The organism is Streptomyces sp. VRA16 Mangrove soil (assembly GCF_017377775.1).
Lineage (GTDB): Bacteria > Actinomycetota > Actinomycetes > Streptomycetales > Streptomycetaceae > Streptomyces.
On sequence record NZ_JAFVLN010000009.1, the window covers coordinates 56678 to 114348 of the forward strand.

A 57671-nucleotide genomic window follows, 5' to 3' on the forward strand; every position below is an offset into this window, starting at 1 on the left:
GAGGTGGTTGAAGGAGGCCACCGGTGACGTCTCGGACAGACCGTAGCCTTCTGCCACCGGACAGCCGAAGCGCTCCTCGAAGCCGTACAGCACCTCGGTCGGCAAGGGGGAGCCACCCGAGACGCACACGCGCAGTGCGCTCGCCTCGGATCCGTCGGTGACCGGCGGATGATGCAGTAGCGCGTTGTACATGGTCGGCACCGCGATGAATATGGTGACCCCCAACTCGGCGAACATGGCCAGCACCCGGGCCGGGTCGAAGCGAGGTACGAGCACCAGGCAGGCGCCCCGGCGGATCGAGGCGTTCATGCTGCCCGTCTGACCGAAAGCGTGGAAAAGCGGCAGACAGGCCATCATCACGTCGTCGAGGGTGACGTCCACGACGCGCTCGGCCAGAACCCTGGCGTTGCTGCCGAGGTTGCCGTGAGTCAGGGCTGCCCCCTTGGGCAGCCCTGTCGTCCCCGAGGTGTAGAGGAGCGCGGCGAGGTCGCCGTCGTTCCGCGCGGACGGTTCTGCCATCGGCGCCCATTCGTCGGCCGGCGTCAGATCCGCACCGACGGCGCTGAGCGGGATGCCCGTCTCAGCGATGCCCGCCGCCGCCTGTTGGGCGACGTCCTCGTGTGCGAACAGGCGGACGGCACCCGAGTCGGCCAGGCAATGCCTGATCTCCCCCTCCTTGAGGAGCGGGTTCATGGGGACGACGACTCCGCCGGCGCGCAGCACGCCGTAGTAGAGGGCGACGAACGCCGGGACATTCGGCAGCATCAGGGCCACCCGGTCGCCGGGCACCAGCCCGTCCGCCCGGAGCGCCCCCGCGACGCGGGAGACGGCCTCGTCCAGCTCCGCGTATGTCGTCACGGCGTCACCGAACCGTAGGGCGGGGTGATCGGGGTGAAGCCGCGCTGTAGCCGACAGGTTCTCCGCGATGTTCGGCATGTGTCCTCCTGCTTGACGGCCCGGCAACGGTTCCCGTGCCCGGTGCGGACCCCCGCCCCGGCCCCACGAGCCGGCGGCCTCTGATCGACGAACGTGACTCGCCAGCCTCGGCACCCGCCGTACAGCTGACACACGTGTTTGCTCAGTGCAACGTAGCAGCCCTCCCTCGGCGGGTGGGACCGCCATCGAGAGTAACCGGCCCCGCACCTCCGGCAGTTGCGGTCTCTCCGGGGGCCAAACTCTCGACGGGTGAGAACCCAGCTCACAGGAGGGCACCCACACGCCCACCGCCCCTAACATGTGTGAGCCTCAAATGGCTCCGTTCCGTGCGTTCGCGTCCCGAAAGGGATGACCTATTTCCTCTCTGATCGCGCACGGCCGCAAGCGCCCCACCGGAGTCCTACGCTGACGTGGCCGCGTCCGTCGGCTTCGACGAGCACTCGGGCGGCCTTCCCCCCTCAGCAGAAGAGTTGATCAGTGTGGCTGCAATCGGTGACCGCGTCCATGCGCGCCCGAACAAGGTGCTGGCGGCATACCGCCATTGCGAGGAAGTGACACGCGCAGAGGCAAAGAACTTCAGTTACGGTCTCCGCCTCCTCCCCGGCTCCAAACGGCAGGCGATGTCCGCGATCTACGCATTGGCGCGCCGGGTGGATGACATAGGCGACGGCAACTTGGAACCTGTGCGCAAGACAGAGCTGCTCGCTCAGGTCGGCTCGATGGTCGATGCACTGGCGGCGGGCCGGATGGAAGACGACGAGACGGATCCAGTGTGGATCGCCCTCGCGGACGCGGCTCAACGTTTTCCGATCCCGTTGGAGGTGTTTCAGGAACTGATCACGGGCGTCACGATGGACGTCGAGCAGGCGGAGTACAAGAGCTTCGAGGACCTGCTCGTCTACTGTCGGTGCGTGGCGGGCTCCATAGGACGACTGTCGCTAGGGGTCTTTGGTTGCACGGACGCCGAGCGGGGACGGGAGTACGCCGACACGCTGGGGCTCGCCCTGCAGATCACCAACATCCTCCGGGACGTCCGCGAGGACGCCACGATGGGCAGGCGCTATCTTCCCGCCGAGGACGTCGCACGTTTCGACTGCGACGAAGCGTGGTTCGCCACCGGCCTGGTCCCCTCCGATGCGGATTTCGACGCTCTCGTCCGACACGAGGCGAGCAGAGCCCGGACATTGTTCGACGAGGGTTTGCGCCTGCTTCCACTGCTCGACCGTCGAAGCCGGGCCTGTGTCGGTGCGATGGCCGGCATCTACCGCAACCTGCTCGACACCCTTGACGGCGAGCCGGCTGCGGTGTTGGCCGGCCGGGTCTCCCTCACTGCGGGAGTCAAGACCCGCGTGGCGCTCGCGGCCCTCCTGGGACGCGTGCGTTGAAGGCGCCATGGGGAGACCGGTTCGGGTAGCACGGGGTTGAGCACTGACGCCGATGCACGTACCGCGTACACGACTGTCCCGGCGCACCGAAGCCTCGGTGTGGGCCGGGCCCCGCGGGCGAGCGGCTCCCCCGGGGCCGTCGCACATCTGCTTACCTTCACCTCTCCCAGAAAGGCGGCCGTGGATTGAAGACGGAGCCGATCCACCTCGCTGCGCAGCTCGCCGTGAACGTGCGGGACGCTCGGTCCCTGCTGGTCACATTCGGCGTGCTGGGTGTCGGGCTGGTGATGTTCGCCGAGACAGGACTGCTGCTCGGCTTCTTCCTGCCCGGCGACTCTTTGTTGTTCACAGCCGGCCTGCTGTGCACCGACGGATCCGAACGGAGCGTGCACCTCGAGCTGGGACCGCTGCTGCTCGCGGCTGCCGTGGGCGCGCTGGCCGGCGCACAGTGCGGCTACGCGATCGGCCGGAAGGGCGGACGGGCGCTGCTGGCCCGCAGCCGCTCGAAGAGACTGCACGAAGGAGCGCAAAGAGCCGAAGAGTTGCTGAAGCGGTACGGCTACGCCAAGGCCATCGTGCTGGCCCGCTTCATACCGGTGGTACGACCGTGATCAATCCCCTGGCAGGAGTTGTGGCCGTGCCGGCGCGGACGTTCGCCGTCTGGCAGGTCACCGGAGGGGTGCTCTGGAGCGCCGGCCTGACTTTGGCGGGATACGCCATGGGGACCTCGATCCCCGACGTCGACCGTTACCTGCTTCCGCTCGTCGCGCTGACCGTGATCGTGTGGCAGGGGATCGGACGATCGACACCGTTGGCTCGAACCTATTTACCGCCAGAAATCCAGAAGAGGAAAATACGTATGAGGACCACTGTGCCGACCGGTCTGAGTGAGCGAGTCGAGATCGAGGCCTACGCGGACTTCGCAGCCGGGGCGCCGCTGTCCGTCAGGCAGGCGCTGGGGGCTCGCCACCAACGGTTCGACTCAGCGCTTGCGGTGGCGGTCCGTGAAGACCCCAGCCATTTCTTCGACCGGGTCGGCGGGTTCGGCGAGGAGCCGGTCACGGCCGACCTCATCGCGCGAATTTGCGACTTCTACCGTGAACAGGGCGCATCCAGCGCCTCGTTCATGCTCGCCCCGGCATCCCTGCCGCAGGACTGGGCCGCAATCGCCGCCGAACTGGGCCTCACCGAGGGGCCGCACTTCGACAAGCTGGGGTGCGCCACCGACACCGCGCTCGCCACGGCCGACGGCGTCGCCGCACTCGAACCGGATCTGCGCGTCGGACCGATCGCACCCGACGAGGCGCGCGAGTGGGCCACAGTCATGATGACCACCTTCGGATTCAACAAGCCCACGGGAATGATAGACATGGCGGCGTCCTGCGTCGGCAGGCCGGACTGGCGGCAGTACGCCGTCTGGGAGGGCGAGCGGATCATCGCAGTCGGCAGCCTCTACCTGCATGGTGGGTGCGCAGACATGTTCGGCGGGGCGACCCTTCCTGAGGCGCGTGGTCGCGGAGCGCAGTCGGCACTGCTCACCGCCCGTATCCGGGCGGCGCGAGACGCAGGCTGCCGCTGGCTCGTCGCCGAGACCGGCACAGAAGGCTCCGGCGAGCACAACACGTCTTTGCACAACATGCTGCGCGCCGGCTTCGAGCGGCTCTACGAGAGGGTGACCTGGGTCTGGCGCGGCTAGACAGTCCGGACCGGGTACGCCTGAGGACTGCTCCCGCCCGTCTGAGGGCATACGTTCCCGATCCTGCCGGATGTACCCGAGGCGAAACACCCCAGGGAAGCAGGTGACCTTCGCCGTCGCAGGGCGACGTGTCGGCGGACGTCGGAGAGATCTCCGCGAGCTCACCGACATGGGCATGGGCGCGGGCCTGCGCTCTCTGCGGTACTGGGCGTGGTCTCGCTGACCGGCGGCTGCGCGGGCATTGTGGCCGCGGCCCGCGAGTAGCTCATCGGGCGGTTGCGGACCGAGACGTCCGCACGCGCCGCCCCGCAGATCAACGAGGCCGTGCCGACGCCTGGCACAACGCGGCTCTGTGAGGCGCAGTGTTCGCGCTCCTCGCAGGATCGTCGGCGCCTTCGTTCTCGTACGACCCGCGTTCGGTGCTCCGCGCCAGCCGCATGCGACCTGGATCGGGCCGTTCGCCTGGGCCGACGTCTCGCTCGGGGGCATCGGCCTGCTGCCGGCCCCGTTCTCACATGCACCGGCGCTCTCCTGATAGCACTCTCAGCCCGATGCGCGCAGGCCACTCCTCGTCGGGCACCCGGCCGGACCGAGCGCGCATCGTGCAGGGCGCAGGGACCGCGATCGTGCGGTCCTGAGTCCGGCCTCACACCCCCAACGACAGGCTCTGGAAGTGACGTTCGATGCCTCTGTCCCCCGCCTCACCCGGCCCAGACGGACACCTGATCCTGATCCGGTCCGGCCGAGCCACCGTGACCCGGCCCGCAGTGACGTCGGACCTCACGGCTGTGAACGCCATGCACGGCCGGTGTTCACCGGACACGATCTACAGCCGGTACCAGACGGTCCGTTCCGCGCTGCGGGAACAGGAGTGGGCTCGGTTGACCCGCCCCGGGCACGGTGTCACCTGGGTGACTGCTCCGCTGGACGCTCCCGACACGGTCATCGCCGTCACCCATCTGCTGCGCGGTGACACCGAGCGGTGCGGCGAGCTCGCTCTGCTGGTGGAGGACGACTGGCAGGACGCGGGCCTGGGAACGGCCCTGGCGCGATGGACCCTCTCCCGAGCGGCGGACCTGGGCATGAGCACCGTCATGGTTCTCACATCCGCGTCCAACCGGCGTATGAACGCCATCTGCCGTGGCCTGGGTGCGCGAACGGCCCCTGCCGGCGGCCGGTGTGCCTCGGAGATGCGGGGTTACGACCTGGTGCTGCTCGAACTGCCCGTGCCTCAGCGGTTGAGGTCGCAGAACATGTGAGCAAGGGAGACGCCCGCCGGACCATTCCGCATATCGACCCGCTCCGGGGTGTCGCTCAGGGGGCGGCCGATGCCGACTGCGCTTCCGTACCCTTCATGTAGACGATGTCCGACTCCGTGTCCTGGTCGGGAACCGACTCCGTTCCAGGTCTTGCCGACGTGTTGACGGTCACGGCGAGGAGGGCGAGCAAGGTGATCGCTGCCGCGATGACCAGTTGAGGGTTGACGCGAATCTTTTGGAAAGTCATGCGGCCTTCTGTGCAAGGGAGTCGGACACTACGCCTTCGCCTCCTCGAATGCCCGTCGGGTTCATCGCGCACGGGAGGAGGGAGCGTGACCCCAGCATGGCCCGAAAGCCTCGTGGGTGCTTCTGTCAAACGACTACCGCAATCTGCGGCACACATGTGCTTCGGTCCTCGCCTGCAGCGTTCGCGACCCCAAGTCCCCCTGGAGCGGTGACTGGAGACAAGCGGAGCGGTCACCAGCCAGGTCATGCACGCTCATTTCCGCCGGGGCGGCGACGCCGTCGGTTCGGTGTCGGCCATGAGCCGAACCCACCATCACGCCGACGTCGCCCTGTGCCGGTCCACCACCGCAGACTCGACGCTGCGGTCACTGGGGCGGCGTTGTCCGCACCCCTTGGTCGCGCGTGAGCAGGTACTGCAAGGGGGCGTCGGCGTGCGGTCCCTCGCCGGCGATCAGCAGGCCCGCGTGCCGGCCGAGATCCTCGGCCCCGAACCAGTGGGGGCTGTCGGCGCCGATCGCCGCTCGCGGACGGGTCCGGATGGGGCCGATGACCAGCTCGTAGATTCTCGGTCCGGCTCCGTCCAGTTCAGCGGTGAGAGACCGCACCAGGGACTTCTTCGCTGCGTTGGTAGCACCGACGAGCGCGGCGAACGGATAGGGGATCTCGGCGCTGAATCCGCTGAGGTGCACCAGCGCACCCTCCTTCGAGAGCAACGGGGTCAGCGTACGCAACGCGTGGAAGTGGCTGGTCAGGTTGGCCGCGATCATGCGCTGCCACTCCTCGGACGTTGTGTCCAGGATGCTGGTGCGCTCCGGGCTCCCCCAGTCACCGATCGTGATCACGACCCCGTCGAGCGCGCCCAGAGCCGACAGCCGTTCGCGCACGCCCGCGGTGTCCGGGGATCCGACGTCCACCACCTCGGTGTCGAGTGTGCCCGGACCTGCTTCTTCGACGTACGCGGCGAGACGGGACAGCCGCTCCTCGTCACGGCCGGTGGCCACCACCCTCGCGCCCTGCAGAAGCAGGGCCCGGGTCATTCCCTCACCGATCCCGCCCGTGGCGCCCGCCACCAGTACGGTACGTCCGGACAAGCTGTGTTCATTTTCAGTATGCATGCCGCTCATGGGCGGAATATTGCGGCGGTGCCAGTACTTTCGGTGGCCGAGCAGCCAGAATCTGCCCCATCGGTCCACGGTCGTGCCCAAGAGACGCGCTTCTCGGCGTCATGCGTTCACAGGTGTTTCGTGCGCACTGGCAGGGCCATCAGTCCGCGCGATCGCATCGACGGGCGTCGGCGCAGGTCCTGCGCGGGAACGGCGAGCGAGAGGTCGGGGAAGCGGTCGAACAGGGCAGTGAGTGCGATGCCCGTCTCCATCCTCGCCAGCGGGGCACCGAGGCAGTAGTGAATGCCATGTCCCAGGGCCAAGTGCCCGGTGGCGTCCCGGGCGAGGTCCAGCCGGTCGGGCTCGGGGAAGCGACTCGGATCACGGTGCGCGGCGGCGAGCGACAGCAGGACCGTCTCACCGGCCGGTACGGTGACGCCGCTGATCACGACGTCCTCGGTGGGGAAGCGGCGGATGGCCAGCGGTACGGGACCGTCGTAACGTGCCAGCTCTTCCACTGCCCGGTCCAGCAGACCGGGATCAGCTCGCAGCTCGCCCAATTGGTCCGGGGCCGCGAGCAGGGCCGCGACCGCGTTGCCGATGAGGTGCACCGTGTTCTCGTATCCCGCGACCAGGACGAGGAAGGCCAGCGACGTCAGCTCGTCCTCGCTGAGGCGGTCCTCCTGGTCGCGCACGGCGATCAGGGCGGACAGCAGATCGTCGGCGGGGCGAGCTCGCTTGTCGGCGATCAACTGGGTGAAGAAGAGCAGCAGTTGTCTCACAGCATCCCTGGCCCGTTCCGGCCGCGCCGGATCGGGGGCCACCAAAGCGTCGGTCCAGGCACGGAAGTCGAGCCGCTGGGACGAGGGCACACCGAGAAGGTCGCAGATCACGACGATCGGCAGCGGGGCGGCGTAAGCGGAGATGAGGTCGACCTGCTCCTGCTCGGACAGGGCGTCGAGCAGATGGTCCGCGGCACGCCGAACCGGCAGCCGCAAGCGCTCGATGTGCCGGGGAGTGAAGGCCTTGGAGACCATGCGCCGGATACGTGTGTGGTCCGGCGGATCCATATTGAGGAGGTTGGCGTCCAACGCGGGCGGCAGGGCCATACCCCGGTAGCCGCCCGGGGTCGCGTTGCGTTTGTCCAACGACAGCCGAGGGTCGGTGAGGGCCTGACGGACGTCTTCGTACCGTGTGACCAACCAGGCGGGGAGGCCGTCCGTGCCAATGACCTGGTGGACCGGCCCCTCTTCGCGGAGCCTGCCGTAGACCGCGTACGGGTCCTGGAAAAGCCGGTCGGAATCAACGTCCGCAGGTGAGTGGTTAGTTGACTTGCTCATCGCATCAGCTAAGCAGATCACCGCGACGCCGCCGCCACACCCCCGGCGGTAGGTCAGTGGGGCAACAGCCTCAGCCTCTTTTCGCAGTCGGGGCAAGGAGCCGGTGAAGGCTCGTCCTCTTCTTCGGCACCATGAGTCATTTGACTGCGTAGCCGTTCGGGGCTCCCCGGGCTTGGGCGCCATCGGGGGCAGAAGTCCCGCGACCTGCGCCGCCCTCGCGATCCAGATTCGTCGGCGTAGCACATCGCCGCAGGTCACCGAATGGTGTCCGATGAAAACCCAGAGGTTCAAAAGGTAAGTCGTTAGACGGATTCACTGGTGGGTGCCGCGGGGCGATGGTGGGTCCGTCGCCCGGCAGAAAGTAGGCCGGACGACATCCGCTCGCGACGTCGGCACGGTCCGCCCCCCGAAGTCGCGGCATCCACCATCACGTCGGCGCGTCACGCCGGCACAGCATGTTTGAAGGGAAAGCCATGTCGTTCATCACGGTTGGCCAGGAAAACTCCACCACCATCGACCTGTACTACGAGGACCACGGCACCGGGAGGCCCGTCGTCCTGATCCACGGCTACCCCCTTGACGGCCGTTCCTGGGAGAAGCAGACCGCGGCCCTGCTCGCCGATGGCTACCGCGTCATCACCTACGACCGCCGCGGATTCGGCCAGTCCAGCCAGCCCACCACCGGCTACGACTACGACACCTTCGCCGCCGACCTCAACACCGTCATGGAGACGCTCGACCTGCACGGCGCGTCCCTGGTCGGATTCTCCATGGGTACCGGCGAGGTCGCCCGCTACATCTCCACGTACGGCTCCGCCCGGGTCGCCAAGGTCGCCTTCCTCGCCTCCCTGGAGCCCTTCCTCCTGAAGACGGACGAGAACCCCACCGGCGCCGAGACAGCCGACTTCTTCCAGGGCGTGTCCGACACGGCCAAGAACGACCGCTACGCCTACTTCACCTCCTTCTACAACGACTTCTACAACCTCGACGAGAACCTGGGCACCCGCATCAGCGAGGAAGCCGTGCGCAACAGCTGGAACGTCGCAGCGAGCGGTGGCGCCCACGCCGCGTGGGCGGCCCCCCTCACCTGGCCCACCGACTTCCGGGACGACATCCCGCACATCGACGTCCCGGCGCTGATCCTGCACGGTACCGCCGACAACGTCCTGCCGATCGACTCCACCGCTCGGCCTTTCCACAAGGCGCTCCCCCAGGCCGACTACGTCGAGGTCGACGGTGCCCCGCACGGCCTGCTGTGGACGCACGCCGAGGAAGTCAACTCCGCCCTCCTCTCCTTCCTGGCCAAGTAGTCACGAAGGTTCCGCGGTGGCCCGTACTCCGACTAAGCGGTGCGGGCCGCCGCGCGGCAGACAGGTAAAAACATCCGACGGACCAGGACGTGTCCGCGCACGGAGGAGCAGAACTGCATGAACGGGCCCGGAGGCGACCACAGCCACAACTGCCCTACGAATACAGGCTTCCGACCCGTTCTCCGCTTGCCGGTCCGCCTGCTGTCGGGCGCCTTCGAAAGCACCGAGACCTCTGTTCGGTTGCGGGCACGGATGAGCTACACCGTGAGCGAGCCGTTCTCGGTCGGCGTCGAAATCCGCACCGGGACCGCCGAATCACTGCGCTGGACGGTGTCCCGAGACCTGCTGGACGTCGGGACCTCGAAGCCTCAAGGGATGGGAGCCCACCGGATCTGGCCCTCCCGACGGTATTTGCTGTCCTGCCGGAGGCTGTATCTCGGTCTTGGTGGGCCGAGGACACCTTTCACTTTGGAGATGGACCACTGCCAGGTCAGAGCCTGGCTGGACGCCACCTATGAGTTGGTGCCTCGGGGGAGCGAGCCGGAATTGCTCGACTGGGAAGCGCTGGCGCGGGAACTGCTGCAGCGGCGCGACTGAGTATGAACAGCGCCTGCCGACTCTCGCCACTGTGTGCACCGCACCCGTCACACCTGTCGTGCCGACGAACACGTCACATGACAGACGTCGGCATGCGCAGACCCGTTTGGTTTGGAATTGCCTTGTTGCCCGATAACACTCCCCTCACTAGCCCGTGCGACACACCCTCGCTCGAGGCCCTTCCGACGAGGCTGAGCGCAACGGCGAGTGTCTCGCCACCGGGCGTCAGCACCCCGCAGACAACTGGACAGCACCGCCAGGAACTCGGTGATCGCACATGAGAAACAACGCCGTCGAAGCTCCCGTGCGGAGTGACGTCAGTCCCGTCAGCCGTTTCCCTTTGACCTCTGTGCGGGGCATACCGGCGATGGGGGCTCCGAGAAGGGAGCCTGATCCGGACACACTGCCGATAACGCTCGCCCTGACGGCGAGCGACACACTCACGGAGGAGGGTGCCCGAGCCTGCCTCGGCGGGTGGGCCGGCGTACACGTGGTGCCCTGGAGAGAGCGGCAAAGCGCCGACATCGTGGTGGTGCTGGACCGCACGGTGACGCTGGCGACGCTCCGTCTGGTCGAGGAGGTCGCCGGTTTCGGGCAGGGTCCGGGCGTCCCGGTGTTACTCGTCGTGGACACCATCAGCGAGCGGCACCTGATGTACGCGGTCGAACGCGGCGTGGTGGGTGTGCTGCTGCGCGGCGAGGTCGGTTACGCCGACATCGTGCGGGCCAGTCGCAAGGCGCTGTGCGGAGAGTCTCCGCTGCCGCCCACACTGGTGCGCGCACTCATCGAGCGCCTGCGCTCCCTGCCCGGGCAGCAGCCAGGCTCCGGCGACCTGTCAGCCCGGGAGTTGGAGGTACTGCGGCTGCTGGCCGAAGGGCTGAGCACAGCTGAGGTCGCGGGGCGCCTCAACTACTCGGAACGCACCATCAAAAACGTGCTGCACGACGTGATCACACGGCTGCGACTACGCAACCGGACGCACGCGGTGGCTTATGCCATCCGCAGCGGCGCTCTGTGAGGCCAGCGCCGCCCCCGAGACCGTCGTGGCAGGTCACGCCGGGTTATACGGAGCAGGTATGGCAGCTCTTCCAGTAACTCGGGGCTCAGCGGGCCATGGTTCGCGACGCCCAGCGCCGTCGGGAACGATGGCTCCGCACCAGCCCCACCCATCTCTCGTCGCCACAGGGCTCAACCTGCTCGACGAACCGGATCGGCCCGAAGAAGCGGCTCAGCTGAGCACTTGGCACCCTTTGGCGTCCGGTGCGACAAGGCCACGGAGCGGATGGTGGAGAACTCCGCGTCGCGAGTCCGCCTCGCCCGTGAAGGTACCCGTTCGTGCAAGGGGATTGTCCTTGCGTGCAGGAGTGCGTCATATAGCCACACCTGACAGGCGATTCGCGGGCCCGGCGCCGCATTCTTCAAGCATGGCAACCTCTTTCCCCGAGATCGGTGACCGTCCGGACGATCTCGCCCTCGCCGCCGAAGTGCGGCTGAACGACGGACAACTGGCCCGGGCCGCCCAGTACGCGACTTGCGAAGAGGTCCAAACGGGCGAGGTTCTCTACCGCGTCGAGGACGACTCGGTAGATCTCTTCCTGTGTGGGACAGCGACGCTGGAAGCGACCATCCCGTCGTCCGACGACGGAGACGGTCACCTGTTCATGACCCACAGCCCCGGCCAGTTCGCCGGCGAACTCAATCTGCTCACCGGGCAGCGACGCGGACTGACCGTACGGGTCGCTGCCGGCGGCACCGTTCATCGGGTGCGCCCTGAAGCCTTTCGCAGGCTCATGGCCCAGGAGACCGAGCTGTCGGACCTCATCCTGCGCGCCGTCCTCGCCAGGCGACGACTGCTGCGCCAGGCGACGGAGCAGAACTTGCGGATCGTGGGCACCGCCGGGTCGGCCGCGGGCCTGGCCATGCGCACCTTCCTGGACCGCCAGGGTGTTCCGCACCAGTGGCTCGACGGCGACTCTCCCCAGGGAGCGGAAGCGCTCCGCGGGGCCGGGCTGACCGAGGACGACCTGCCCGCCGCACTGACCTCGCACGAAGCGACTCCCCTGGTGACTCCGGGCGTTCTGAGCCAGCAGCTCAACCTGACCTACCGCCGTCCGGGACGCGGCTCGGCCGACCTCACGGTCGTGGGCGCCGGTCCGGCGGGACTGGCGGCGGCGGTGTACGGCGCGTCCGAGGGACTGGAGACGGTCCTGCTGGACGGGGTGGCCGTGGGCGGCCAAGCCGCCACGAGTGCACGTATCGAGAACTACCTCGGTTTCCCCTTCGGCCTCAGCGGGGCGGACCTGACCGCGCGTGCCGCTGTGCAGGCGCTGAAGTTCGGCGTGCACCTCGCCAGCCCGTGCGGCGTCACCGGACTCGGCACGCAGGGCGGCGACCACATCGTGACCTTGATGGACGGGACTCGCATCAGCACCCGGGCGGTGATCGTCGCCACCGGCGCGGAGTACCGGGCGCTCCCCCTCGACGGCTGGACGGAACTGACGGGATGCGGCATCTACTACGCGGCCACCGACCTGGAGACCCAGGCGGTGGCGGGACGGCCGGTCGTGGTGGTCGGCGGCGCCAACTCGGCGGGACAGGCTGCACTGCACCTGGCCCGGTACGCCTCCGAGGTCACGCTGGTGGTGCGGGGGGCCGATCTCGGCGCGCGGATGTCCGCGTACCTCGTGGAGCGCATCAAGAGCGATCCGCGGATCACCGTTCTCACCGGCACTCAGGTGACCGAACTGCACGGTCGACCTCACCTCGATGGAGTGTCTCTGGCCACCCGCGCCGAGGTCACCGAGGAACAACGCGTCGACTGCGCCGGCCTGTTCTGCTTCATCGGAGCGCGTCCGGCGACGTCCTGGCTGAGCGGGGTTCTCCTGAACTCGGCCGGGTTCGTGCCGACGGACCGCCAGTTGTCGCCGGAAGAACTCGGCCCGGCATGGAAGGAGCTGGGGCGCGAACCGCTGCCGTACGAAACGAGCGTCCCCGGCGTGTTCGCCGCCGGTGATGTGCGGCTGGACTCCATGAAGCGCGTCGCCGCCGCGGTCGGCGACGGGGCGAGCGCGGTGCGTTCGGTCCACCAGTACCTCGCCACGCTCTGAGCCTTGTGCATGGCCCAGCTGACAGATGTGTATGGGCGTTCCGGACGACAGACAGCGTCTGGTGCCCGCGATGAAATGAGCCTGAATGAGAAAGCATTTGCGTGACGAGGACATCGTCCACATCGGGGACGGCGTGTATCTGGTGTCGGGCAGCAACACCAACTGGGTGATCATCAAAGACGGCAACGACGCCACTCTGGTGGACAGCGGATACCCAGCCGACCACGACCTGCTACTGGCCTCGCTCGATGCGGTGGGGTTGAAGCCCGAAGGCGTACGCGCGCTTCTCGTGACGCACGCCCACAGCGACCACATCGGTGCCGCGGAACGCCTGCGAGCCACCTATGGCACGCCGGTCATGATGCACGAGGAGGAGGTCCCGCACGCCCGGCGGGATTACCTTCACCAGGTCTCCGCCGGTCAGGTGCTGGCACAGTCCTGGCGACCGGGGGTCCTGCCGTGGGCCGTTCACGCCATTCGGGCCGGCGGCACCGCCCACGTGCCTGTCACCGAGCCCTCACCCTTTCCCGCGCCGGGTCCGCTGGACCTGCCGGGGGCGCCGGAGCCCGTACGCACACCGGGACACACGGAAGGACATTGCGCTTACCTTCTGGCCGACACCGGAACACTGATCAGCGGTGACGCGCTGGTCACCGCGCATCCGACGTCCCGGATCGACGGCCCCCAGATCCTCCCGGCCATGTTCCACACCGACCGGTCCAGAGCGCTGCACTCCCTGGAACTCCTGGAGGCCGTTGAGGCCGACGTCATCCTGCCCGGGCACGGTCCGGCACACAGGGGCAACGTCAAGCAGGCCGCCGTACGGGCTCGCGAGCTCGCTGCGCGGGAGGGTGGGCGAGTCCGTGACCGAGCACGACTCCACCGGCATCCGGTGCGGCGTGCGCCTTGATCCGGGCCGCCGTGGACAAGCCCCGCGGTGCACACTCAGCAGATCGTGAGGAAGCCGGTTACCGTCGACGAGGATTTCCCGCGTCTGTTCTTCCCGGAGATGAAGGAGCCGTCGGCGCAAGCAAGGGGTTCCGGGACTGTCAGGAGGAACTGACACTTCCGGTTCCGGTGGTCAACGTACGCCACGTACCCCGTGTCGCAGAAGCTGTCCAATGCCAGGGTGATCCTCTACAGCGACGTCGGGCACGGCTTCCTGTTTCAATGCCCCCGGACTTCACCCATGAGGTGCACCGCGTCCTGCCCGCCTGACCGAAAGAACCGCCTGGTGGGACAACCGCTCCGCTTCGCCCGACCGTCGCGCGACACCAGGCGCTCACTTTCCGACGCTGTCGAGCGCCTCTGACCACGGACGACCCCGGCATCACGGTGGAAACCGAGCAGTTTTCCACGAGGCGGGGGCAGCGTTACCCTCACCTCATGAGGAAAGACGCGAAGGCGAGCTCCCGTGAGCGGCTGCTGGAGGCGACCGCGGAACTCACCTACCGGGAGGGCGTCAACGTCGGGGTAGAGGCGCTCTGCCAGGCTGCCGGGGTCTCCAAGCGCTCGCTGTATCAGTTCTTCGACACCAAGGACGAACTCCTGGCGGCCAGTCTGGAACGCAGGGCGTCCGCCTATGCGGCTCGCCTGCTGCCGCCGCCCGAGGCGGAGCTCTCGCCGCGTGAACGCCTCTTCTACCCGTTCACATGGCTGGAGTCCGCGGCCGCCGATCCCGAGTACCGGGGATGCCCCTACCTCTCCGTTCAGGTGGAGCTGAAAAACACCGACCATCCGGCCAGGCGTGTGGCGCACCAGGTGAAGGGCGAGCTGACGGAGTACCTGCGCGCTGCCGCCGAGGACGGCGGCGCGGTGGAGCCGGACCTCCTCGCCCGGCAGTTGATGATCATTCTCGACGGGGCGAGCGCTCGTGCCGGCGTCCAAGCCGACGACCTCTCGAGCGTGCTGCTTACTGCCGTCGTCGCCGTCGTCGATGCCGCAGGTGTGCGCTGACGCGTGCACCACGAGAAAAAAGTCCGGGGAGGCTGGCTCCCCGGACTTCTGGCCTGCCAAGGCCCGTGCTAGGCGGCGAAGACCTCTCGGAGTTTGGCCTCATCCTGCTGAGACAGGTTGCTGCGGATCAGCTCGGCCGCACCCTCGGGAAGGGCCTCGTGGACGCGGTCCACGACGGCATCGGAGGTGAGCAGGAACAGCGCCGAGGTGCCCGGCTTGACCTCGCCACGGACGCCGGCGATGAAATCATCATCAATGCCGACGTCAGCCAGCGAGCCGCCAAGAGCGCCACCGAGTGCGCCTACGGCTGCCCCGAGCAGTGGCACGAAGAAAATCAGTCCGAACAGCAGGCCCCAGAAGGCGCCGGACAGCGCTCCGGCTGCCGCGAGGTTGTTCAACTGCTTGGTTCTGGGGCGCTCGCGCCCCTCCGGCCAGGTGACGACGGCCGCGTCGTGTACCTGGAGCAGGCCCTGCTTCTGCAATGACAACAGGGTTTCTTCCACATGGTCGGCGCCGTCGGGGGTGGGGAACCTCCAGGCGGTAAGAGTGGTCACGAACGCTTCCTTTCGGCAAGGGATCACTGCGGGCAAAGGCCACGCGGGCTGCGGGGGTCGGTGAGCGCCGTACTCATGGCGCATCCGTTTGAGAAATGCATGGGCTGCACAGTCCGCCTCATCACACGTGATGCCGTGTGGCAGAAACATGTGCATCAACCAAACCGGCGGCTGATCGATCGGATACCGGCAAAGACATTCTGCCATCTCCGGTTGAAGAATGAAACCGATCGGTTTACAGTTCTTGAAACCGATCGGTTTATTCACGAGGAGGACATTATGACGTCGCTCAACGGTGCAGTGGTGCTTATCACCGGCGGCAGCCGCGGCTTGGGACACGCGCTGGTGGAGGAGTCCCTCGCACGCGGTGCAGCCAAGGTGTACGCCACGGCGCGCGACCCGCGCACGGTGACGCACCCTGACGCGGTACCGCTGGCACTCGAGGTAACCGATCCTGCCTCCGTCACCGCGGCGGCCGAACAGGCCGGAGACGTGACCGTGTTGATCAACAATGCCGGCGTCTCCATCAACGCCTCCCTCCTCAAGGCGCCGTTGGACGACGTCCGACGGGAGTTCGAAACGAACTTCTACGGCCCGCTCCAGGTGACGCGCGCCTTCTCTCCTGCCATCGAGCGCAACGGAGGCGGCCACATTCTGAACGTCCACTCCGTGCTGTCCTGGATCGGGATGGCCGGCTCATACAGCGCTTCGAAGGCCGCCCTGTGGTCGGCCACCAACTCCTTGCGACTGGAGCTGAAGCCCCGCGGCATCGATGTCACCGGACTGCATGTCGGCTATGTCGACACAGACATGACGGCAAATGTCGACGCCCCCAAGTCCACCCCGAAGGATGTCGCCGCACAGGCGCTGGACGGTGTCGAGAGCGGAGCGTACGAGGTGCTCGCCGACGAAATGTCGCGCAAGGTGAAGGCGAACCTCGCCGCAGACATCGCCACCATGTACCCCCGACTTATGGAGAAGTGACGCACATCCTCATTTGATGCAACCATAGGCATCCCACGTCGGCCCGCGCCGCTGGTCGGCGAGGGATGCCTGTCGCTGTGCAACAGCTCGTTCGGCACGTCCACATCACTGCGCTGGCGTTCAGACTGGAATGAATAGCGCTGCTAAAAATCAGCCTATGGTGCACACGTTTTCAACGTGCACAGCTCTTGCATCTTCTGCCCTTTCGGGCAATAACTCGACATGTGGAATCCAAGCCCCGCCCGATGGGTACTCGGCCGGTCATCACGCGCTGCTCACCTCATCGAATTCGCCGAGCGCGTCGCGCAGTGCGGCGCGGGAGGTGATACCGAGCTTGGGAAACACCCGGTAGAGGTGTGCGCCGGCTGTACGGGGAGAGATGTTGAGCTGCCTGCCGATCTCCTTGTTGGAAAGTCCGCTCGCCGCGAGCTCCGCGATGCGGCGTTCCTGGGCGCTGATCCTGACTCCTGCCCTGGTGTCGGGCACCCCGACACCAACGCCGGCCGCGCGCAGTTCGTCGCGGGCGCGCTGTGCCCACAGCGGAGCCTTCAACTGCTGCTCGAACAGTTCCAACGCCGCGCTCAGCTGGACACGAGCGGCCTTGTACTCCCGACGCCGCCGGAGCCACTCGCCGTACCACAGGCGGATGCGCGCGTACTCGTACTTCCAGAGCGAGGCGTCCGGGACGGCGAGGGCTGCCTCGTACAGTTCCCCTGCCCGTTCGTCGGGCGCGGTGAGCGCAACAGCCCCGGCGAGAATGATCGCGAGGTGCGGCGAGATGGTGTCGACGCGCGCCTGCCGACCCGCCTCGACATGCGCACGGGCCTCTTCGGTCCGCCCTGTCCGCATGGCGGATTCCACGAGGTCCAGGAACACCCGCGAGAAGTGGGGGTAATGCGGGGGCAGTTCTCCCGGCGGCGTCAGCGCGGAGGTCAACAGGTACGCCTCTTCGAAGTCGCCCCGTCCGACGGCGGCTCGCGCCCAGGTCTCGTTCGGGGTCGTCATCAGCAGCTGCATACGTCGCGGTTGGGCCCACGCGACGATCGTGTCGCAGTGCTTGCGCAGGGCTTCTTCGTCCCCGCGGCCGGATGCGACCATGGCCAGACCGTACGTGAAGATGATGTGGACCAGGTTGTAGTCGTGTTCGGTGGCATCCGCGATACCTTGCGATGCGATCGCCTCGATCTTGTCCCATTCGCCCCGCATGAAGGCCTCGTGCGCCCGGGCCACCACGCCGAAACGCAGGCTGTCGTACGCGCTGTGCCCCACCGCGTCTCGCCAGACGCCGTCGTAATAGGTGAAGCAGTCCAGGTACATCGCCGTGTAGATGAGCCAGTTCATCCGCCACAAGGGTGTGTCGGGCGACAGGGTGGCTGTTGCGCGGTCCAGTCGCTCCCGCACGTCATGCGCGGTCCGCGCTGGATCGGCGACGCTGTCAAAACACATGCGCGCGAGCTCGGAGACCCGGTCCAGCTCGTTGTACACGGCCGTCCAGAGTTCTGGACGGCCGCCCCACACCGCTGTGTTGAGAAGTACGTAGAAGGCGTCGTCAAAGGCGTCCACGTCTTTCGGCTCGGTGCTCGGGGGCGCGGCCGCCATCGCCTGAGGAAGGATGCGGTACACCGCATCGATGTCTCCCTCCCGGTGGAACTGCACGTAGGCGGCGGCCGCCGCGCCTCGCAGCGTCTCCGTGGTCTGGGCGCTGGCCAGTTCGTGGGCTGTGTCCAGCAGGCCGGCGACGCCGGCGGCGAACGCGGCTTCGTCGAGGCGGCGGGTGCGTTCCGCGGGATCCTGGCTCAGGTCGGCCGCGCGACGGTACGCCGTGGCAGCCTCCGCGGCGCCACCACGGGCCATGGCATGCTCTGCGGCACGGGTGAGTTCGATGGCGACCCCTTCGTCGGGGGCGCTCGCGGCATGGGCGAGATGCCAGGCCCGCCGCTCCGGCTCCCCTCTCAGAATCTCTGCGAGCGCACCATGCGCCGCCTGACGTCGTCCGCCCGGGGACATGTGGACGACGCAGGACCTGACCAGAGGGTGCCGGAAGGTGATCTGCTCGCCCAGATGATCGACGCGGACCAGCCCCATGCGCTCGGTCGTCTCCAGCTGCCCTTCGTTCCACCCCTCCCCCGCTGCGGTCTGAGCAGCACGGATGTCTGCCAGGTTGCCAGGGCGCTCGCCGTCGAGCGCCGCCATCAACAGGGTGAAGCGCGTCGCGGAGTCGAGTTGCCGAATGCGTTCGGCGAACACGCCCTCGAGGCGGCTGCCGAGGGGCAGCGTCGCGGGGAGTTCCTCGGCGCCGGCCCGCTGCGCATCGGTGAGCTGGCCCGGCAACTCGACCAGAGCGAGCGGGTTCCCTTCCGACTCGTGCAACAGCCGCCGCCGCGTCGGCTCGGCCAGTCCCGGGTGGCTGCTGTCCAGCAGCTGCAGGGCATCGGGGGCCGCCAGCGGTCCGATGTGCAAGACGGGAAGCCCCGTCGGGTCCATAAATCCGTGCCCCCCACCTCGGGAGGCCATGACGAAGGCTGCCCGGCAGGTGCTGAGCCTGCGGGTGACAAAGGTCAGCACCTCGGCGCTGGAACGATCGATCCAGTGCACATCGTCCACCACCACGCACAGAGGCTGCCGCCTGGCTGCGGCCTGGAGCAGGGCCAGGGCCGCAGCCGAGATGGCGAAGCGGCTGGGTGTCGAACCGTCACGGATGGAGAGGACCTGTTCCAGCACACCGCTCTGGAAGGCCGGCAGTTCCGCCAAGTGATCGAAGAGTGGGTAGAGAAGCTGGTGCAGTGCGGAGAACGCAAGTTCCTGTTCACTCTCGACACCGACAACCTGCAGCACACGCAGGCCGTCCGCGCGGGCGTGGTGGGCCATGGCCTCCAGCAGCGCGGTCTTCCCCACGCCGGGGTCGCCCAACAGCAATAGCGCTGTTCCCGCGTTCTTCGCCTCGGCCAACAGCACGTCGAGTGCCTGAAGCTCAGATGTACGGCCCACCAACGACAACGTTCCTCCCCGGTCCCCAAGGGCAATTGCCCCTGCCAGTACCCAAATGGTGCGTGGGCGGAGCGGGTCGGTACATCCGTCAGTTGACTGGCGTAGAACGATTCTGTGAGTTTTCGGACAAAAAGGCCAGCGCCTCCCGAGCGAACGCCTCGTAGTGCTGGAACATGAAGCCGTGACCCGAATCGGGATAGGTGCGCACCTTCACATCGGGCAGCAGGCTCGCCAACAAGTACGACGCGCTGGGCGGGGTGACCAGGTCTTGATCCCCGAGGGCCACGAGCGTCGGCTGCTTGATCGCTCTGAGCCTGTTCAGTGCCTCGTGGTCGGGGGTGCCCCATTCGACCATTGCCTCGTACTGCGCTTCCCTGGCCTCTCGGCTGGCCGGCAGGTCCCGGTCGTGCTCGCGTTCGATGTACCGGCCCAGGAACTCCAGCCCGCTGCGCTGACTTGACTCCGTGTGGTTGAAGAAGGTGTAGAGGTAGTCCTCGAGCCTGGGATCGTCAGCCTCGGATCGGGCGAGGATGTTGTCCGACCAGCCGTGGATACCGGGCCCCCCACGCGGGGCGGTGGCGGCAAGGATCATACGGCGCACTGCTGCGGGACGGCGGAGTGCCAGCTCCTGGGCGGTGTAGCCGCCCATCGAGAAGCCCAGTACATCCACCTCGCGCACACCGACGGCCGCCATGAACGCAAGGGCGTCGACGGCTGTGTCCCTGATGGTCCGCGGCGTGGTTCCTGAACTGAGACCAACACCGGCATGGTCGAAAGCGATGACATCGCGTTCGGTCGCCAGCGCGTTGATCAGCGCCGGATCCCAACTGTCGAGCGTGCCGCGAAGATGCGACAGCAGGAGCAACGGTGGCTCCGAGCCGGAAGTACCGCAACGACGGTAGGCGTACCTGAGACCGCTGGCGGTGTAGGCGGTCTGGTTCGGTGCGTCGACGTACATCTCATTCCTTCAGTGGGGGGCGTGCTCCCCACTGAGCAGGAGCACGTTACGTCAACGAGTCTGTCGACACCGCCTGGCCCAGCCATCGGGCATTTGACCATAGGTTTCATTCCGTCCGGTCACGTATACGCAGCGTAAGAACTCCCAGTGCCACAACTGTGCCCGGACCTGCACCGAAGCCCGAAAGCCTCACTGGCGAGCGTTTCACTGACGACGACGGCCGATCAGAGTCAGGTGGAGTGACCCCCGCAGCGGGCTTGCTCCGCATAGCCAGATGCACCGGATACACGACCTTCGTCGCTTCCGACGCGTGACGATTCGCTCGGCGACAAGCCCTTCCAAGGTGCTGCGCACGACCTGCGCAATCGGCGTCTGACCGGGATATCTGTTCACCATTAGGGTCCAGGGTTCCTCGGCCAGGCATCCGTCCTCTCTCGACGGGCGTCTCTTTGGTTGCTCCCGTCACGGGAGGTTTGCGAGGCGCCGAAGGCTCGCGATGCCCGAACACGCATCTGGCCCTGCACCCCGAACCCCCATTTGCTGAAAGTTCGTTGCACTGTGTTCATACGGGTGGGAGCAGACTCTCGGTCAAGGCGTCCCAGTCCAGGTACGTTCCTTCGGAGCCGGAAGGAACCATGGCGTAAGTGTCCTCCAGCCACCGGCGCACAACCGTCAGGTCGGCCACGAACGTGGCACTTCCCTCTGGCACCTCGAGTCTCAGATACAACAAAGACCTGCCGTGCGGCCCTCGTGTGGGCCACACTTTGAAGTCGCCCTCTCCATTGGGACGCTCGACGCCGGCGTACAGCAGATCCCGACCGACCACCCAGGTGACGCCCCTGTCCGCGGTCACCATGAGCCTGATGCAAACGGCGAACGGATCGTCCGCGCTGTAGGTGAACTTGCAGTCGATGCTACCCATTTCCGGGGGAGCCGACAGGAAGTGGAGCTTGGTGAGGAGCTCGATGTGGCGCCCGTGCTCTGTCATCTGGTCAACATCCTTGCTGTCGAGTGGCGGGCTGCGCAGCACACCGAACCCCTGTGTTCCGCGGCCCTGAGTCTTGTCGGTGAACCATTCCGGTGGTTGGTGTCCCCGCCCAGCGCGCCTTGGCCCGTGGGGACAGCCACGTCCGGGTGGCCCTTCCGCCCCTGGAGGCCGGTTCCACCGCCGGAAATGCCACGAGGGCATGGGACGACCGTGCGCCGTCGAACGTGTTCATCGGCAACCTCCGTAACGTGCTTGGGGCTTCAACCCTGGCGAACGCAGGCGCACTGGTTATTGGTCGTCTGACTGTCGCTTTGTTCACAGGAGGGACGGCGCACACCCGCCGCTACGTGTCAACGCACTGACGCCGGCGTCCAGAACGTGAGGCGGGCAAGGGGCCCACTGTTCCGAACGCCGGCGTCAGCGGCGGTGAGGAGGGGAGGTTACGGCTTGGCCGACTCCTCCGGTACCAGGAGTACGGCGACCCGGCTGTTGTGGGCGACGGCGTCGCTCACTCGCGGGGTGAAGAACGCGGCGACCGAACTCCTGTGATGGGGAGTGACGACGATCAGGTCGGCCTTGAAGTCCTCGGCCGCGGCGGAGATGATGGCGGGCACTTCGGGGATCAATCCATGGACCAGCTGTCCGTCAGCCTGTACACCGAGGTCACGGAGCGCCGCGAGCGACTCTTCGAGGAGCGTTTTCCCTTCGTCGTCCTCCTCCAGAACCATCACGGCGCCCGCCGCCACAGTTGCCGCGACGACGTGGAGCACATGGACCCTGGCTCCTGTCAGCTTTGCCATCTCACCGGCCGTCGACAGGGCTGTCGGGCGAGCCTCGCTCGGGTCGATGGCGACCAGAATGCGTTCGTACATGGGACGTCGTCCTTTCTCCACCAGCACGGCAAGCATTTCCGCGGTGGCATGGATGGGTGGGGTCATCAGTTCGGAAGGCGCTCGCGTCGTCCGGTGTACTCGCTCACGCGTGTGGGTCGTTCTTCACCACGGCCGGCCGACAGTTCCTTGAGCGTCCAAAAAATATAGCCGGTCACTCTTATGTGCCAATGTGACCCCGCAGTCAGCGACCCGAGCGACGTCCCACGCGGCGCAGACCACAGTCATACGACTGATGCCCTGTCACACGGGCTCTCCTAGCCTCAACTGGCCGGACCGATCTCCGTCGGCCGAACGAATGTCGCCTGAAGTCCGGGCACAGACGGCGCTTCTGGGCAAGGTCGCAGGAGCTCTGTCAGGGCACCAAAGGAGGCCCGACGATCTGAATGCCGTGCGCCGCTGCCACTCGCGTCAGCTCCTCCGGGTCGAGCCCCGGGCCCGCCGCTGGCGGCATGATGCCGTCGAACGGCACACCTGCTTCCTCCACGAAGGCGTCGAAACCCCCGCCCGGCGTGTGCAGTGTCAAGAAACGCGCCGTCGGGGAGGTCACGACGAAGCCGTGGGCCAGCCCACGAGGCAGAAGAGCCAGCGCTCCCGCGCCCACACTCCGCACCTCGTTTCCGACCTCGACCCGAAGGGTGCCGTCGAGAATGAAGAACGTCTCCTCGTCGGACTCATGCAGATGCAACGGCGACATGTATCCGCGTTCACCGGTGTGCTCCAGCAGCGCGTAGGCGCCAGCTGTGTCGGCTGCCTCCGCACGCATCCGCACCAGACCGCCGAGGAACATCACCGCTTTCTGTGTGTCGGCGTCCTTTATGACAGGGGTCGAGATGTTGCCGGGCAGGTAAGTCACTGCTCTCCTCGCTTCAATTTCGTTCTGCTCACATTCGAGCAGAGCGAAGTGCGCCCGGTCCAAGACCGATTCGTCATCGGCTGATGCCGAAACGGGATGCGAGCACCGGCGCCTTCCCTTTTTCCCGTAACAAGAGACCGAGACAGGTTCGAAATGACAGACCACTCCCCCGATGCCCTGGCGGACCACCAGGCCACCCGCCCCGAGCCCGATATCGACCCGCGACTTCTGAGAGCGTTCCTCGCGGTCGCCCAGGAAGGTCACTTCGGCCGTGGCGCGGACACCCTCATGGTCGCGCAGTCGGCCCTGAGCAGACAGGTGCAGCAACTCGAACGCCTACTGGGGGTATCACTGCTCACACGTACGTCGCGGGGGGCGCATCTGACTCCCGCGGGGCGGCTCGTGGTGCCGCACGCCGAGAACGCCATCGCCCAGAACCGGCGGCTCGTCCGCCTCGCCAGGTCGGCGGCGAAGGGACGGTACGAAATGACGATGCTGAGAATCTCGGCACCGCTGCCCAGTCCTCCTGGCGGACTGCTGGCCGAGGCGGTACGTCACTTCCGTTCCACGCACCCGGACGTGCAGGTGTCGGTGGCAGGGCTGGACGACCGTGACATCGCCGCCGCACTACGCGACGGCCGCGTCGACGTGGCTCTCACTTGGGGTGGCGACCTCGGCGCCGATCATTCTCAGGTTCTGCTCGATGAGAGCGCCAGTGCCCTCCTGGGGCGGCACCATGTCTGGGTCGGGGCACTGGAGATGCCCCTGAGCGCGCTGGCCGACGAGCCGATCCTCTTCCCGGTGCTCGAACGCGGTCACTGCTGGAACGCGCTGCAGGAGATGGCCGCCGCCGCTCAGGTGCGGCTGACGCCCCTGCCAACAGCACCCTCGGCAGTGCCCGACCTTGTTGCCGCCGGTCTGGGGGTGTCCGTCGTGCCGACATCCTTCCGCTTCGGGGGCTACTCGGACGTGGCTTTCGTACCGTTGCCAGGTCTGCACCACCGCATGAGCGTTGTGTGGCACGGCGAAGACCAGCCTGCACTCGTGGCGGATTTCGTCGCCTCATGCCGCGCCGCGGCAACGGGGCTGAGTACCTCACACCCTGACATCTGGCATCTGCCCGTGCCGTCCGCCGTCGGCCGGTGAGGAGGGGCACGACCCGCGGTCCTCCTCACTCGCCGTCACCTTTCACCTCACCAGGGCTAGCGGTGTACCGAAGGGGTCTTTCTGCCGTCACTTCAAAAGCAAGCAGGAGCTCGCCGCCGCAATCGCTCGCCAGAACGCCGGGAACGCGCATAGCGATGTGTTCGGCGCCGACGACCGCTCCGTGATCGAGCAGCGACGGGACAACTTCAGCGTCCACGCCGTCCGGATCAAAGCCACGGGCGTCGAATACGAATGCCTATTGATGACCATGGCCCGCTCGGGCTTCGGGTCTCATTCCTTCCAGGTGCCCCCGAAGCTGGGCGTCAGCGGCCGTGCCCAGCTTCGTGACGTGTTGGGCAACACGGCCATGACGCAGGGACGCACACCGGACATGCCTCGATCTCCCAGCGTGTGCTGAAAGCACGACCTGTTGCTGACTGAACTAAGTCATACGCGCACAGACACCTGTGAACGTAGTAAGTCAAACAACGGATCGCCCCAGAGGGTGCCCCGCTGAAGAATGGGCGAAGGTACTTCACCGACCTCAACCACGGCCGAAAACGCTGCCCGACAGAAGGAAAGAGTCACAATGACCATCATCACGAGTCCACTGGCCGAGCAGGAGCGCGATGCCACCGGAGTCCTGCTGCAGAACACCCTTGTAGATCTGCTGGACTTGTCCTTGGTAGCCAAGCAGGCGCACTGGAACATCTATGGCCCGCGCTTCCGCACCATCCACCTGCAACTCGACGAGGTCGTGACCACGGCCCGGGACTACGCCGACCAGGTCGCCGAACGAGCGGCTGCAGTGGGGATCAGTCCGGACGGCCGGGCCACCACAGTCGCTGAACACAGCGGGCTGCCCACCTTCGTGTCCGGCTGGATCAACGACGAGAAGGTGGTCGAAGCTCTCGTTCAGGTCTTCTCCACTCTCATCGGCCGAATGCGTACCCGCATCGACGAGGCGGGCCGGACGGACGCCGTGACTCAGGATCTCTTCATCTCGCTGACGGCGGCTCTGGAGAAGCAGAGCTGGATGTTCCAGGCAGAGAACCGCGGCTGACAGGTCGCTGCCACACAGTGGCAGCGCCAAGCACGCACCCGATCGTAAGGACAAGGACCATGGAATCCGACCAGCGAATCCTTCATCGGATCACAGAGATGGCCGACGAGGAACGGCTCCTGCGGGAGACCCTGAGCAGGAATGCGGCGGGGGCGGCCGAGGACCGCGGCAGGCTCGGAGAGCTCGAACGCGAGCTGGACCAGTGCTGGGATCTGCTGCGACAGCGACGGGCCAAGGCCGAGTTCGGGGAGAACCCTGACGAGGCACACGCGCGCCCGCAGTCACAGGTGGAGAACTACCGGTCCTGACACACAGGGTCTGGGCGAGCGAGAGCCGTCCGCTCCGCCGCCCCGTCAACGTTTCACGAAAACCGGCAGGAGCCAACGTGTTCGCGTGTCCGACAGGGGCAGCCGCCCCTGTTGCTGCGGTCCTCACGGGGCCGTCTCACAGAAGGAAACCTCTGTGATGAGCCGGCCGAACGGCAACCCGTTGCGTGATCCAATTGACCGGCGGCTTCCGCGTGTCGCGGGGCCGTCGGGCTTGGTGATCTTCGGCGTTACCGGCGATCTGTCCCGCAAGAAGCTGATGCCTGCCGTGTACGACCTCGCCAATCGGGGCCTGCTGCCCCCGGGCTTCTCGCTGGTCGGGTTCGCCCGCCGCGAGTGGCAGGACGAGGACTTCGCGCAGGAGGTGCACGACGCGGTCAAGCAGCACGCGCGGACGCCGTTCCGCGAAGAGGTCTGGCAGCAGCTCATCCAGGGGATGCGCTTCGTCCAGGGCAACTTCGACGACGACGACGCCTTCGAGACCCTGAAGCACACGATCCAGGACCTCGACAAGTCCCAGGGCACGGGCGGGAACTTCGCGTTCTACCTCTCCGTACCCCCCAAGTTCTTCCCCCAGGTCGTGCAGCAGCTCAAGAAGCACGGTCTGGCGGACGCCCCCGACGGCTCGTGGCGGCGCGCCGTCATCGAGAAGCCGTTCGGCCACGATCTCGCCTCCGCCAAGGAGCTGAACGCGATCGTGCACGAGGTGTTCGACCCGGACCAGGTGTTCCGGATCGACCACTACCTCGGCAAGGAGACGGTCCAGAACATCCTGGCGCTGCGCTTCGCGAACCAGATGTTCGAGCCGATCTGGAACCGGTCGTACGTGGACCACGTGCAGATCACGATGGCCGAGGACATCGGCATCGGTGGCCGCGCCGGCTACTACGACGGCATCGGCGCCGCCCGTGACGTCATCCAGAACCACCTGCTGCAGCTGATGGCCCTCACCGCCATGGAGGAGCCCGCCTCCTTCGACGCGGACGCGCTCGTCGCGGAGAAGGCCAAGGTGCTCGGCGCCATCAGGCTGCCGAAGGACCTCGGCAAGGACACGGTCCGCGGCCAGTACGCGGTCGGATGGCAGGGCGTGGCCTGGACCCGGCTGACACCCTGGCGATCGGCACTCGCCGCGGCCCTGGACCAGGCCGAGGTCGAAGTGACGTCGGCGACGGTAGAGGCCGAGGCGGGCAACCCGAGTGCGGAGTTGCTTGCGCGCTGGCTGCAGGTTGGCCTCGGCAGGAGCATCGACCGGAAGATCAGCGCGGGGCCGGTCATCACCGGCGTACGTCTGGGCACGGCAGACGGCGAAATCGTCATCAACCGGTCCGAGGGGCCTCTGGCCACACTCACACTGCCCGGCCAGCCCACGCACAGCCTGGCCCTGAAGATCCGCTCAACCTCCGAACTCATCAGTGAGGAGTTGCGGCGTCTCGATGCGGACGAGATGTACGCCATCGCTCTACGCGGGGAAAGCAGCACCGACACCCGTCACATCTGACGGTCCGCATCGCAGAGTTGGTGAGTGACGGCGCTCATGAGGCAGGGCGGAATGCTCCGCAGAAGGCATTGAAGACCGCATGAGAGCCCGGTTCGCAAAGCGCGGCAGGGCTGGTCCGTGCAGTGTGAGACGGCGTCCTGCTCCCGGCACAGCCTGAGGCAGCGGGGGCTTGTTCAGAGCGTGCGTGGGTTGTTTCACCAGAGCGTCGCGGCTGCGCAGATCGGCGCTCGTCCGTCGTGTCCCAGCGGACGACGGCCCACAGCTGGGCCGCTCCGTAGAGAATTCCCTAGCCGCCTGCTAGCCATCAGCATGCCCCGGGGTGTCACATCGACGAGCTTCGATGACGGATTCGGGGGCGGGCACCGGCCAGCACGGCGTTGAGATCCAGCCGGGCAGTCAGCGCTCAACGCACTGTTCCCGGCAGTTTCCTTCTTTGCCACCTCAGTACGAGCCCGGCGTGTCAGACGCTCGGCGGGGGCCGGGCGCAGCCGACGTCTGTACCAACCCGGCCCGCCGCCAGTCGGCCACATGCTGCTCCATCATTCGGCGAACATACGAAACGTCGGCCCCCCACGCGTCTCCCAGTTCCGCGGCAGCGCATGCCAGGTCACCACCGGACTGGCGCAGGACGATCCAGATGGCGCTGGCCTCGGGCGCGTAGAAGTAGGGCACGCCGTGAGGCGACAGCAGCGTGAGCACCCCACTCTCCGTGATGCCTGCCGTAACCCCGGCTGCTATCACGATGTACACGTCGTCACGTTTCCCCTCGGGCCTCTCGTGCAGACGGCGCGCCTCAGATGTCCGAAGCCGCCCCGAACACGTTCCCCTAGATACGCGCGAAGCCCTCACGGCGGTCGATGTGAAGGCACCAACGTGCAGTTCTCCTGCCCTAACGTGACACTGTGTCGGCGAATCTGCCCCGCAACCGGCCGCTGCTGGTGATTTCCAGCTTGGGGTATGCCTGGTAAATGTGGTACCTGCAGCTGCCGCGGCTGAGGTAGTCAAGGCAACGTCCTCAGCGCTCAGCCACTCGGCGCCGAAGACCGCCTCCGCAGGAGGCGGTGAGGCGGCTCGGGCCGACGTCAACCGAAGCTGGCATGCAGCCGGTTCATCAGACTGATGAGCTGACCGACCTCGTCGTCGGTCCACTGACTCAGTCGCTCGGCGACGAGATTCGTGAACCGTCGGGACAGGTCCTCGAGTCGGCACATGCCGGCGGGCGTCAGGCGCAGAGTGCGCGAGGGACCGGCTTGAGATTCCGGGAGCCGCTCGATCCAGCCTCGGGCCGCGACGTACGCGACGTGCCTGCTGGTCACCGCCATGTCCACGGCCAGCATTTCGGCGAGCTCGCTCACGCACATGTCGCCATGGCGACCGAGCAGCGTCAGCACGGCAGACGGGCCGGCCGCGCAGTCGGACGGCAGGATTCGCTGGATGTCCCGTTTGACGACGTCGACGTCGCTGAGCTGTCGGGCCAGCTCTTCGTACTGCGCCCGTTGAACCATCGGATCTCCTGAGGTGACGTGCTTGCAGCAGTTCTGCATGCTCACACCAGACTCCCCTGCGATGCATGTCATCCTTATCCGTCATCCGACCCACACGTAGCTAAAACGTGTCGGCCGAGCGGACACCTCTCGCCGATGAGAGCAGTCAGGTCAGTGGGGCGTCGCACGGCGCAGGCACCGACCACGGGGCTTCGATGCCGCCATCGCGGGACCCACCAACCGGTCAAGACACAGACCACAAAGTCTCCACTTCGCGTGGTCATGCTGAATAAGTGGCAGGACATGGCCCGGCGACAGGATCGCCTGGAGCCGCCGGCGCGAACCTTTGTGGAACGGACGGTGAGCCCGCGGAAGCTGCTCCGGCTGCGTCATCCGAAGGATTCCCACCCCGTTCCGGCATGGAGAACCACCCTTGAACGCCGTTACCCATCACACCGCACCCACCCGGTTCGTCGAGGCCGACAGTGTCCGCTTCGCCTACCGACGGCTCGGCCCCAGCGGCGGGGTGCCGCTGGTCATGCTGCAGCACTCTGATGATCCCGACCAAGGGCAGCTACCTGCTCGCCGGCCTGATCCCGGACGCGCAGATTCGCATCTACCCCGACGCGGCCCACGCGTCGCTGTTCCAGTACCCGGCCGAAGTGGCCAAGGACGTCAACACCTTCCTCGGCTGAACCGCAGCATCCACCTCCTCTCCTCAGGAGCACACCGTGTCCGACCTGCTCAGCACCGTCTTTGACGCCTACGGCGGCCGCTCTCGATGGGAAGAGGCCAACCGCATCAGCGCCCGGCAGTTCTTCGGCGGTGCCCTGTGGGGAATGAAGGGCCATCCCGGCGCTCTGAACGACGTCGACGTCACCGTCGACCTGCGCCATGAGCACGTGACCCAGAAGCCCTTCTTCGACCCCGACCACCAGGTGTCGTTCACCGCTGACCACGTAGCGGTGGAGGACTCCGCCGGCAACGTGATCGAGGAACTGGCCGACCCGCGCGCCTCCTTCGAGGGGCATGACCTGATGACCCCGTGGGACAGACTGCAGCTGGCCTACTTCTCCGGCAGTGCCATGTGGACCTACTTGGCCGAGCCGCTCTCTCTGACCTATCCCGGAGTGCGGACGGAGGAGATCGATCCGTGGACCGAGGACGGGGAGAAGTTCCGGCGCCTGCACATCGTGTTTCCCGACACCATCGCCACGCTCAGCACCGAACAGACCGTGTACGTCGACGCGCAGGGCCTGATCCGTCGGCGGGACTACAGCGTGGAGATCGCCGGGAACACACCCGCGGCCCACTATATCTCCGGCCACCAGGAGGTGTCCGGCCTGATCGTCCCCACCACGCGGATGATCTACAGCCGGGACGAGAACGGTCGCAAGATCCCCGAGCCTTTGGTCGTGTCCGTGCAACTGGAGAACGTCACAGTCTCCTGACACGCTCAGATCACTACCTCGGTGGCGCCGGCAGGGAGCCGGCGCCCCCCTGCGGTACCGGGCGACAGGACGACGGATATCCGCAGGTATCTCGCCACCATCAGAACAACCACCCAAAGGAGCCCTCCGACATGACCACAACGATGCGTGCCGTCGCCTACCGCGCGCCCCTGCCGGTGACGGACGACGAGTGCCTCCTCGACATCGAGCTCCCCGTGCCTGAGCCCGGCCCACGGGACCTCCTGGTCCGGGTCGAGGCGATCGCCGTCAATCCGGTCGACTACAAAATCCGCCAGCAGGACCCGGACGGCAAGGAGCGAGTGCTGGGCTGGGACGCCGCCGGCACGGTCGTGGCGACCGGCTCCCAGGTGGAGTGGTTCAAACCGGGCGACGAGGTCTACTACGCCGGGGCCCTCGACCGACCGGGGGCCAACTCCGAGTACCACGCGGTCGACGAACGGCTCGTCGCTCTGAAGCCGGCCAAGCTGACCTTCACCGAAGCGGCGGCCCTGCCGCTCACCTCGCTCACCGCGTGGGAGGGACTGTTCGAACGGCTCGGCCTGCACCACGACCTGCTCGACGAGACGGGTTCACTGCTGGTGACCGCCGCCGCCGGGGGTGTCGGAGCCATGGTCACCCAGCTGGCCCGCGCCCTCACCGACCTGACCGTGATCGGGACGGCTTCGCGCCCCGAGACCGTCGAATTCGCCCGGCTGATGGGCGCCCACCACGTCGTCGACCATCATCAGCCGTTGACGCCGCAGCTCTCGAAGGTGGCCCCCGACGGCATCGACCACGTCTTCAGCACCGCGGGGACCGACCGCAACCTCGCCGCGTACGCCCAAGCGCTCAATCCGTTCGGAAAAGTCGTCGCGATCGACGACTTCGACAGCCTGCCCGTAGGCCTGCTGAAGCCGAAGAGCATCAGCTTCCACTGGGAGTTCATGTTCACCCGTTCCCTGTTCCACACAGGGGACATGGACCGGCAGCACAAGATCCTCACCCAGGTGGCGCGCCTGGTGGACGCCGGTGTCCTGGTCACCACCGCGACACGTGACCTGGGCACCGTCAACGCAGCGCATCTCCGCGAAGCCCACAGCATCATGGAATCAGGGACCTCCGTGGGCAAAGTGACCCTCACCGGCTTCTGACACGCTTGTGCCCGGCGCGACGCGCGCCGGGCAGTGCCATCCACTGATGGGCCCCCGCCGCGAGCGGTACCGCGCCGAAGCGCCTGCGCGAACACCTGGCCGCCCAGTTCGAGCACCTCCGGGCGTGCGGCACAGACTTCGTCTGTCCACTGGACGGCTTCGCCAACGATGGTGAATCATGAATCAGCTGGCGAAAGGGGCGGGGACCGCACGCGAGGCACTGCGCTCTGAACCGATGCCATCAGTACAACGATCGAAGAGGGCCAGGCGGCAGGGGAGATCACCGTCGGCCGGTGGGCCCCGGCCCCCGGCGCCTCCCAACTCGACCTCGTGCAAGGCTCGACACCACGGGCCGGAATCGCCGAAGACGGCACCTGCAGCGCCGACGAGGTGCGCAGCGCCTGCCACTGCCCCCACTACATTCCTGACGCACCGTCACAAATAGTCTGCCCGGGCCGGTGCGACAACGGGCAGCATCCTTCGGCTCGTTGACACGTACTCCGCAAGTGCGGCCGCGCAAATCGCTGCCCGGAACGCACACGCACATGACGAGGCGGGTGACCGCTCACCCGCCCTCCCGCCGAACACCGGGCCCGGCCACTCCGGAAAGCCGCCACATCGTCATGCGCATCGGCCAGATAGCGAGCCGCGTCCCGGCAGGCCGTGAGAAGGTCCGTCACGGCCCGCGAATCCTCGTCACGCCGTCGGACAATGCTCATTGTGCCGAACAGCCGCTGCAGCGGCACCAGCGTCACGCCGGGATGACCGGTGAACCGGAACGATCCTGGTACGGCGGAGACCCCCAAGCCGCTCGCCACCAGGTCGGGCACCGCCGTGGGCGCTGTGGGCACCGGAGTGAGCTCCACATCCTCGGCCGCCGCGGCGGCGTCCAGCTGTGCCCAGCAGTGGCTGCGCTCGCTCACCGGAAACAGAACGGACTGGGCCTCCAGCGCACCGATCGACAGCATCTCCGCACCGGCGAGCGGATGTGACCGCGGCAGGAGCGCACTGATGTGCTCCACGACCAAGGCCTCGGCGACCAGTTCGTCCGCGACGGGCGCGTGCCAGGTGAGGACGGCGTCGACACGTCCGGCGATGAGTGCGGCGGCCTGCTGGCCATCCCGTAAGTCCACGGTTGACAACCGCACCCGCCCGTGGTCGGAGCGCAGCCGGCGCACCGTCTCCGCAAGCAGGCCACGCGGCGAAATGGGCATGGGGGCCGAGACGGTCAGCACATCGCTTCCGGACCCGGTCAGGGGCCTGACGGCGCGGGCGATGCGCCGGTTGTGCTCCAGCGCGCGTTCCGCCTCCGGCACTATCGTCCGCCCTGCTTCGGTGAGTTCGGCACCCCGCGGTGTGCGAACAAGCAGTTCTACTCCGAGGAGCCGTTCCAGCTGACGCACCTGCCTGCTCAGCGCGGGCTGGGCGATACCCAGGCCGACTGCGGCGCGTCCGAAGTGGCCTTCCCTGGCCACTGCCAGCAAGGCCCGCAGAAGTCTGGGGTCGATGTCCGCTTCGGCACCGCCCGGGAACATGTCCCCATCGTACGTTTTCACGCTGAGTCACCTTTCCAGATCTTCCGCACCGCCGGGGAGACATGCCGTCCTGGCATCGGCCGATGCCGGATCCGTCTTGGACGCCGTCACACAGCCTCTGATCCAATAGGGGTTCCTGCCCCTCCCCCGGCCCTCACCAACGAGGGCCCCCTGCGGGACGGCTCACGCCAGGCGTGATCCCCCGCACGCCCATGGCCATCTGTCGTTGCTGAGCCAGCGTGCGTGAGCCGTCCTTTCCCCTGACCACATGTCATACCTCCCCGAAACGCCTTGGATCGCTTCGCCGAGCTCGACCGTAGAAGACGATCAGGTGTGAGCGGTCGCCGTAGGGCGTGAGACACATCGCTCAACACAGCGAGCAGCAGACCGACGGTCTCGTCCAGTACTGCACGTGTGTCGGTGATCTGTGCTCCGGCTTCTGTGGTGTTTCGAGCGACGTGATCGTGGCAGCTGTCGGCGGCCGCCCCTTCTTGAGAGCGACGGCCCGGGACCGCGGCAGTCAGGCCGCATACCTCGCGGAGTGTCGGTCGTACCCCTGAGGGCGTTGCAGGGCAACCCGTCGGCCCGTCTCACTCCAGCCGTCGAGTTCGGCAGCGTATGCCAGTATCAGGCTGTGAGTGCCGTATCGGTCGCGCTCTCGGGCGTCCAGCAGACGGGCGCCGACCAGTTCCCCGGCCGCCGTGGCTGCGGCCTCCCACGAAATGCCGGCGAGACTGGCCAGTACCGCCGCGGTGATGTCGGCGGTCCCGTGCAGGGGAAGCAGGCAGAAGACCCTTTTGGCCTCGGCGCTGATCCTCCGGCAGGACCAGGAGAAGGCGCTGCGTAGATCGTTGGTCCCATCGAAGTCGTCGAAGCCGTCGAGGCTCCCCTGGGCTGCGGCCAGTTCGGCTGCCAGCCGGCTCAGTGACTGCTCAGGACGGCTCACTGCTCGCGCGGCCACGACGGCCAGGGCGAGCGGCAGCCGACCACACCACGTCACGATCTCTTCGACGGTCGCCGCGTCGGCATCGAGGTGCGTCGAACCGACACGCCGGAGGAAACACTCCGTCGCCGCGGCCATCGAAGGCAGGTCGAGGCTGAGGAGCCTCGCTCCGTGGGCGGCCGCAAGCCCCAACAGCCGACTCCGGCTGGTCACCACGACCATGCACTCAGTGACTCCGGGCAACAGGGGTCGTACCTGGTTCACGTCGGATACGTTGTCGAGCACTACAAGCACCCGACGACCGGACAGGGCGCTGCGGAAGAGCGCGGACCTGGCCTCGGGCGACGCGGGGATCTCGTTCCGGTCGACTCCCAGGGCTCCCAAGAACCCGTACAGAACGTCTTCAGGAGCCATGGGCTGCGTGGCCGAAGAGAAACCGCCCAGGTCCATGTAGAGCTGGCCGTCGGGGAACTCCTTTGCGGCCCGGTGGGCGAAGTGGACGGCCAGTGCGGTCTTGCCGACGCCGGGGATGCCGTCGATCGCCAGGATGCGCGAGCCCTCACCGGCCCGGTGCATGGCGTCCCATGCCTGTTCAAGTGCTTGTTCACGTCCAGTGAAGCACGGCAGATCCGGAGGTAGTTGAGCAGGAACGATCCACGGGGCTCCATGCGGCGCACGCGGCACCGGTCCCGACGATATGGCGGACACCGCCGCCCGAGATACCGGACTGCCACGCAGAACGCGCTCCTGAGCGGCACGCAGTTCTGAACCGGGCTCGACACCCAGTTCGTCCACCAGCCTGGTGCGGACGTCTCGGAACCGCATGATCGCCTCGGCCTGTTTGCCGTCCGCGGCCAGCACCAGCCCCAGGGATGCCTGCAGTGCCTCGTCGAGCGGACAGCGATCGGCAGCCTGCCGTATGAACGGCAGGACGGCACCTGCCCGGCCGCAGCCGAGAGCCGCAGTGGCCGCCTCGGAAACGACCGCAAGGTATTCGCGATCCAGCGTGGTGAAGACCGGGTGTATCGCCACCACGGCCCCCAGATCCTCCGCACAGCGTCCCTGCCACAGGCCCAATGCCTCCAGGTAACGGTCGACCGCTGTCGACAGGTCACCGCCGGCAGCCGCGGCGCGGGCCTGTCCGACGAGATCACGAAAGCTCAACAGATCGAGTCGGCCGACATCGACGCGCAGCAGATAGCGCCCCGCTTCGCGGACGAGCCACCGGCCCGACGACCTGGCAGGCAAACCTGGTTCCAGGAGTCGGCGTACAGCGCCCACATAACGGTGGATCGAGTTCACCGCGCTGGCCGGCGGGTCGCCTTCCCAGAGAAGGTCGACAAGTTCCTTCACGGAAACGGGCCGCCCGGCAGCGGCCAGCAGGGCAGCGAGGAGCATTCGCTGCTGGCGGGGGCCTAGTTGGAGTTCCTCCTCGGCCCGCCAGGCACGCACCGGACCCAGCAATGAGAAGCGTACGGCCTTCTCCGGCTCAGGCTCCTCACCCATGCGCCTGCTGGGTATCGCGAGCATCGCAGCGTCTCCAATCTCTTTCGGGACGGTGGCGAAACAGCGGAGCCGCCACCCGAACTCACGGCCACCTGAGAAGCCCGCCGAGCACAACCGCCCACGACGCTGAGGGCGGGCCACCACGGACACCGGCACCGAGCCCGCCAGGGCCGGTGCGCCACCGGCCGGAATCGCTCGGCGTCCGCTACCAGAAGGCTAGGTTGGGCCAGGAAAACGGGCATCGGACAGATGACTAAGCCGAACACAGCTGATGAGATGCTCTACGCCACGATCACCTACATGCTGGCCAGCGAAATGCACCTGGCGCGTCTTGCCGCCGTGTTTCGGGATCTCGAAGCCGATCACCCATCGGCCGTTCCTGATCTGGTCCAGTGCAGGCGCCTGGGGCGGAATGCACGAGGCCGTGCTGCACCACCGTGACGATGCCGGCCTCATCGACCTCAGCCGATTCGTGTTCGACACCGCCCACATCCGCGCTCGAAGAGGGGCGAACGGACATCACATGCGACGCACGCTTGAGGTGCAGCAGGTAGGTGATCGAGCAAACTTTGTCCTGGCTGACCGGCCAGGCCACCACCGCCTCAGCCCCGCTACACATGCCAAACCTCCCGCACCGGATGACCGATGTACCGCCGGACGAGATGCCGGTATGTACGCCTTAACTTGCGTCGCCAGCGGATCCGACTGCTGCGTGATTCCGCCTGCCACGATCGCCTGCGCGCGGCAGCTCGCTGCCAGCCGCGCACGTATGTGTGAGGACACCATGCAATGGTTTAGTCATTCGACTGATGCGCATAACCGCCCCGACGGTGACGCTGGAAGAACCAGCGGTCCTGTGTATCGGCCGCATGTTCACCAGCCCAGGAGGAGCCGACGCTATGAGCGTTGCGAAGGAATCAGACGTCGACCTGCTGGTGGTGGGTGGCGGAAAGGCCGGCAAGACACTCGCGATGGACGTCGCACGAGCCGGCGGCCGGGTGGTCATGGTGGAGCGGAGCATGATCGGCGGCACGTGTATCAACGTGGCCTGCATTCCCACCAAGACATTGGTGACCAGTGCCCGTCTGGCACGCAGGGCCGCCGGCGCCGACGCGCTCGGGCTGCAACTGGGTACTCCTGTCGTCGACCTGGAGTTGTTGCGCACCCACAAGGAGGGTGTCGTTTCCGACATGGTCCAGCTCAACCACCAGCAGTTTCTGGACAGCGGCATGGACTTCGTCCTGGGGACGGCGCGCTTCGTGGCGGAGCGGACGGTGGAGATTGACGTCACGGACGGTAGCCGCCGAGTCGTACGCGGTGCCGACGTGGTCATCAACACCGGGACGGCGCCGCGTATCGCGGCGATTCCCGGGCTCGCCGAGGCGAAGCCGCTGACCAGCGAGAGCATCATGGACCTGCGTCGCATTCCGGAGCGGCTCATCGTTCTCGGTGGCGGTTACGTGGGGCTGGAGTTCGCCCACATGTTCGCTGCTTTCGGCAGCCAGGTAACGGTCCTGGAGCGCGGTACGCGCCTGCTGCCGCGCGAGGACCGGGACATCGCCACGGCTCTGGCGGCCTACCTCCAGGAGGACGGCGTCGAGCTGATCACCAATGCGGCGGTGGAGAAGGTCCTCCGGGAGGGGGACGCCGTGCGCGTGCACCTGCGGGACGGCCGGGTTTTGAGCGCCGACGACATCCTGGCGGCGACCGGCCGGACGCCGGCCACCCATGGTCTCGGTCTGGAAGCCGCGGGTGTGCGCACCGACGACCGGGGCTTCGTACGCGTCGATGACAGGCTGGCGACCGATGCTCCGCACACCTGGGCCGTGGGCGATGTCGCCGGCAGCCCCCAGTTCACCCATGTGTCCCTGGACGACTACCGCATCGTCAAGGCCAACATCAACGGCGGCAACCGCAGTACAGCCGGCAGGCTGGTTCCTTGGAACCTGTTCACCGACCCGGAACTGGCCCGCGTCGGCCTCACCGAGGAGGAGGCACGCGCCGAGGGCCGCGCTATCAGGGTGGCGAAGCTGCCGGTCAAGGCGATTCCACGGGCGAGGACGCTGCGCGATACCCGGGGCCTGTGGAAGGCGGTGGTCGACCGGGACAGCGAACAGATTCTCGGAGTGGCCCTGCTCGGGCCCGACTCGGCGGAAGTGCTGTCCGTGGTGCAGACGGCCATGTGGGCCCAGATGCCCTTCACGCGGCTGCGCGATGGAATGATCGCCCATCCGACCATGGCGGAGGGCCTCAACGCCCTGTTCACCTCCTGGACGGACTGATCGATCCTGCGGACACCTGAACCTGGTCCGTGTCAGTCGTCGATACTGTCGGGCGAACCTGCATGACCACATGCGTTTTCACAGGTCAACCGTATGAGTCGAGGAGAACTCGACACAGACGACGCGGTCATCACTACAGGCGATCGCCCAGGGCAGCCCCTCAGGGCGCAGCTTCGTCGCTTCGCCGAAGGGCGAGGACGGCGCGTTAGAGAAAGCACGCCCCACGAGGCAGGCCCGGGTTTGCTCGCCGCGGCCACCCGGGCGACCGCCCCGACAGCGACCGGCCAACACAATTCCAGCCGGGCGGCCCCACTCTCCCCCGACAGCCGCCTACACCCACCGCCACGCTCCGGAGACCCGTGCCTTCACCGCAGGGCCTCCTCACCATCGCCAACCAGGCACCGGACGCATGACCGCGTCCCGGCGGAGGCCTGTTGGCAATTCCCTTGCACTGCGACCCAGTGGAGTCAATGCCATGCCGAACCAACTGCCCCCCTCGTCTCGCGCTCTCAAGATCACCGCCCGCGGCCGAGCCGTCCTGGCCGACCCCCGCCTCAACCGCGGCACCGCCTTCACTCAGGCCCAGCGACGCGAACTGGATCTGGTGGGGTTGATACCGCCCCAAGTACTGACACTGGATCAGCAGGCTGAGCGCGCCTACGAGCAATACAGCGCACAGCCGACGGACCTGGCCAAAAACGTCTACCTGACCGCACTGCACGACCGCAACGAGGTGCTGTTCTACCGGCTCATCGGCGACCACCTGGCTCAGATGCTGCCGATCGTCTACACACCCACGGTCGGCACCGCCATCGAGCGCTACAGCTTCGAGTACCGCCGCCCGCACGGCATCTACCTCTCCGCCGACGCGCCTCAGGACATCGAGCGCTCCCTGCGGGCCTCGGGTCTGGGTCCCGACGATGTCGATCTGATCGTGGCGACCGACGGAGAGGCCGTCCTCGGCATCGGTGACTGGGGAGTGGGCGGCATCGACATCGCGGTCGGCAAACTCGCCGTCTACACGGCCGCCGCCGGCATCGACCCGCAGCGCACGCTCGCCGTGATGCTGGACTCAGGCACCAACCGCCCCGAGTTGCTGGGCAACCCGCTCTACCTCGGCACCCGCCGCGCGCGCGTCGACCAGGCGACCTACGACGCCTTCATCGACGCCTACGTCACCACGGCCACCACCCTCTTCCCGAAGGCACTGCTGCACTGGGAGGACTTCGGCCAGGCCAACGCCCGCCGCGTCCTGGAGCGTTACCGGAAAAAGGCGTTCACTTTCAATGACGACATCCAAGGCACCGGCGCCGTGAACCTCGCCGCCGTCCTGGCGGCCGTCCGGACCGCAGATCTGCCGCTGGCGGAACACCGCATCGTCATTTTCGGCGCCGGCAGTGCGGGAATCGGCATCGCCGACCAGCTCCGGGACGCCCTCGTCACCCAGGGACTGACTCCTGACCAGGCCATCTCCCGCATCTGGGCCATTGGCCGGTACGGCCTGCTCACCGAGAACCAGCAGAGCCTGCACGACTTCCAACTGCGCTACGCCCGCCGAACGGCCGAGGTCGACGGCTGGTCGCGGGATGCCGACACCGGCGGCATCCCGCTGAACGAGGTGGTCTCCCAGGTGCAGCCCACCATCCTGATCGGCACCTCCGGTCAGGGCGGCGCCTTCACCGAGGCCATCGTCCGCACCATGGCCGCCCATGCCGAGCGGCCGATCATCCTGCCCATGTCCAACCCCACCCGCCTGGCCGAAGCCACCCCGACCGACCTCCTCACCTGGACCGATGGGCGGGCTCTGATCGCCACCGGTAGCCCCTTCGGCCCGGTCGAGCACGCGGGTGTCACCCATGAGATCGGCCAGGCCAACAACGCGCTGGTCTTCCCTGGTCTGGCACTTGGAGCCCTGGTGGCCGCAGCGGACCGCATCACCGACGCCATGCTCACCGCGGCAGCGCACGCCGTCGCCGGCCAGACCGACACCACCACCGCAGGAGCGCCGATCCTGCCGCCGGTCAGCCGGCTCCGCACCACGTCGGTCGCCGTGGCTGTCGCTGTCGCCGAGGCCGCCGCAACCGACGGCGTCGCCCACGCCCGGGTCGGCAAGGACATCGAGGACCGCGTCCGCGCAGCAATGTGGCAACCGGTCTACCCCCCGGTCAAAGCCGCCTGGTAAACCTCGGCAAGCCCGCAGGCGAAACTCTGTTCAATCATCCGTCGGCACGAGACTTTCTCGATCACAAGGACCTCGCGCGGCGGAGTAGCAGCCCTGGCCCAGGCCCTCCGGAAACAGCCGTCCTTGCGTCGCACGACTCCGACGGCGATTCTCCTCGCGGACCCCGCTGGCGGGCCGCGGCCATGGGTTCGGCGTTGCATGCAACAGGCCGACCTGCCTACGCGAGCCCCGCCGGGTCCGGACGACACATGTATCATGGCAACGTGTCACCGCGCAAGGCCCCCGCCGAACCCCGCGCCGTGGTCAGGAGTGCGCGGCTTCGCCCAGAGCCATGGGGAGCTGGCGGCGGCTTTTGATCGCCAGCTTGGGAAACACCTTGTACAGGTGAGTGGCCACAGTGCGGTGTGAGAGGTAGATCCGGTCGGCGATCTCTCGGTTGCTCAGTCCTGCCGCTGCCAGTTGGGCGATCTGCAGTTCCTGCGGAGTCAACGCGGCTACGGGCCCGAGCTGGGTTCGGCCGGGCAACGTGACCCCAGCGGCCCGGAGTTCGGCTGTGGCGCGGTTGGTGAATGCAGTCGCGCCGGCCGCGTCGAAAGCGGTCAGCGCGGTCGTCAGATGCGTACGCGCATCCACGATCCGGCGGTGTCGGCGCAGCCATTCACCGTAGAGCAGATGGGTACGAGCCAGTTCCAACTCCGCGTCGAGCCCCTCGCTCTCCTTCAGCGCGGCCTGGAAGCGGTCCTCGGTTTCGTCGTCGGTCCGTGCCAGCAAGGCATGCGCCCGGTGCACGAGCAGGTTGTCCAGCGGGGTGTCGAGCCTTCGGACTTGTTCTTCGATATCGGCCAGGACCGGCCGGGCCAGGTCGTGCTGATCACAGCCTGCCGCCGCCTCGGCCAGATCTGCGACGGCCCAACGTCTGCTGGTCCGGTGCAATGACATCCGCAGCAGGTGGGGCAGGGCCTCGGCATAGTTGGCCGCGCACAGAGCCGCCATGCCGGCAGCCCAGTGCGCGTCGTCATTCCACACAATCAGGGGATCCGCCGCCAACAACTCGCGGCACCGGTCGAGGGCCTGCCGCGCACGCTCCTCATGCCCCTGCCACACCAGAGCGCGGGCCAGGTACGCTGCCGCTGACGCCGCCGTCATCGGCAGGGCCATGTCCTCGGCCATACGCTGCGCGTTCTGCGCCGTGATCACCGCGGCCTGCAGATTGCCCTGCTGGAGCAGCAGCTGAGCTGAACCGCGCAACCCTTCACATTCATCAGCTGCTGAGCTCCGCCGCTGGGACTGGTTCTGCACATAGGTCCAGCAGCGCAGCGCGCCGACCCGGTCGGAGACCGCCTCGGCGGCGAACCCGAGAGCCATGATCGGCAGAGGCTTGTCACCGAACCGGTCGAAGACCGCAGGCAGCCGTTGTTGCAGGCGCAATCCGTCACCGACATCGTCGACCAGAGCCATGGCGACGTCGATCAGTGGGTCGTCGTGGGTGTCACCAAGGCTGTGGATGGCTGACACGAGGGCCTGCCGTGGCGCTTCGCGCAGGCCGTGCATGCGGCATTCGATGGCGGCTGCCCACAGCAACTCCCGTTGCCTGGGATCCCCTGCGGCGGATTCGCCTGCCAGGGCTACCAGTTCAGTGGCTGACTCTCCGGGCAGGGACGCCGTGACAGCGAGTACGAACCGGGTGATCGCCAATGACTGCCTGTCGGAGAGAGCCCGGGCAAGGGGTTCCGCTTCCTTCAGGATGCTGATGGCGACAGTCGTCAGTCCGGCTCCGCGCGCGATGTCCGCGGCCGCGGTCAGCCGTCGTAGGCGGTCCTCCGGAACCGGTGAGAGCGTCGCCGCTCGCCGCAGCGCCGCGGCGGACTCGGCGCCCGCGCCGCGCGCCTGGGTCCGTTCAGCAGCGCGTTCCAGGTCGGCCGCCACACGTTCGTCGGGCCCGAGTGTCGCCTCGGCTCGATGCCAGGCCGCCCGTGTCGGGTCGGTGGTGGCATTTGCCAGAGCGCGGTGCACGCGCGCGCGGTCCGACAGCAGGGCAGCGCCGTATACCGTGGAACGGATCAGTGGATGGCGTACGTGCAGCTGGCCGCTGCCCGCGGTGACCAGGCTCGCCCGCTGTAGCGGTGCCAGCTCCTGCATGAAGTCCAGCCCGATATCCTGGGCAGCCGCATGGATCTCGGCCATCGGCCCGTGGGCGGCCGCGATCAGCAACAGGAGCAGACGAGGGCCTTCGGACAGCACTTCGAGCTGGGCCAGGAAAGCGTGTTCGACACGCTGGCTGGTGGGCAGAGGCTCGCCCGAGAACGTCGCTGTGTCGTCGGGGCGTTCCGCTAGGCCGGCACTCAGTTCGATGACCGCCAACGGGTTGCCGTTGGCTTGTTCGAGCACACGCTGTTGCAGGTAAGCGTCGACTTCGCCGGGCGATTGACCCAGCGTGTGCTCCAGGAGTTCCTGCGCATCTCCGTGCTGCAGTGGCCCCAGAGGCAGTCGACGCGTTCCCTCCAAGAACACTGCCGAGCCGCCGAGGCCCGACCGCTCGGCGCACAACAGCATCAACGGCGCGTTGGTCAGCCGACGCGCGACGAAGGCCAGGACGTCCAAAGAGGTCTGGTCGAGCCATTGCACGTCGTCTACGACGAGCAGCAGGCGCTGCTGGGCCGCGGCCTCCTCCAGCAGGCCGAGCACCGCGAGGCTGACCAGCAAACGATCCGGGGCGGGACCGTCCTCCAGACCGAACGAGGTCATGAGCGCGCTGTGCTGGCGACGCGGCAGTGTGGCGGCCTGACCGAGGAGCGGGTGGATGAGTTCATGGATTCCGGCGAATCCGACCTCGGTCTGGCTCTGCAGGCCGGAGCAACTGAGCAGGCGGTAGCCCTCGGCAGCTGCCTGTTCGGCGACAGATGCCAGGAGCGTGGACTTACCGATGCCCGCCTCGCCTTCGATCACCAGTGCCGTGCCCACGCTGGTGATCGACGCGAGTGCGTCGACAATGGCAGTAAGTTCCGCTGATCGACCAAGAATCACCCTTTCACGCTAGCACGCTGGGTTGGTTTTACCGTCTCAGCTATCTTCGATGGATGCGCATCGACCGATGGAACGACGACGCCTGTCCGATCGCACGCGCCATGTCGGTGCTGGGACAGCGGTGGGCCGTACTGATCATCCGCGAGGCCATGCTCGGCCGATCCCGTTTCTCGGAGTTCCGGGAGCAGTTAGGCGTGGCTTCCGATGTCCTGAGTGACCGACTGTCGCAGCTGGTGGCGGTCGGCATTCTCGAGGACGTCGAGTATCAGCGGCCGGGCGACCGCACACGCAGGCGGTACACGCTGACCGACGTCGGACGCGACCTCGCGCCCGTGCTGGGGGCGATGGGGAAATGGGGCCGCGTCCACTTGGCCCGCCCGTACTCCAGTGCCTACCACTTCGTCGACACCGCCACCGGTGAACCCGTAAGTGTCAGCTTCTGCCGTCAGGACGGAACCCGCGTCCGCCCGGCCGACGTCACCCTTCTGCCTGGTGAGCAGTGACCACTTTGCCTGAAACCTTGCATGCCACTGGCGGGGCGGTACGGCGATGGGGCACAGGCGGTTGACGGCAGCGGCTCATGTGAGGCGGGCCATGCCGCCCCGCCCGTCCGTCGCCAGGGAGTCGCACCGACGTCGGCCACCTGGGGGGCCAGGATCAGTGCCTGGTGCCGGCTGTTTGAACGAGGGCAGGGGGCGTCGCCGTGGGGGCGGCCGCTGCCCTCGTGCGGCGCAGCGCCGAGACGCCGAGGGGGATGGAAAGCAGCGCGAGCGCGGTGACGACCGCGACGTAGCCGAGCGCGGCGTCCCGCAGTCCAGCCCGGGGAATGATGAGGCCGGCGATGATGGCCGGGACGCTGTTGGCCAGGTAGCAAACGACGTACACCGCAGAGAAAAGCTGGGCCCGCTTCTCGTGCACGGCGGTGTGGGCAAGCATCCGGAATCCACCGAAGAAGGCCGTTCCGAATCCGAAGCCGGCGACGAGGGTACCGACCGGCAGCAGGGCCGTGGACGGCAGCAGGAGCGCCGGGAGGGTCACGAGCGTGCCGATGACCAGGGACACGGACCCGAGCAGCATCATCGGCAGCGGGCCCATGCCACGCGGCACGACGCAGGCGAGGGCGGCGGCGCCGGGGAGCCGGGCCACCACGAGTCAGGCGACGAGATGGGTTGTCGGTGTGGAGGATCCCGACGGTCAGCGACGACCCCCGCGAGAAGTACAGCCCGCCGATCGCCCAACCGGCCACGAAAGGCGGCAGCGCGATCAGGAACGCCTTGCGGTCGGCGTGGGGAACGGACACCCGCGGTTGCAGAGAGGCCGGCGCACCGGGCCGCAGCGGCGACGTTTCGGGAATCAGCAGCGAGGTACACCGCCGGCCAGGGCGCAGACGGCCAGGCCGCCCGTGGTGCCGGCGCTGTTCAGCAGTGGGCCGAGCTTGGAGCCGGGATGCTGCAGGTCGATCGTCCCCGCGCTGATGGCGCCAGTCGCTGCGCCGGTCGCCAGCCCCTGGATGATCCGGCCGGCAACCAGCTGGCCGACCCCGTCGGCGGTCAGCACCACGGCCATCGCGACCGCTTCGCCGAGAAGGGCGACCACGAGGACGGGGCGGCGGCCCAGATGGTCGGAGAGCCCGCCGACGACGAGGAGCGAGACGAGCAGCGCCAGGGCGTAGACGGCGAACACCACGGTCAGGGCGGTCTCCGCCAGCCCCCAGCGCCCCTCAGCTTGCGCGGGCGGCGTGGGTGCGATCAGGCCGTACCTGAGATGGACCGGACCTCGACCTCGTCCACGGAGAGGGAGCGCCCGTCATGGGCGCGCATCTCCAGCTCGGCGACCGGCTCGCCGTCACGGACGTCGACCAGGCGCAGCCGCTCCTCGTCATCGTCGAAGAGATGGGCCTCACCCCACTGCCGCAGCGCCACCAGAACGACCCGCAGGGCTCTGCCCTTCTCCGTCAGGCGGTACTGGTGATAGGGGCTTCCGTCAGCGGCCGGCTCGGTCACCAGAACTCCGGTTTCCACCAGCTTGGCCAGCCGCGCGCTCAAGATGTTGCGGGCGCAGCCCAGGCTCCGCTGGAAGTCGCTGAACCGATTGATCCCGTTCAGGGCGTCCCGGACGATCAACAGTGACCACCAGTCGCCCACCTCGCCGAGAGATCGGGCGACCGGACACGCCGCATCACCGAGATTCGTCTTCCGCATCAGCACATTTCTCCCTCGCCTTGAAGGTTTCAATTTTAAACCAGTCATGGCGGGCCTACGGCCCCGTCACGAGGACCCCTACCTGGCAGTGGCGCCTCCCCTGGCCGCCGGTTTCGAGTCACCTGGCTGACCAGAAGATGCCGGCGACGTGGAGTCCGGCCACATAGATGCGGGCGGACTCCGCGTAACGGGTGGCGATGCCGATGCTCTGGAGTTGACCACGAGGTGCTCGTCGACCAGGCGCACGAACGGCATATGGGCATGCCCGCAGACCACCGTCCGTACGTCATCGGGAAGGCCGGAGATGATCTCGGCCCAGCCGTCCAGGTGCGTGTCAGCACCCTTTCGTCGGCGTGACGCAGATTGCCGTGACAGAACATGACCTTGCCGAATCCGTCGACATCCACAGTGAACCGCTCCGGGATCGGTGGAGCCCTATGCGGTGACTCCAGCCGCCGGCAAGGGCTGATGCTGAGCGTAGTGGTGGGTCTCGAGCTCGTGAGGTGGGACGGTCTCCGGTGGCGGTGTGGAGCGCTGGTTGTTGAAACGGTCGACCCGTTCCGCGGTGCCGATTTCGGCGTCGTCGAGGCCGCGCCAGGGCCCGCGCGGCTTGATCAGCTCGGTTTCGTGGGGTTCGATCTGGGATTCCATGAGCGCGTTGTTACGGGGGCGTCCCCGACGGTGCCGAGCAAGGCATCGATACCCGCATTGAGAAGGTACGTGGTGAACGCGAAAGGCGTGTACCGGCTCCAGGCACCCGAATGATGAACGAGTGCCGGCCCAGCGGGAGTTCCGGCGCGGCCTCGGCGCCACACGGCCACGTCGAGGGCGAGCTTGGCCCACTTGCTCGTGGCGGCGGACCAGCCCACGATCGCCCAGGAGAACACGTCCACCACAAACGCGACGTGGATAATCCCGGACCAGGTGGCGACACAGGTGAAGTCGGCAACCCATCTGTCGTTCGGCCGGGACGCCGTGAAGACACGCAACAGCAGGGCCCCTCGGCTGTGGCCGAGGGGCCCGGGCGCGGGCCCCGGTCCTGTTGACGGTGCGCGGATGACCGGAACCGGTGTGACAGCCGGCTCGTGCGAGGGCAGGCTCCTACCTGACTGGCAGGCAGTGCGTCCCGTTGTTCACCCGCTGCCGCTGCTCCTGGTTCCTAAGGCAAGGTCGGCCCTACTCCTGGCCGCCGGCCTTGAGGTGGGTGTCGAACCAGTCGATGGCGACCGAGGACGACAGCTCGAACTGCTGGACGTACGGGGAGAAATGGTCGCCGTCCATGAGGACGAGCTTCTTCGGCTCACGGGCGCGCTCGAAGCCGTCGAGGGCGATGTCGGTCGGGGCGACGTCGTCGTCCGTGGCCACGAGCATCAGCAGCGGGGTGGGGCCGATCCGGGAGATCCACTGGCCGGGCTCGTAGGCGCGGGCACGGCGGTTGGACTGGATGGTGACCTCGTTGGTCCACTTGTCCTCGGGCGCCCAGTTCAAGTAGAAGTCGATCGCGCTCTGCTGACGGTAGGCAGCCTGGTTCTCGGGGTCGGGGTCGACGAACGGCCGGTAGACAGGCGGCTTGCCGGCCAGTTGGTCGCGCTCGTCCTGGTTGAACCGCTCTTCCAGGGCACGGACCTCGTGGGGCGGGACGCGGCGCAGGCCGGTCTCGTAACCGCTGACGGTGGGAACCTGGGCGTAGACGGCCTTGATGCGGCGGTCGGTGGCGGCGAGTACCAGGGTGTGACCGCCCGCGTAGCTGGAGCCCCAGATGCCGATGCGCTCTTCGTCGACCTCCTCGCGGGTGCCGAGGTAGGTGATCACCCAGCGCCAGTCGGCTATCTGCTGGTAGGGGTCGATGTCCTGGCGGGGAGTGCCGTCGCTGTCGCCGAAGTTGCGGTGGTCGTGCAGGAGGACTGCGTAACCGGCCTCACTGAGGCGGCGGGCGATGTGCTCGATGCCGTGGTAGCGGGTGGCGCCGAAGCCGTGGGCCATGGTGATGGCCGGCAGAGGCCGTTCGGCGTGGTCGGGAAGGAACAGCCAGGCGGCCAGCTCGATGCCGTCGGGCAGGGGGATGCGGACGTCGATGCGCTGGGTCATAGTGATCACCTTTCATATGGCTGGGCGGTTGACCGTTGTCGTGTCACGTCGGGAAGTGAGCGATGGCTCGGGGGCTCCCAGGACCCGCAGAGCGGACGCGGAGCACAGCAACGGGAGGAGCAGAGGGCTTCCCACGGTGTTGTGTCCGCAGGGCGCTGTGCGAAGAGCGGGCTATTCAGGGCTGGTCGGGGGTGATGGAGGCCATCACTTCGCCCAGTTCCCACTCGGTCGCGCCGCGGGTCTGCAGTCCCTCCTTGAGCAGCCATGCCGCGCGCGGGGCGACCGATCCCTCGCGCACGAGGTGCTGGAAAACGACGGCCGCGGCGCGGATCTCATCGTCGGACGGCGCGTTGACGCGGGTGACCGCCGTCTTGGTTACCGCGACAGCGTCCGCCGGGAAGCCGGCGACGCGGCGGGCGAAGCGTGCGACGAAAGCGTCGAGTTCGTCGTCGGGTACGGCACGGTTGATCCAGCCGTATCGCTCGGCAACATCGGCGGTGAAGTCGTCGGCGCCCAGAAGGACTTCCAAGGCGCGGCCGGATCCCAGCAGTCGTGCCAGGCGTTCGACGGCGCCCGCGCCGGGCGGGGCACCGAAGCCCACTTCGGGCTGACCGAGGACTGCGTTCTCCCGCGCGGCGAAGCGCACGTCGCAGGCAAGCAGGAACTCGCTGCCCGCGCCACGGGCCCGGCCGCGCAGCTTACCGACGGTGACGACCGGCAGTCGGCTCAGGCGCTGGTAGAGCATGCCGAGCGAGGCGTCGCCCGGGCCGCCCGCCTTGGCGGCTTCGGCGGTGTACTCGGGGATCTTGGTCATGTCCACGTGCGGGATGAAGAAGTCCGGGTCGGCGCTGTCGAACACCACCACTTGGTACGGGGTGGGCTTGCTCAGGTAGCCGATGAGGCGGACCAGGTCACGGACGAGCTCCGGTCCGATGAGGTTGAGGGGCGGGGCGTCGAACGTCGCGTTCAGGACGCCACCGTCGGCACGCAGGCGAATGGTATCCATCCGCGGCAGGGCATCGTTTGACATTTCAATTCCTTCCTCGGCGGGCCCTGATGGGCGCCGCCGACACCATGATGTCCACGCGTGGTTTAAAAATGCAACCACAGTGCGACGTGGGGTGCGGTTCTTTTGAAGTGGCAGTCACGATCAAGCACTGAGGCGGTGTAGCCGCAGGTCAGCGCAGGAGGAGAGGTGTGGGTATTCGCGAGCCGTATGGATGATCCAGTAGCCCACGAAGTCGTCGTTGGTGATCAGCGCCAGGCGGCTTGCCCGCGCGTCACACATCAGGGTCGGCGGACGCGGCTACGGTCCCGCCTGCCTTGACGGTTGTCAGGATGCCTGCCGGACTCGTGCGGCCCGGCGGACGGGCGACGGTCTTCCAGTGGAGGAAGGAGGCGAGCCAGGCGGCGAGGAAGAGCCCGCCGATGAGGTAGCCGACGGTGTTGAGGTCGATGTCGACCAGCCAGGGCAGTGCCCTGCCCAGTGCCGGCACACTGCCGCTCAACAGGGCCACGAGGTTCACAGCCGCGACCAACAGGGCCGCGGCCGCCGAGAGGCCGGTGGTGGTGAGGTTGTAGTGGATGCGCCGCAAAGGGTGGACGAAGGCCCATCGGTACGCGGCCGACATGAAGGCTCCATCGAGGGTGTCGAACAACGTCATCCCACAGGTGAAGAGCAGTGGAAGCAGCATCAGGGCGTACCACGGGACGCCGGTCGAGGCACCCGCGCCGGACAGGACGAGCAGGGACACCTCGGTGGCCGTGTCGAAGCCGAGGCCGAAGAGGAGGCCGAGCGGAAACATGTGCCAGGGGCGCGTCGTCGACGAGGTCAGGCGGCGCAGCAGTCGGGAGAGCAGTCCCCGGTCGCCCAGGACCTGGTCCAGTCGCTCCTCGTCGTGGACACCACGGCGGGCGGACCGGTACAGGACCGCGATGCGGCGCAGAGCCACCAGGTTGAGGACGCCGAGCAGCAACAGAAACGCCGTGGAAACGGATGTACCGAGCACCGCCAGGATGCGGTGGGCGGAGGAGGAGTCGTCGGTGAGCCGGGACGCCAGGCGCGCGCCAAGGGCGGTGAGCAGGCTCAGCAGCACGACGACCGAAGAGTGCCCCAGAGCGAACCAGAAGCCGAGGTGAGCCGACGGCCGTCCTTCGGCCATGAACCGTCGGGTGGTGTTGTCGATGGCGGCGATGTGGTCGGCATCGAAGGCGTGCCGGACGCCGAGCATGTACGCCGTGAGACCGAGGCCGGTACCGAAGACTTGGGTGCCGACCGAGAAGTGGCGTCCAGACACCGCGCCTGCCAGCAGGATGAAGGAGCCGATGGTGACAGCAACGACGGCCGAGAGCAGCAGGACCGTGCGCCGGTTGGCCCGGAAAAATCCGCCAGTTGCTTCAGTCCGTGACATGGGGTCCCCACGGCTGCACCTGGATCGAGTAGGACGCCCCCAGTCGCTTGGCGCGGAATCCCAGTGCCCGCACGGTGTCCAGCAGCGCACAGGACATGAGGCCCTCGACCTCGGTAACACCCGGGTCCAATGGGCTGTACGCGGATGCGTGCGGGGCCCAGCTGAGCAGGAGAGAGCCAGGCCCGTAATGGTCCGGGCACGAGCGGATCTCCACTCCACCCGTCGGCGGCTCCCCGGAGGCGGGGCCGGCCTGGAGGCCGAAGCCCGCCCGCAGCAGGGCGTGAACGAGTTCGGGCGCCAGTTCCACGTCGTGCAGGCCCAGGGTGCTGATGACTGAGCGTGCCGTGCGGCGCAGGTTCTCGTCGGCATGGTCCGCCGGGTCCGCCGGAGCGGATGCGGGCAGCACGATGTCGTTGAAGGTGCGAGACATAAGATCACCGGGAGGAAGAGGGAGGGCGGGGTTGCCGCGGAAGCGGCGCGAGCAGGTGGTAGCGGTGGCTGTCGTACGTGCAGCAGACCCTGTGGGTCCAGGCGCGGCGGACGCCCAGGAGAGCCAGCGCGCCGGCGGCCACCACGGCCGCGGCGAGGGGTGCCAGCATGTAGGCCCAGAACAGGTGGTACTCGCCCGAGACGACATGGGGGCCGAAGTTGCGGGCCGGGTTGAAGCTGGCTCCGGTCCGAGAGCCGGTGGACGTGATCAGTGTCGCGATGACGAGAGCCAGCACCCACGGTGTCGACCGCGGTCGGGGGCGGCTCGTCATGACGGCCAGGACCCCCAACAGGGCGGCAGTGCTGAGCAGTTCACCGATGACGACCACACCAGGACGGTCCCAGCCGAGGCCGGGCTGGATCAGTCCGTCGTTCACCGCGGTGACCCGCTCGCCCCACAGGGTCCGGGCGAGCAGGACCCCGAGAACGGACCCAGCCAGCTGAAAGACGGTGTAGGCGATGAGGTCGGTGACGCTCAGCACTCCTCGAAGGGTCATGAAGAGGCTGACCGCCGGGTTGAGGTGAGCCCCGGACTCCTTGCCGGGCGGGGTGAGGGAGAACACCGCCACGGCGCCGCCGACCGAGGCGCCCACGACGGCCAGGCGCGCGGTCAGCGGCCAGGCCGACAAGTAGCCGCCGTCGGCCCGCATGGTGAAGGAGACCGCGGTGAGTGCGGCCAGGACGAGCCAGGCCGATCCCAGCGCTTCCGCGAGGTAGGAGGACAGCGGCCGGCCGCGGACCACCCACCGCGCGATCGCCGCGGGCGGCTCGGGCCGTTCGGCGGCGCGCGCGGTGGGCGGGCCGGGAGTGTCCGCCGCGGACATGTCCGGCCGTCGGCGGAACCCGGTCACGGCAGCCGGGGCGTGGTGACGCCGATCATGGTGTCCCGGGTGACGAGGGCGGCGAGTTCCGGCTCGCTCATGTCGTCGGTTCCGGCGGGACGCATGGGCAGCACCAGATAGCGCATGTTGGCGTTGCTGTCGTGGACACGGATGGTCACATCCTGCGGGACCTCGGTGCCGAACTCCGCCAGCAGCGCGCGCGGTTCGCGCACGGCACGCGCCCGGTAGGGGCGGCTCTTGTACCAGTCCGGGGGCAGTCCCAGCACGGGACGCGGGTAGCACGAGCAGAGGGTGCAGACCACGAGATTGTGCACGTCGGGTGTCTGTTCCAGCACGATCAGTCTGGTGCCGTCGTAGTTGTCGACGCCGAACTCTTCGATGGCGGCCGTGCCGTCGGCCAGGAGACGCTGTTTGAAGTCCGGGTCGGTCCAGGCCCGTGCGACCAGGGCCGAACCGAGCGCGGGCCGGTGGGCGTCGAGGGTCTCGATCATCGCGCGGACCTCGTCGGCGGTGATCAGGCCCTTGTCCACGAGCAGTTCACGGATGGCCTGGTGCAGGACGTCGAAGTAGTCGGGTTCCTCGACGGCCGTCTCGATGGGGGCGTGCGGGTCAGGCCCGCCGGTGGAGCCGTGGGTGTGGTCGCTGTGATCGACGAGAATGTTGTCGCGGGCGTTCGTCACGAACGTCACCGTCCTTCCGTGTCGCGGTGGCCGTCGGGCTGTTCCAGCCAGTGCTCGTAGATCTCCAGTTCCAGAACGTCGTCGGCCGGCCCGTCGTAGTCGGGCCAGAGCGCCGCCTGCTCGATGCGCACCCGGTACAGGCGGACCTCGCCGCCCTCGTTGACTCCGTAGGCCTCCCGCTCGGGGTTGAGAAAGCGGGGCAGGACGCGCTCGATGCGGCCTTCCTTGCCGCGGGCGTAGAGCGGGGTGCGGACGTGGCCGGGGGCGTCGCGGTCGGCGATGCGGACCTTGTCATTGAGCGCGAAGCGGGCGGTCATGCGGCGGCCTCCGTGAGGCGGTTCCTGATCTCGTTCATCCGGGCGCCGAGTTCCTCAGAGGTGATGACACCCTTTTCGACGAGCACCTTGGACGCGGACACCGCCCACCGTTCGTAGTAGGTGAGTTCGCCGATGATCTGGGCGCCGAGGTCCTCCACTCCGCGCCGCTTCTCCTCGGTATTGACGAGTTTGTGCGCGGCGAGGACGTTGAGCAGCGCGTGGCAGCTCTTTTCGAAGGGGGTGAGCTCGTGGTCGGACGGGATCACCGGTCCGGCCGGCAGTCCGCCGAGATCGTGCGCGGGGCGCACGACCATGTCACGTTTGGTGGTCATGGTTCCTCCTTGACCGAGAGGCTGGAATTCGGTGTACGGCTCGCGCATTCCGTCGCGTATGCCGGTAATGAGCTTGCGCCAAAGCCTCAAAGAGGGCATCGGTCAAACGACCACCTGCTGTCGCAATGCCTTTTGAGGCACATGCGCTTGAGGCACATGTCAGGGAGAAAGGTGCTGTCGGACGTCCCCTGAACCGCTCCGCGATCGGCGGAGCTCCACGCGGTGACTCCAGCCGCCGGCAAGGGCTGGTGCTGAGCGCAGTGGTGGGTCTCGGGGCTGGCGAGGTGGGACGGTCTCCGGTGCGGTGTGGAAGCACTGGCTGGCGACACGGTCGACCCGTTCCGCGGTGCCGCGTTCGGCGTCGGCAAGGCCCTGCCAGGGCCTGCGGGGCTTGATCAGCTCGGTCTCGTGGAGGCAGATCTGGGACTTCATGAGCGCGTTGTCCAGGGCATCACTGACGGTGCCGATCTAGGCATCGAAACCCGCATCGAGGGGGTGCGTGGTACACGAAGGATGTGTACTGGCTCGAGGCATCCGAATGATGAACGAGTCGTGGCCGAGCGGGAGTTCAGGCGCGGTCGCGGCGCCACAGCGCCATGATCTGGGCGGCTGGCCTTGGAGATGTGGTTCGGTCCCAGAGACCGGATGACATTCATCATCGTCCACGGCGGTGTCTGGTGGCGAACGGCTACAGGTGACTGGACATCACCACCGTCACCGTCAGACACCCCGAGGCTTCGGACACCACCGCCAGCGAATCGACGCACCTGGAAGAACCAGTGGCGGGGCCGTTACACCGGCCCCCACAAAGGGCGCTCGCGTCGGGAGTCCTCGAAGTCAGCTTAGGCAGGCAACATGAGGGCGCGGGGCCCCACCGGGCAGCAGGCTGGCGCCGACGAAGCTACTCGGAGTCGCCGATATTGGTCATCTGACTTATGCCGTACAGCGCAGCCAGAACGGAGCTTTACAGCAATGAATCCGCAAGTTCAGGTGTAGACACCGCAGGCCGGGCCGAACGGGTCTGCTAGAGCTGCAGCAGACCCAACAATTCGAACAGCGCTACGGAACAGACCCCGATGAAGGGCGCAAGTCACTGCGCTCATGGAAGAGCAAGCCCGGCGCGTAGGTGGTGCGCCGTCGCGGCGTGACCTTCGTGTTCAACAAGAAGGAGCCTTGCTTCAGGGCCCACCAGGGCTGACTCCTCAAGTTGGGAAACGAGATGGCCCGGCACCGCCGACGCGGTGCCGGGCCATCTCGTTTCCCAAGCGCCTCGGCCCATATGCGGGTGCCGGGGGGACGAAGACGTCGCCGCTGCGTGGGCGCCGCACCGACGAGTCCGACAGGTCATCGGGGCCGTCGGATCTCCCGCTTGAGGATCTTCCCGGTGGATCACGTGGCCAGAGAAGGAACGATCCGGACCACGCGCAGGTACTCGTAAGGAGCGACCCGGTGCTTGACGAAGGTAGGCAGGTCGTCCTCTGTGGCGCCCCATCGGAGTAAAGAAGTCGGCCGCGGCGCCCCCCTCATCGAAAGGCTCATCCCGGAGGCCTCGTCAGGGCCGCGCCGACCGCACTGACCAACGTGCCTGCCACGGCAGGCAGCTACCGCCGCCCGTTGCGCGCTGCCCTCGTGCGCGAACAAACGGGCCGCACCGGAGTCGGTCAGGCAATGCCGGTCCTACCTCTGTTGATTCCGTTCAAGAACGTTGCCCGGTCCGGCGTCGTCGCCAGCCGGGGAATGGAATCCGACGGCAGGGCAACGTACATCTCCCACACCGACAAGGGACCTGATCGCTCCCGGCACTTCCCTTCGTGAGTGGCCGGGTCCTTCCCAGCCAGAGGGTTGAGGAGTGTGGCCGCAATCAGTGACCGCGTCTCCGGACACCCGAATGATGTCCGCGCCGCGCGGCATATCGCCGTCGCACGGAAGTAACACGCGCGAAAGCGCAGAACTTCAGCTACGGCGTACGGCTGCTGCCCTGCCCTGAACGGAGGCCCTGTCCGCGATTGACGCCTCGGCGCGCAAGGCGGGCGGCAAAGGAGACGTCACCTCGGAGAAACACCGCAGGTTGGAGCTGCTGGTGCACGTCAGTTCGATGCTCGACGGTCTGGGCATGGGCCGCGCGGGTGACGATGCGAACGCCCCCGTACCCCTAGCCCTCACAGACGTCTCTCAGCGCTTCACCGTTCCGTTGACCGCGTTCCACGAACTGATCGCCGGCGTCACAATGGACGTGGAACAGTCGGAGTGGAAGAGCTTTGCCGACCTGCTCGTCTACTGTCGCTGCGTGGCGGGTTCCATCGGGCGGCTGTCACGTGGAGTGTTCGGCTGCACACATGCCCAGCGGGGCCAGGCACACGCCGACACACTGGGGCTGGCCCTGCAGAACACCAACATCATCCGGACATTCGCGAATACGCCGCGGTGGGCCGACGCCACCCTTCTCGCAGAGAACCCCGCACGTTTCGGCTGCGAAGAGACATGGTTCGCCACTGACAGGGTTTCGTCCGGCGCGGACTCCCACGGTCTCGTCGGATACCGGCGAGCAGAGCACGTGCACTGTTTGCTGAGGGGCTCCACTTGCTTTCAGTGCTCGCCGGTCGCAGCCGGGCCGACGTCGGCGCGATGGCAGGCGTCTACCGCAGCCTGCTCGACAGCATCGGGGCCGAAGCCACCGCGGCGATGGCAGACCGGGCCTCCCTGTCCACGCGGGCGGAGCCCGCGTGGCGCTTTCGGCCCTGCTGGGTCGCGTGCGCTGACGACGTCCGTCGCGGCCGCCGACCCCCATGCCGTCATACGTCGGCTTGGTGAAGTCAGACGACTCATACACCCGCGACTCGGCCTCCTCGGCCGACCAGCGAGCAGTACACCACGGGGACCGTGACCGGCAACGCTGCGCCGCTACAGTTCGTTCAACCCGCTGGCGCCCAGGCCCGACGGAGGCCGCTCCGGTCGGAGCCCGGATTCCAACGAGGTATGTCAGAGGCCTGGCGTGGTTGTCCGGCGGCGCACCTGAACGCCGTGGACAACCTCGGTCACACCGATCACGACCAACCAGATCCCGGCCACGATCGTCAGAGTGGCGATGGAGGAGAACGGCCAGATGACGACCGTCAGCCCAGCGAGGAGAGTGACGGCCCCCAGCAGACCACTCCACGCCCGCAACGGACGCTCGGACCCCGAGACCGCCACCATGATCATCGAGACGCCGCTCAGCAGCCAGCCGAAGCCGATCCAGATCGCGAGCAGGAAAAGTGACTGTGCCACGCTGCGGAAGGACATCAGCCCGAGCAGCACGCTCAGAGTCCCGCTGAGTACGGAAAGGGCCCGGTAAGACCCGGGCACATGGGGCCCGAACGCGCCCACGAGCTGCGTCACACCGTAGGCGAGCAGATAGACGCCGAAGAGCACACCCACGACAGCCAGAGTGGCGCCCGGCCAGACCAGGGCCACGACTCCGACAGCGGCGGCGACCACACCACCGCCGACCATGACCTTCCACGCCGCGGCTCCCAGAAGGTCCACGATCCTCGACTCGTTCCAGCCGGTTCCACTCGATGCTTCGTTCGCGATGTCCATGGTGTCCGCGACTCCTCTCGTGTTGGGAAATCCAGCCTCGCAGCGCTGATGTCCCCCGTGATCGGTCATCCGACCTACGTGTGTGACTCTCAGGCGTCCGGAGCCGCGCGGTCGACACGTATGTGGACGGACGAGATACGTTGGAATCTCTTTCCAGAACCGGAGCCGCCCGCCCTCGGTATGCGCGCCCCGTGACCGCTTGCCAGAGTGACCCGGTGAGCCTCAATTCGCTCAATGCGCCGGTGACGCGCCGCGCGCCGTTCTCGCCCCTCGCCACGCAGAGCACATCCGATCCCACGGTGAGAGTGAGCGTTTCCCGTGCATTTTGCACGAGGCCTGGCCGGTCATGACGGCGTGGCACACTGGCGGCTCAGGCAGCGGTGACGGCGGAATCCGGTTGCGTCTGGAGATCGAGAGCAGACCGTCGTAGCTGCCGTACATCGAGCCGGTCTGATGCAGCCGTAGCGACGAGGTGGGCCGGATGACGTTGATCGCAGCCCGGACGACGTCGATCGCAGCATCGCACTGGGAGCTCGTCTTCTGGGAGCACCAGGGTCAGGTCCAGGCGGTCGTACTGGCCCATGACCCAGGGCATGTCCGGCCCCATCCCCATGGACACCACGCTCTTCGGTATCAGCTTCGCGCCGGGTACCTCGATGCCCCCACATACTGGTGACGCGGCGCTCCGGCTGGCTGAAGGGCTCTGCGTGGAAAAGGACGGGATGCTCGCAGCGTCGTCCTGCGCTACACCGCGACCGGCGAGACCCACGAGCTGGACGTCACGGGTCTGTTCATCGCGATCGGCCACGATCGGCGCACCGAACTGTTCACCGGACAGCTCGACTTGAACGACGAGGGCTACCTCTAGACACAGGCGCCTTCGACCCGTACGAATATCCCGGGCGTCTTAGGCGCGGGCGACGTCGTCGACCACACCCACCGCCAGGCCATCACCGCAGCCGGCAGTGGCTGCGCGGCCGCGCTCGACGCCGAGCGCTACCTGGCGGCACTCGCCGACACGGCCAACACCGCGCAGCCGGTCGCAGCCGCCGTCTGCCCCGAAGCCCCTGCACCACGGGGACCGTCCACGACTCTCAAGACCGTCACCGACGACTCCTTCGCACAGGGCGTCCTGACCGGGCGAGTCGTGGACGGATCCCCGCCCGAGCCGACCCGCGCCTTTAACACATACGGCACTGTCACTGCAGCGCCGTACGCGCCTGACGCTCAATACGCCGTCCTCACGGGAAGTTGCGAACGGTCTTGGCCAGACTTCGAGGGCCTCCTGACGTTGTTGGACGGGTAGGTAATACTGCGAAGGTTCGGCCAAAGGATCATGCACTGACCTGGGGGCGCAGTGGCAGGTAGAAACGGGGCGGGCGGGAACGATCCCTACGCCAGAGAACTCGCACGGCAGGCAAGGGAGTACGAGAAAGCCCGCAAGGCCGCCGAGGCCAAGGCCAAACGCAAGGCACGCGAGGAGAAGGTCGCGTATGAGGCGGCCCGCGCGCAGGAGGCTGTCGACCGCACCTACGTGCTGGAGAACGACGTCGAGCAGCTGACGAATCTTCTGCGGACTGCTGTGCTGGACAGCAACCCTCTGACCTTCGACCGGCTCAGGCAGAAGTTCACGCCGGCCGCCTTTATCCCTCCCAAGGGCCGGGCCAAGGCCGCCCCACAGCCACGCTGGGAGGAGTACGAACCGGAACCGCCGCGCGGCTTCCTCGGTGCGCTTGGCTTCGGCCGCAAGGGATACGACGCCGAAGTCGAGGCGGCCCGCGAGCGGTTCGACAGGGCATTGAGCGACCATGCGCGGGACGACAAGAAGCGCGTCGAGAAGCTGGAGAGGCTCCGCACCAAGCACGAGGAGCAGAACCAGCAGGAGGCCACCCGGGTCGAGGAGTGGAACGCACGTATCGAGGAGCGCCAGGCTGCTTATCGCGAGCGGGGCGTCGAGGCGGTTGAGTGGTTCATCGACCAGGCGCTAG

At 67.3% G+C, this 57671-nt stretch carries 50 protein-coding genes and 6 pseudogenes (2 of these 56 running past the window's edge); 27 read left to right on the forward strand and 29 right to left on the reverse strand.

Annotation, left to right across the window (positions count from 1 at the left end; translation table 11 throughout):
- Nucleotides 1-936: the 5' portion of a long-chain fatty acid--CoA ligase gene (locus tag J3486_RS24230; RefSeq protein WP_207823685.1), read on the reverse strand. Its footprint begins 552 nt before the window's first position; only the first 936 of its 1488 coding nucleotides appear in the window; its start codon is at nt 934-936; its stop codon lies off the left edge, out of view.
- A gap of 488 nt (nt 937-1424) precedes the next feature.
- On the opposite strand from J3486_RS24230, the gene hpnD reads away from it, so the two are divergent.
- From hpnD to J3486_RS45250, 4 genes and pseudogenes are all read left to right on the forward strand, one after another.
- Entirely contained in the window at nt 1425-2321 is an 897-nt protein-coding gene (hpnD, locus tag J3486_RS24235) for a presqualene diphosphate synthase HpnD (protein ID WP_207824083.1), read from the forward strand.
- Nucleotides 2322-2605: 284 nt separating this feature from the next.
- Nucleotides 2606-3105: pseudogene (locus J3486_RS44290) on the forward strand (DedA family protein); the annotation flags it as partial.
- Nucleotides 3106-3681: 576 nt separating this feature from the next.
- Entirely contained in the window at nt 3682-4017 is a 336-nt protein-coding gene (locus J3486_RS45245) for a GNAT family N-acetyltransferase (RefSeq protein ID WP_374194768.1), read from the forward strand.
- 683 nt (nt 4018-4700) lie between these two features.
- Nucleotides 4701-5276: an N-acetyltransferase family protein gene (locus J3486_RS45250; protein WP_374194763.1), complete on the forward strand. Its 576-nt coding sequence runs from the start codon at nt 4701-4703 to the stop codon at nt 5274-5276.
- A 55-nt stretch (nt 5277-5331) separates the two neighbouring features.
- Here J3486_RS45250 and J3486_RS24250 read toward each other — a convergent pair whose 3' ends face one another.
- The 3 genes from J3486_RS24250 to J3486_RS24260 all read right to left on the reverse strand — a co-directional run bounded on the left by J3486_RS24250 (nt 5332) and on the right by J3486_RS24260 (nt 7965).
- Nucleotides 5332-5523, reverse strand: coding sequence for a hypothetical protein (locus J3486_RS24250; RefSeq protein WP_207823688.1), 192 nt, complete (start codon nt 5521-5523; stop codon nt 5332-5334).
- 364 nt (nt 5524-5887) lie between these two features.
- Nucleotides 5888-6727 carry an SDR family NAD(P)-dependent oxidoreductase gene (locus tag J3486_RS24255; protein ID WP_207823689.1) on the reverse strand — a complete coding sequence of 280 codons (840 nt, stop codon included), beginning with the start codon at nt 6725-6727 and terminating at the stop codon, nt 5888-5890.
- A gap of 26 nt (nt 6728-6753) precedes the next feature.
- Nucleotides 6754-7965 carry a cytochrome P450 gene (locus J3486_RS24260; RefSeq protein WP_207824085.1) on the reverse strand — a complete coding sequence of 404 codons (1212 nt, stop codon included), beginning with the start codon at nt 7963-7965 and terminating at the stop codon, nt 6754-6756.
- Between the two features lie 473 nt (nt 7966-8438).
- Here J3486_RS24260 and J3486_RS24265 point away from each other — a divergent pair, with 473 nt between their 5' ends.
- The 6 genes from J3486_RS24265 (at nt 8439) to J3486_RS24290 (ending at nt 14935) form a co-directional block, all read left to right on the forward strand.
- Complete coding sequence (locus tag J3486_RS24265; protein WP_207823690.1) at nt 8439-9275, forward strand: alpha/beta fold hydrolase; 837 nt, start codon at nt 8439-8441, stop codon at nt 9273-9275.
- A 252-nt stretch (nt 9276-9527) separates the two neighbouring features.
- On the forward strand, nt 9528-9872 hold the full coding sequence (locus J3486_RS24270) for an SsgA family sporulation/cell division regulator (protein ID WP_229378538.1): 345 nt from the start codon (nt 9528-9530) through the stop codon (nt 9870-9872).
- Nucleotides 9873-10398: 526 nt separating this feature from the next.
- Nucleotides 10399-10890, forward strand: coding sequence for a response regulator transcription factor (locus tag J3486_RS24275; protein WP_307804916.1), 492 nt, complete (start codon nt 10399-10401; stop codon nt 10888-10890).
- Between the two features lie 406 nt (nt 10891-11296).
- Nucleotides 11297-12979 carry a cyclic nucleotide-binding domain-containing thioredoxin-disulfide reductase gene (locus tag J3486_RS24280; RefSeq protein WP_207823694.1) on the forward strand — a complete coding sequence of 561 codons (1683 nt, stop codon included), beginning with the start codon at nt 11297-11299 and terminating at the stop codon, nt 12977-12979.
- Between the two features lie 85 nt (nt 12980-13064).
- On the forward strand, nt 13065-13889 hold the full coding sequence (locus J3486_RS24285; RefSeq protein ID WP_207823696.1) for an MBL fold metallo-hydrolase: 825 nt from the start codon (nt 13065-13067) through the stop codon (nt 13887-13889).
- 476 nt (nt 13890-14365) lie between these two features.
- Nucleotides 14366-14935 (forward strand): TetR/AcrR family transcriptional regulator, encoded by a 570-nt coding sequence (locus J3486_RS24290; RefSeq protein ID WP_207823698.1) that lies wholly within the window; start codon nt 14366-14368, stop codon nt 14933-14935.
- Between the two features lie 68 nt (nt 14936-15003).
- Here the strand turns inward: J3486_RS24290 and J3486_RS24295 are convergent, their stop codons facing one another.
- Entirely contained in the window at nt 15004-15489 is a 486-nt protein-coding gene (locus tag J3486_RS24295) for a DUF1269 domain-containing protein (RefSeq protein ID WP_207823699.1), read from the reverse strand.
- A gap of 279 nt (nt 15490-15768) precedes the next feature.
- Here J3486_RS24295 and J3486_RS24300 point away from each other — a divergent pair, with 279 nt between their 5' ends.
- Nucleotides 15769-16473: an SDR family oxidoreductase gene (locus J3486_RS24300; RefSeq protein WP_207824087.1), complete on the forward strand. Its 705-nt coding sequence runs from the start codon at nt 15769-15771 to the stop codon at nt 16471-16473.
- Nucleotides 16474-16737: 264 nt separating this feature from the next.
- Here the strand turns inward: J3486_RS24300 and J3486_RS24305 are convergent, their stop codons facing one another.
- From J3486_RS24305 to J3486_RS24325, 5 genes are all read right to left on the reverse strand, one after another.
- Nucleotides 16738-19461 (reverse strand): AAA family ATPase, encoded by a 2724-nt coding sequence (locus J3486_RS24305; protein WP_307804917.1) that lies wholly within the window; start codon nt 19459-19461, stop codon nt 16738-16740.
- Nucleotides 19462-19549: 88 nt separating this feature from the next.
- Nucleotides 19550-20419 carry an alpha/beta fold hydrolase gene (locus J3486_RS24310; RefSeq protein ID WP_207823703.1) on the reverse strand — a complete coding sequence of 290 codons (870 nt, stop codon included), beginning with the start codon at nt 20417-20419 and terminating at the stop codon, nt 19550-19552.
- A gap of 562 nt (nt 20420-20981) precedes the next feature.
- On the reverse strand, nt 20982-21449 hold the full coding sequence (locus J3486_RS24315) for an SsgA family sporulation/cell division regulator (RefSeq protein ID WP_307804918.1): 468 nt from the start codon (nt 21447-21449) through the stop codon (nt 20982-20984).
- A 398-nt stretch (nt 21450-21847) separates the two neighbouring features.
- Nucleotides 21848-22279: a universal stress protein gene (locus tag J3486_RS24320; protein WP_207823705.1), complete on the reverse strand. Its 432-nt coding sequence runs from the start codon at nt 22277-22279 to the stop codon at nt 21848-21850.
- 373 nt (nt 22280-22652) lie between these two features.
- The gene (locus J3486_RS24325; protein ID WP_207823707.1) at nt 22653-23153 is read right to left on the reverse strand and encodes a cupin domain-containing protein; all 501 of its coding nucleotides are present in this window, start codon (nt 23151-23153) and stop codon (nt 22653-22655) included.
- Nucleotides 23154-23306: 153 nt separating this feature from the next.
- Between J3486_RS24325 and J3486_RS24330 the strand changes: the two genes are divergently transcribed.
- The 6 genes and pseudogenes from J3486_RS24330 to J3486_RS44990 all read left to right on the forward strand — a co-directional run.
- Entirely contained in the window at nt 23307-24299 is a 993-nt protein-coding gene (locus tag J3486_RS24330; protein ID WP_207823710.1) for a LysR family transcriptional regulator, read from the forward strand.
- Nucleotides 24300-24480: 181 nt separating this feature from the next.
- Complete coding sequence (locus J3486_RS44295; RefSeq protein ID WP_229378514.1) at nt 24481-24717, forward strand: hypothetical protein; 237 nt, start codon at nt 24481-24483, stop codon at nt 24715-24717.
- Nucleotides 24718-24888: 171 nt separating this feature from the next.
- Nucleotides 24889-25362, forward strand: coding sequence for a DNA starvation/stationary phase protection protein (locus J3486_RS24340; RefSeq protein ID WP_207823712.1), 474 nt, complete (start codon nt 24889-24891; stop codon nt 25360-25362).
- A gap of 59 nt (nt 25363-25421) precedes the next feature.
- Nucleotides 25422-25670 carry a DUF2630 family protein gene (locus tag J3486_RS24345; protein WP_207823713.1) on the forward strand — a complete coding sequence of 83 codons (249 nt, stop codon included), beginning with the start codon at nt 25422-25424 and terminating at the stop codon, nt 25668-25670.
- A gap of 157 nt (nt 25671-25827) precedes the next feature.
- Nucleotides 25828-26775: pseudogene (locus J3486_RS24350) on the forward strand (glucose-6-phosphate dehydrogenase); the annotation flags it as partial.
- A 60-nt stretch (nt 26776-26835) separates the two neighbouring features.
- A pseudogene (locus J3486_RS44990) lies at nt 26836-27186 on the forward strand (OpcA/G6PD domain-containing protein); the annotation flags it as partial.
- Between the two features lie 441 nt (nt 27187-27627).
- Here the strand turns inward: J3486_RS44990 and J3486_RS24355 are convergent.
- Together J3486_RS24355 and J3486_RS24360 are read right to left on the reverse strand one after the other, a co-directional pair.
- Nucleotides 27628-27885, reverse strand: coding sequence for a hypothetical protein (locus J3486_RS24355; RefSeq protein ID WP_307804919.1), 258 nt, complete (start codon nt 27883-27885; stop codon nt 27628-27630).
- Nucleotides 27886-28271: 386 nt separating this feature from the next.
- Nucleotides 28272-28691, reverse strand: a pseudogene (locus tag J3486_RS24360) (MarR family winged helix-turn-helix transcriptional regulator); the annotation flags it as partial.
- Between the two features lie 533 nt (nt 28692-29224).
- On the opposite strand from J3486_RS24360, the gene J3486_RS24365 reads away from it, so the two are divergent.
- The 3 genes from J3486_RS24365 (at nt 29225) to J3486_RS24375 (ending at nt 31272) form a co-directional block, all read left to right on the forward strand.
- Nucleotides 29225-29365: an alpha/beta fold hydrolase gene (locus J3486_RS24365; RefSeq protein ID WP_229378515.1), complete on the forward strand. Its 141-nt coding sequence runs from the start codon at nt 29225-29227 to the stop codon at nt 29363-29365.
- 36 nt (nt 29366-29401) lie between these two features.
- Nucleotides 29402-30121, forward strand: coding sequence for a hypothetical protein (locus J3486_RS24370; RefSeq protein WP_207823720.1), 720 nt, complete (start codon nt 29402-29404; stop codon nt 30119-30121).
- A 131-nt stretch (nt 30122-30252) separates the two neighbouring features.
- Nucleotides 30253-31272, forward strand: coding sequence for a zinc-binding alcohol dehydrogenase family protein (locus J3486_RS24375; RefSeq protein ID WP_207823723.1), 1020 nt, complete (start codon nt 30253-30255; stop codon nt 31270-31272).
- Between the two features lie 416 nt (nt 31273-31688).
- Here the strand turns inward: J3486_RS24375 and J3486_RS24380 are convergent, their stop codons facing one another.
- Nucleotides 31689-32807, reverse strand: a complete 1119-nt coding sequence (locus tag J3486_RS24380; RefSeq protein WP_229378516.1) for a LysR family transcriptional regulator — start codon at nt 32805-32807, stop codon at nt 31689-31691.
- 520 nt (nt 32808-33327) lie between these two features.
- Entirely contained in the window at nt 33328-35256 is a 1929-nt protein-coding gene (locus J3486_RS24385; RefSeq protein WP_229378517.1) for a BTAD domain-containing putative transcriptional regulator, read from the reverse strand.
- Nucleotides 35257-35517: 261 nt separating this feature from the next.
- Between J3486_RS24385 and J3486_RS44305 the strand changes: the two are divergent.
- The 3 genes and pseudogenes from J3486_RS44305 to J3486_RS24395 all read left to right on the forward strand — a co-directional run.
- Nucleotides 35518-35779, forward strand: a pseudogene (locus J3486_RS44305) (IS5/IS1182 family transposase); the annotation flags it as partial.
- Between the two features lie 376 nt (nt 35780-36155).
- On the forward strand, nt 36156-37538 hold the full coding sequence (locus J3486_RS24390; protein WP_207823727.1) for an NAD(P)/FAD-dependent oxidoreductase: 1383 nt from the start codon (nt 36156-36158) through the stop codon (nt 37536-37538).
- 475 nt (nt 37539-38013) lie between these two features.
- Nucleotides 38014-39720, forward strand: coding sequence for an NAD-dependent malic enzyme (locus J3486_RS24395; protein ID WP_207824092.1), 1707 nt, complete (start codon nt 38014-38016; stop codon nt 39718-39720).
- A gap of 303 nt (nt 39721-40023) precedes the next feature.
- On the opposite strand, the gene J3486_RS44995 is transcribed toward J3486_RS24395, so the two are convergent.
- Nucleotides 40024-42744 carry an AAA family ATPase gene (locus J3486_RS44995; RefSeq protein ID WP_207823730.1) on the reverse strand — a complete coding sequence of 907 codons (2721 nt, stop codon included), beginning with the start codon at nt 42742-42744 and terminating at the stop codon, nt 40024-40026.
- A gap of 53 nt (nt 42745-42797) precedes the next feature.
- Between J3486_RS44995 and J3486_RS24405 the strand changes: the two genes are divergently transcribed.
- On the forward strand, nt 42798-43247 hold the full coding sequence (locus tag J3486_RS24405) for a helix-turn-helix domain-containing protein (RefSeq protein ID WP_207823732.1): 450 nt from the start codon (nt 42798-42800) through the stop codon (nt 43245-43247).
- Between the two features lie 154 nt (nt 43248-43401).
- Here J3486_RS24405 and J3486_RS24410 read toward each other — a convergent pair whose 3' ends face one another.
- The 13 genes from J3486_RS24410 to J3486_RS44745 all read right to left on the reverse strand — a co-directional run bounded on the left by J3486_RS24410 (nt 43402) and on the right by J3486_RS44745 (nt 52104).
- Nucleotides 43402-43890 (reverse strand): hypothetical protein, encoded by a 489-nt coding sequence (locus J3486_RS24410; protein WP_207823733.1) that lies wholly within the window; start codon nt 43888-43890, stop codon nt 43402-43404.
- A gap of 207 nt (nt 43891-44097) precedes the next feature.
- Nucleotides 44098-44496: an MFS transporter gene (locus J3486_RS24415; RefSeq protein WP_207824093.1), complete on the reverse strand. Its 399-nt coding sequence runs from the start codon at nt 44494-44496 to the stop codon at nt 44098-44100.
- Complete coding sequence (locus tag J3486_RS24420; RefSeq protein ID WP_207824094.1) at nt 44493-44948, reverse strand: helix-turn-helix domain-containing protein; 456 nt, start codon at nt 44946-44948, stop codon at nt 44493-44495. Before J3486_RS24420 ends, J3486_RS24415 begins: the two co-directional genes overlap by 4 nt.
- Before the next feature lie 432 nt (nt 44949-45380).
- A complete protein-coding gene (locus tag J3486_RS24425) occupies nt 45381-45596 on the reverse strand; it encodes a hypothetical protein (RefSeq protein WP_207823735.1) in 216 nt (71 codons plus the stop codon).
- Nucleotides 45560-45934 (reverse strand): DDE-type integrase/transposase/recombinase, encoded by a 375-nt coding sequence (locus J3486_RS45255; RefSeq protein ID WP_374194764.1) that lies wholly within the window; start codon nt 45932-45934, stop codon nt 45560-45562. Before J3486_RS45255 ends, J3486_RS24425 begins: the two co-directional genes overlap by 37 nt.
- Before the next feature lie 187 nt (nt 45935-46121).
- Nucleotides 46122-47033: an alpha/beta hydrolase gene (locus tag J3486_RS24430; RefSeq protein WP_207823737.1), complete on the reverse strand. Its 912-nt coding sequence runs from the start codon at nt 47031-47033 to the stop codon at nt 46122-46124.
- Nucleotides 47034-47208: 175 nt separating this feature from the next.
- Entirely contained in the window at nt 47209-48039 is an 831-nt protein-coding gene (locus tag J3486_RS24435; protein ID WP_207823739.1) for an enoyl-CoA hydratase/isomerase family protein, read from the reverse strand.
- A gap of 274 nt (nt 48040-48313) precedes the next feature.
- Nucleotides 48314-49444 (reverse strand): HoxN/HupN/NixA family nickel/cobalt transporter, encoded by a 1131-nt coding sequence (locus J3486_RS24440; RefSeq protein ID WP_207823741.1) that lies wholly within the window; start codon nt 49442-49444, stop codon nt 48314-48316.
- Nucleotides 49431-49874, reverse strand: a complete 444-nt coding sequence (locus tag J3486_RS24445) for a hypothetical protein (protein ID WP_229378518.1) — start codon at nt 49872-49874, stop codon at nt 49431-49433. Before J3486_RS24445 ends, J3486_RS24440 begins: the two co-directional genes overlap by 14 nt.
- Nucleotides 49875-49878: 4 nt before the next feature.
- Complete coding sequence (locus tag J3486_RS24450) at nt 49879-50757, reverse strand: MIP/aquaporin family protein (RefSeq protein WP_207823743.1); 879 nt, start codon at nt 50755-50757, stop codon at nt 49879-49881.
- Between the two features lie 23 nt (nt 50758-50780).
- Entirely contained in the window at nt 50781-51455 is a 675-nt protein-coding gene (nthA, locus tag J3486_RS24455) for a nitrile hydratase subunit alpha (RefSeq protein ID WP_207823745.1), read from the reverse strand.
- A gap of 5 nt (nt 51456-51460) precedes the next feature.
- Nucleotides 51461-51772, reverse strand: coding sequence for an SH3-like domain-containing protein (locus tag J3486_RS44740; RefSeq protein ID WP_207823747.1), 312 nt, complete (start codon nt 51770-51772; stop codon nt 51461-51463).
- Nucleotides 51769-52104, reverse strand: a complete 336-nt coding sequence (locus J3486_RS44745) for an SH3-like domain-containing protein (protein ID WP_207823749.1) — start codon at nt 52102-52104, stop codon at nt 51769-51771. Before J3486_RS44745 ends, J3486_RS44740 begins: the two co-directional genes overlap by 4 nt.
- A gap of 2005 nt (nt 52105-54109) precedes the next feature.
- On the opposite strand from J3486_RS44745, the gene J3486_RS24470 reads away from it, so the two are divergent.
- Nucleotides 54110-54988: a squalene/phytoene synthase family protein gene (locus J3486_RS24470; protein WP_307804932.1), complete on the forward strand. Its 879-nt coding sequence runs from the start codon at nt 54110-54112 to the stop codon at nt 54986-54988.
- Between the two features lie 95 nt (nt 54989-55083).
- Here the strand turns inward: J3486_RS24470 and J3486_RS24475 are convergent, their stop codons facing one another.
- Complete coding sequence (locus J3486_RS24475) at nt 55084-55683, reverse strand: HdeD family acid-resistance protein (RefSeq protein WP_207823751.1); 600 nt, start codon at nt 55681-55683, stop codon at nt 55084-55086.
- Between the two features lie 733 nt (nt 55684-56416).
- Here J3486_RS24475 and J3486_RS24480 point away from each other — a divergent pair.
- Nucleotides 56417-56731: pseudogene (locus J3486_RS24480) on the forward strand (NAD(P)/FAD-dependent oxidoreductase); the annotation flags it as partial.
- Nucleotides 56732-57040: 309 nt separating this feature from the next.
- Nucleotides 57041-57671, forward strand: the 5' end (the start) of a protein-coding gene (locus tag J3486_RS45005) for a restriction endonuclease (protein WP_307804920.1). It continues 953 nt past the right edge of the window; only the first 631 of its 1584 coding nucleotides appear in the window; it begins with the start codon at nt 57041-57043; the stop codon falls past the right edge of the window.

Coding starts and splice junctions, on each gene's coding strand:
- J3486_RS24345 (WP_207823713.1), top strand. CDS start 25,422: ATGGAATCCGACCAGCGAATCCTTCATCGGATCACAGAGATGGCCGAC.
- J3486_RS45245 (WP_374194768.1), top strand. CDS start 3,682: ATGATAGACATGGCGGCGTCCTGCGTCGGCAGGCCGGACTGGCGGCAG.
- J3486_RS24365 (WP_229378515.1), top strand. CDS start 29,225: ATGATCCCGACCAAGGGCAGCTACCTGCTCGCCGGCCTGATCCCGGAC.
- J3486_RS24250 (WP_207823688.1), bottom strand. CDS start 5,523: ATGACTTTCCAAAAGATTCGCGTCAACCCTCAACTGGTCATCGCGGCA.
- J3486_RS24385 (WP_229378517.1), bottom strand. CDS start 35,256: ATGGGTGAGGAGCCTGAGCCGGAGAAGGCCGTACGCTTCTCATTGCTG.
- J3486_RS24285 (WP_207823696.1), top strand. CDS start 13,065: ATGAGAAAGCATTTGCGTGACGAGGACATCGTCCACATCGGGGACGGC.
- J3486_RS24270 (WP_229378538.1), top strand. CDS start 9,528: ATGAGCTACACCGTGAGCGAGCCGTTCTCGGTCGGCGTCGAAATCCGC.
- J3486_RS24435 (WP_207823739.1), bottom strand. CDS start 48,039: ATGGATACCATTCGCCTGCGTGCCGACGGTGGCGTCCTGAACGCGACG.
- J3486_RS24260 (WP_207824085.1), bottom strand. CDS start 7,965: ATGAGCAAGTCAACTAACCACTCACCTGCGGACGTTGATTCCGACCGG.
- J3486_RS24340 (WP_207823712.1), top strand. CDS start 24,889: ATGACCATCATCACGAGTCCACTGGCCGAGCAGGAGCGCGATGCCACC.
- J3486_RS44740 (WP_207823747.1), bottom strand. CDS start 51,772: ATGACCGCCCGCTTCGCGCTCAATGACAAGGTCCGCATCGCCGACCGC.
- J3486_RS24395 (WP_207824092.1), top strand. CDS start 38,014: ATGCCGAACCAACTGCCCCCCTCGTCTCGCGCTCTCAAGATCACCGCC.
- J3486_RS24300 (WP_207824087.1), top strand. CDS start 15,769: ATGACGTCGCTCAACGGTGCAGTGGTGCTTATCACCGGCGGCAGCCGC.
- J3486_RS24440 (WP_207823741.1), bottom strand. CDS start 49,444: ATGTCACGGACTGAAGCAACTGGCGGATTTTTCCGGGCCAACCGGCGC.
- J3486_RS45250 (WP_374194763.1), top strand. CDS start 4,701: ATGCCTCTGTCCCCCGCCTCACCCGGCCCAGACGGACACCTGATCCTG.
- J3486_RS24265 (WP_207823690.1), top strand. CDS start 8,439: ATGTCGTTCATCACGGTTGGCCAGGAAAACTCCACCACCATCGACCTG.
- J3486_RS44745 (WP_207823749.1), bottom strand. CDS start 52,104: ATGACCACCAAACGTGACATGGTCGTGCGCCCCGCGCACGATCTCGGC.
- J3486_RS24320 (WP_207823705.1), bottom strand. CDS start 22,279: ATGTACGAACGCATTCTGGTCGCCATCGACCCGAGCGAGGCTCGCCCG.
- J3486_RS24430 (WP_207823737.1), bottom strand. CDS start 47,033: ATGACCCAGCGCATCGACGTCCGCATCCCCCTGCCCGACGGCATCGAG.
- J3486_RS24390 (WP_207823727.1), top strand. CDS start 36,156: ATGAGCGTTGCGAAGGAATCAGACGTCGACCTGCTGGTGGTGGGTGGC.
- J3486_RS24375 (WP_207823723.1), top strand. CDS start 30,253: ATGACCACAACGATGCGTGCCGTCGCCTACCGCGCGCCCCTGCCGGTG.
- J3486_RS24475 (WP_207823751.1), bottom strand. CDS start 55,683: ATGGACATCGCGAACGAAGCATCGAGTGGAACCGGCTGGAACGAGTCG.
- J3486_RS24445 (WP_229378518.1), bottom strand. CDS start 49,874: ATGTCTCGCACCTTCAACGACATCGTGCTGCCCGCATCCGCTCCGGCG.
- J3486_RS24450 (WP_207823743.1), bottom strand. CDS start 50,757: ATGTCCGCGGCGGACACTCCCGGCCCGCCCACCGCGCGCGCCGCCGAA.
- J3486_RS24425 (WP_207823735.1), bottom strand. CDS start 45,596: ATGGAATCCCAGATCGAACCCCACGAAACCGAGCTGATCAAGCCGCGC.
- J3486_RS24280 (WP_207823694.1), top strand. CDS start 11,297: ATGGCAACCTCTTTCCCCGAGATCGGTGACCGTCCGGACGATCTCGCC.
- J3486_RS24330 (WP_207823710.1), top strand. CDS start 23,307: ATGACAGACCACTCCCCCGATGCCCTGGCGGACCACCAGGCCACCCGC.
- J3486_RS24405 (WP_207823732.1), top strand. CDS start 42,798: ATGCGCATCGACCGATGGAACGACGACGCCTGTCCGATCGCACGCGCC.
- J3486_RS24290 (WP_207823698.1), top strand. CDS start 14,366: ATGAGGAAAGACGCGAAGGCGAGCTCCCGTGAGCGGCTGCTGGAGGCG.
- J3486_RS24380 (WP_229378516.1), bottom strand. CDS start 32,807: ATGTTCCCGGGCGGTGCCGAAGCGGACATCGACCCCAGACTTCTGCGG.
- J3486_RS24310 (WP_207823703.1), bottom strand. CDS start 20,419: ATGTACGTCGACGCACCGAACCAGACCGCCTACACCGCCAGCGGTCTC.